Annotated in this window: 51 protein-coding genes, 1 tRNA gene and 3 pseudogenes (2 of these 55 only partly in view); 26 read left to right on the forward strand and 29 right to left on the reverse strand. The window is 72.7% G+C overall.

What is annotated here, in order from left to right; translation table 11 throughout:
* Nucleotides 1-1959: the 3' portion of an ATP-binding domain-containing protein gene (locus ACWD01_RS21185; protein WP_451164145.1), read on the forward strand. It extends 375 nt beyond the left edge of the window; the window shows 1959 of its 2334 coding nt (coding positions 376-2334); its start codon lies off the left edge, out of view; its stop codon occupies nt 1957-1959.
* Between the two features lie 75 nt (nt 1960-2034).
* Here the strand turns inward: ACWD01_RS21185 and ACWD01_RS21190 are convergent, their stop codons facing one another.
* Entirely contained in the window at nt 2035-2694 is a 660-nt protein-coding gene (locus ACWD01_RS21190; protein WP_451164017.1) for a hypothetical protein, read from the reverse strand.
* Between the two features lie 47 nt (nt 2695-2741).
* On the opposite strand from ACWD01_RS21190, the gene ACWD01_RS21195 reads away from it, so the two are divergent.
* Complete coding sequence (locus ACWD01_RS21195) at nt 2742-2930, forward strand: DUF5703 family protein (protein WP_451164019.1); 189 nt, start codon at nt 2742-2744, stop codon at nt 2928-2930.
* Between the two features lie 156 nt (nt 2931-3086).
* Here the strand turns inward: ACWD01_RS21195 and ACWD01_RS21200 are convergent, their stop codons facing one another.
* The 3 genes from ACWD01_RS21200 to ACWD01_RS21210 all read right to left on the reverse strand — a co-directional run bounded on the left by ACWD01_RS21200 (nt 3087) and on the right by ACWD01_RS21210 (nt 5748).
* Nucleotides 3087-3842, reverse strand: coding sequence for a chaplin family protein (locus ACWD01_RS21200; RefSeq protein WP_451164021.1), 756 nt, complete (start codon nt 3840-3842; stop codon nt 3087-3089).
* 143 nt (nt 3843-3985) lie between these two features.
* The gene (locus tag ACWD01_RS21205; protein ID WP_451164023.1) at nt 3986-4219 is read right to left on the reverse strand and encodes a chaplin; all 234 of its coding nucleotides are present in this window, start codon (nt 4217-4219) and stop codon (nt 3986-3988) included.
* 203 nt (nt 4220-4422) lie between these two features.
* The gene (locus ACWD01_RS21210; RefSeq protein ID WP_451164025.1) at nt 4423-5748 is read right to left on the reverse strand and encodes a M20/M25/M40 family metallo-hydrolase; all 1326 of its coding nucleotides are present in this window, start codon (nt 5746-5748) and stop codon (nt 4423-4425) included.
* A 187-nt stretch (nt 5749-5935) separates the two neighbouring features.
* Here ACWD01_RS21210 and ACWD01_RS21215 point away from each other — a divergent pair.
* Nucleotides 5936-6023: transfer RNA gene (locus tag ACWD01_RS21215), tRNA-Leu, on the forward strand.
* A 104-nt stretch (nt 6024-6127) separates the two neighbouring features.
* Here ACWD01_RS21215 and ACWD01_RS21220 read toward each other — a convergent pair.
* Nucleotides 6128-6286: pseudogene (locus ACWD01_RS21220) on the reverse strand (DUF6879 family protein); the annotation flags it as partial.
* Nucleotides 6287-6569: 283 nt separating this feature from the next.
* Here ACWD01_RS21220 and ACWD01_RS21225 point away from each other — a divergent pair.
* From ACWD01_RS21225 to ACWD01_RS21240, 4 genes and pseudogenes are all read left to right on the forward strand, one after another.
* On the forward strand, nt 6570-7175 hold the full coding sequence (locus ACWD01_RS21225) for a TetR/AcrR family transcriptional regulator (RefSeq protein ID WP_451164027.1): 606 nt from the start codon (nt 6570-6572) through the stop codon (nt 7173-7175).
* Nucleotides 7175-7501, forward strand: coding sequence for a DMT family transporter (locus ACWD01_RS21230; RefSeq protein ID WP_451164029.1), 327 nt, complete (start codon nt 7175-7177; stop codon nt 7499-7501). Before ACWD01_RS21225 ends, ACWD01_RS21230 begins: the two co-directional genes overlap by 1 nt.
* 38 nt (nt 7502-7539) lie before the next feature.
* Nucleotides 7540-7911, forward strand: a pseudogene (locus tag ACWD01_RS21235) (DUF5360 family protein); the annotation flags it as partial.
* Nucleotides 7912-7986: 75 nt separating this feature from the next.
* Nucleotides 7987-8931, forward strand: a complete 945-nt coding sequence (locus ACWD01_RS21240) for an RluA family pseudouridine synthase (RefSeq protein WP_451164147.1) — start codon at nt 7987-7989, stop codon at nt 8929-8931.
* Here the strand turns inward: ACWD01_RS21240 and ACWD01_RS21245 are convergent.
* The 3 genes from ACWD01_RS21245 to ACWD01_RS21255 are packed head-to-tail and all read right to left on the reverse strand — an operon-like array spanning nt 8904 to nt 11380.
* A complete protein-coding gene (locus ACWD01_RS21245; RefSeq protein ID WP_451164031.1) occupies nt 8904-9533 on the reverse strand; it encodes an MBL fold metallo-hydrolase in 630 nt (209 codons plus the stop codon). The two genes, ACWD01_RS21240 and ACWD01_RS21245, sit on opposite strands and share 28 nt — an antisense overlap.
* Nucleotides 9533-10621: an S-(hydroxymethyl)mycothiol dehydrogenase gene (locus ACWD01_RS21250; protein WP_451164033.1), complete on the reverse strand. Its 1089-nt coding sequence runs from the start codon at nt 10619-10621 to the stop codon at nt 9533-9535. Before ACWD01_RS21250 ends, ACWD01_RS21245 begins: the two co-directional genes overlap by 1 nt.
* A gap of 57 nt (nt 10622-10678) precedes the next feature.
* Nucleotides 10679-11380, reverse strand: a complete 702-nt coding sequence (locus tag ACWD01_RS21255) for a FadR/GntR family transcriptional regulator (RefSeq protein WP_451164035.1) — start codon at nt 11378-11380, stop codon at nt 10679-10681.
* 152 nt (nt 11381-11532) lie between these two features.
* On the opposite strand from ACWD01_RS21255, the gene ACWD01_RS21260 reads away from it, so the two are divergent.
* Both ACWD01_RS21260 and ACWD01_RS21265 read left to right on the forward strand, forming a co-directional pair.
* On the forward strand, nt 11533-12042 hold the full coding sequence (locus ACWD01_RS21260; protein WP_451164037.1) for a gluconokinase: 510 nt from the start codon (nt 11533-11535) through the stop codon (nt 12040-12042).
* A gap of 9 nt (nt 12043-12051) precedes the next feature.
* Nucleotides 12052-13449 (forward strand): GntT/GntP/DsdX family permease, encoded by a 1398-nt coding sequence (locus ACWD01_RS21265; RefSeq protein ID WP_451164039.1) that lies wholly within the window; start codon nt 12052-12054, stop codon nt 13447-13449.
* Here the strand turns inward: ACWD01_RS21265 and ACWD01_RS21270 are convergent.
* On the reverse strand, nt 13435-14097 hold the full coding sequence (locus ACWD01_RS21270) for a cytochrome b/b6 domain-containing protein (RefSeq protein ID WP_451164041.1): 663 nt from the start codon (nt 14095-14097) through the stop codon (nt 13435-13437). The genes ACWD01_RS21265 and ACWD01_RS21270 overlap by 15 nt on opposite strands.
* On the reverse strand, nt 14039-14704 hold the full coding sequence (locus ACWD01_RS21275; protein ID WP_451164149.1) for a molybdopterin-dependent oxidoreductase: 666 nt from the start codon (nt 14702-14704) through the stop codon (nt 14039-14041). The genes ACWD01_RS21270 and ACWD01_RS21275 overlap by 59 nt, the downstream gene beginning before the upstream one ends.
* Nucleotides 14705-15091: 387 nt before the next feature.
* Here ACWD01_RS21275 and ACWD01_RS21280 point away from each other — a divergent pair, with 387 nt between their 5' ends.
* A complete protein-coding gene (locus ACWD01_RS21280; RefSeq protein ID WP_451164043.1) occupies nt 15092-17191 on the forward strand; it encodes a M14 family zinc carboxypeptidase in 2100 nt (699 codons plus the stop codon).
* Nucleotides 17191-20670: a S8 family serine peptidase gene (locus ACWD01_RS21285; protein WP_451164045.1), complete on the forward strand. Its 3480-nt coding sequence runs from the start codon at nt 17191-17193 to the stop codon at nt 20668-20670. The genes ACWD01_RS21280 and ACWD01_RS21285 overlap by 1 nt, the downstream gene beginning before the upstream one ends.
* A gap of 67 nt (nt 20671-20737) precedes the next feature.
* Here ACWD01_RS21285 and ACWD01_RS21290 read toward each other — a convergent pair whose 3' ends face one another.
* Complete coding sequence (locus ACWD01_RS21290) at nt 20738-22393, reverse strand: FAD-binding dehydrogenase (protein WP_451164047.1); 1656 nt, start codon at nt 22391-22393, stop codon at nt 20738-20740.
* 105 nt (nt 22394-22498) lie between these two features.
* Here ACWD01_RS21290 and ACWD01_RS21295 point away from each other — a divergent pair, with 105 nt between their 5' ends.
* The 7 genes from ACWD01_RS21295 to ACWD01_RS21325 all read left to right on the forward strand — a co-directional run bounded on the left by ACWD01_RS21295 (nt 22499) and on the right by ACWD01_RS21325 (nt 27686).
* Complete coding sequence (locus ACWD01_RS21295; RefSeq protein WP_451164151.1) at nt 22499-23029, forward strand: NUDIX hydrolase; 531 nt, start codon at nt 22499-22501, stop codon at nt 23027-23029.
* Nucleotides 23030-23083: 54 nt separating this feature from the next.
* Nucleotides 23084-23473, forward strand: coding sequence for a YidH family protein (locus ACWD01_RS21300; RefSeq protein WP_356899210.1), 390 nt, complete (start codon nt 23084-23086; stop codon nt 23471-23473).
* The gene (locus tag ACWD01_RS21305; RefSeq protein WP_451164049.1) at nt 23470-23766 is read left to right on the forward strand and encodes a DUF202 domain-containing protein; all 297 of its coding nucleotides are present in this window, start codon (nt 23470-23472) and stop codon (nt 23764-23766) included. Before ACWD01_RS21300 ends, ACWD01_RS21305 begins: the two co-directional genes overlap by 4 nt.
* 145 nt (nt 23767-23911) lie before the next feature.
* The gene (locus tag ACWD01_RS21310; RefSeq protein WP_451164051.1) at nt 23912-24208 is read left to right on the forward strand and encodes a hypothetical protein; all 297 of its coding nucleotides are present in this window, start codon (nt 23912-23914) and stop codon (nt 24206-24208) included.
* A gap of 89 nt (nt 24209-24297) precedes the next feature.
* Nucleotides 24298-25212 (forward strand): MBL fold metallo-hydrolase, encoded by a 915-nt coding sequence (locus ACWD01_RS21315; protein WP_451164053.1) that lies wholly within the window; start codon nt 24298-24300, stop codon nt 25210-25212.
* A gap of 232 nt (nt 25213-25444) precedes the next feature.
* Nucleotides 25445-26464 (forward strand): phosphotransferase family protein, encoded by a 1020-nt coding sequence (locus ACWD01_RS21320; RefSeq protein WP_451164055.1) that lies wholly within the window; start codon nt 25445-25447, stop codon nt 26462-26464.
* A 7-nt stretch (nt 26465-26471) separates the two neighbouring features.
* On the forward strand, nt 26472-27686 hold the full coding sequence (locus ACWD01_RS21325) for an acyl-CoA dehydrogenase family protein (protein WP_451164057.1): 1215 nt from the start codon (nt 26472-26474) through the stop codon (nt 27684-27686).
* 242 nt (nt 27687-27928) lie between these two features.
* Here ACWD01_RS21325 and ACWD01_RS21330 read toward each other — a convergent pair whose 3' ends face one another.
* From ACWD01_RS21330 to ACWD01_RS21340, 3 genes are read right to left on the reverse strand one after another with little or no spacing between them, the layout of a single operon-like run.
* Entirely contained in the window at nt 27929-28522 is a 594-nt protein-coding gene (locus tag ACWD01_RS21330) for a TetR/AcrR family transcriptional regulator (RefSeq protein ID WP_451164059.1), read from the reverse strand.
* Between the two features lie 51 nt (nt 28523-28573).
* Complete coding sequence (locus tag ACWD01_RS21335) at nt 28574-30226, reverse strand: AMP-binding protein (RefSeq protein WP_451164061.1); 1653 nt, start codon at nt 30224-30226, stop codon at nt 28574-28576.
* A complete protein-coding gene (locus ACWD01_RS21340) occupies nt 30223-30987 on the reverse strand; it encodes an SDR family oxidoreductase (RefSeq protein ID WP_451164063.1) in 765 nt (254 codons plus the stop codon). The genes ACWD01_RS21335 and ACWD01_RS21340 overlap by 4 nt, the downstream gene beginning before the upstream one ends.
* A gap of 173 nt (nt 30988-31160) precedes the next feature.
* On the opposite strand from ACWD01_RS21340, the gene ACWD01_RS21345 reads away from it, so the two are divergent.
* From ACWD01_RS21345 to ACWD01_RS21355, 3 genes are all read left to right on the forward strand, one after another.
* Nucleotides 31161-32399, forward strand: coding sequence for an exo-beta-N-acetylmuramidase NamZ family protein (locus ACWD01_RS21345; protein ID WP_451164065.1), 1239 nt, complete (start codon nt 31161-31163; stop codon nt 32397-32399).
* A gap of 100 nt (nt 32400-32499) precedes the next feature.
* A complete protein-coding gene (locus ACWD01_RS21350) occupies nt 32500-33783 on the forward strand; it encodes a serine-threonine protein kinase (RefSeq protein WP_451164067.1) in 1284 nt (427 codons plus the stop codon).
* 101 nt (nt 33784-33884) lie between these two features.
* Nucleotides 33885-34496: a hypothetical protein gene (locus tag ACWD01_RS21355; protein WP_451164069.1), complete on the forward strand. Its 612-nt coding sequence runs from the start codon at nt 33885-33887 to the stop codon at nt 34494-34496.
* Between the two features lie 46 nt (nt 34497-34542).
* Here ACWD01_RS21355 and ACWD01_RS21360 read toward each other — a convergent pair whose 3' ends face one another.
* Nucleotides 34543-35295, reverse strand: a complete 753-nt coding sequence (locus ACWD01_RS21360) for a hypothetical protein (RefSeq protein WP_451164071.1) — start codon at nt 35293-35295, stop codon at nt 34543-34545.
* Between the two features lie 145 nt (nt 35296-35440).
* Here ACWD01_RS21360 and ACWD01_RS21365 point away from each other — a divergent pair, with 145 nt between their 5' ends.
* A complete protein-coding gene (locus ACWD01_RS21365; RefSeq protein WP_451164073.1) occupies nt 35441-36514 on the forward strand; it encodes an RNA ligase (ATP) in 1074 nt (357 codons plus the stop codon).
* A 53-nt stretch (nt 36515-36567) separates the two neighbouring features.
* Here ACWD01_RS21365 and soxR read toward each other — a convergent pair whose 3' ends face one another.
* Entirely contained in the window at nt 36568-37047 is a 480-nt protein-coding gene (soxR, locus tag ACWD01_RS21370; protein ID WP_451164075.1) for a redox-sensitive transcriptional activator SoxR, read from the reverse strand.
* Between the two features lie 100 nt (nt 37048-37147).
* Here soxR and ACWD01_RS21375 point away from each other — a divergent pair, with 100 nt between their 5' ends.
* A complete protein-coding gene (locus tag ACWD01_RS21375) occupies nt 37148-37609 on the forward strand; it encodes a MaoC family dehydratase (RefSeq protein WP_356899194.1) in 462 nt (153 codons plus the stop codon).
* Between the two features lie 42 nt (nt 37610-37651).
* Here the strand turns inward: ACWD01_RS21375 and ACWD01_RS21380 are convergent, their stop codons facing one another.
* The 3 genes from ACWD01_RS21380 to ACWD01_RS21390 all read right to left on the reverse strand — a co-directional run bounded on the left by ACWD01_RS21380 (nt 37652) and on the right by ACWD01_RS21390 (nt 39904).
* Nucleotides 37652-38290: a TetR/AcrR family transcriptional regulator gene (locus ACWD01_RS21380; protein WP_451164077.1), complete on the reverse strand. Its 639-nt coding sequence runs from the start codon at nt 38288-38290 to the stop codon at nt 37652-37654.
* Between the two features lie 71 nt (nt 38291-38361).
* Nucleotides 38362-38649, reverse strand: coding sequence for a YiaA/YiaB family inner membrane protein (locus ACWD01_RS21385; RefSeq protein ID WP_451164079.1), 288 nt, complete (start codon nt 38647-38649; stop codon nt 38362-38364).
* 103 nt (nt 38650-38752) lie between these two features.
* Nucleotides 38753-39904, reverse strand: a complete 1152-nt coding sequence (locus ACWD01_RS21390; protein ID WP_451164081.1) for an acyl-CoA dehydrogenase family protein — start codon at nt 39902-39904, stop codon at nt 38753-38755.
* 69 nt (nt 39905-39973) lie between these two features.
* Here ACWD01_RS21390 and ACWD01_RS21395 point away from each other — a divergent pair, with 69 nt between their 5' ends.
* The 3 genes from ACWD01_RS21395 to ACWD01_RS21405 are packed head-to-tail and all read left to right on the forward strand — an operon-like array spanning nt 39974 to nt 42392.
* Entirely contained in the window at nt 39974-40660 is a 687-nt protein-coding gene (locus ACWD01_RS21395; RefSeq protein ID WP_451164083.1) for a TetR/AcrR family transcriptional regulator, read from the forward strand.
* A 14-nt stretch (nt 40661-40674) separates the two neighbouring features.
* Complete coding sequence (locus ACWD01_RS21400) at nt 40675-41376, forward strand: ArsR/SmtB family transcription factor (RefSeq protein WP_451164085.1); 702 nt, start codon at nt 40675-40677, stop codon at nt 41374-41376.
* Between the two features lie 32 nt (nt 41377-41408).
* Entirely contained in the window at nt 41409-42392 is a 984-nt protein-coding gene (locus ACWD01_RS21405) for a DMT family transporter (RefSeq protein WP_451164087.1), read from the forward strand.
* On the opposite strand, the gene ACWD01_RS21410 is transcribed toward ACWD01_RS21405, so the two are convergent.
* From ACWD01_RS21410 to ACWD01_RS21455, 10 genes and pseudogenes are all read right to left on the reverse strand, one after another.
* Nucleotides 42346-43692 (reverse strand): MFS transporter, encoded by a 1347-nt coding sequence (locus tag ACWD01_RS21410; RefSeq protein ID WP_451164089.1) that lies wholly within the window; start codon nt 43690-43692, stop codon nt 42346-42348. The two genes, ACWD01_RS21405 and ACWD01_RS21410, sit on opposite strands and share 47 nt — an antisense overlap.
* A 179-nt stretch (nt 43693-43871) precedes the next feature.
* The gene (locus ACWD01_RS21415) at nt 43872-44951 is read right to left on the reverse strand and encodes a zinc-binding dehydrogenase (RefSeq protein ID WP_451164091.1); all 1080 of its coding nucleotides are present in this window, start codon (nt 44949-44951) and stop codon (nt 43872-43874) included.
* A 17-nt stretch (nt 44952-44968) separates the two neighbouring features.
* Entirely contained in the window at nt 44969-46363 is a 1395-nt protein-coding gene (locus ACWD01_RS21420; protein WP_451164093.1) for an aldehyde dehydrogenase family protein, read from the reverse strand.
* Between the two features lie 136 nt (nt 46364-46499).
* A complete protein-coding gene (locus ACWD01_RS21425) occupies nt 46500-47834 on the reverse strand; it encodes an ABC transporter ATP-binding protein (protein WP_451164095.1) in 1335 nt (444 codons plus the stop codon).
* A gap of 231 nt (nt 47835-48065) precedes the next feature.
* Nucleotides 48066-48737 carry a class F sortase gene (locus tag ACWD01_RS21430; RefSeq protein WP_451164153.1) on the reverse strand — a complete coding sequence of 224 codons (672 nt, stop codon included), beginning with the start codon at nt 48735-48737 and terminating at the stop codon, nt 48066-48068.
* Between the two features lie 271 nt (nt 48738-49008).
* The gene (locus tag ACWD01_RS21435; protein ID WP_451164097.1) at nt 49009-49698 is read right to left on the reverse strand and encodes a hypothetical protein; all 690 of its coding nucleotides are present in this window, start codon (nt 49696-49698) and stop codon (nt 49009-49011) included.
* Nucleotides 49699-49816: 118 nt separating this feature from the next.
* Nucleotides 49817-50561: pseudogene (locus ACWD01_RS21440) on the reverse strand (hypothetical protein).
* Nucleotides 50562-50571: 10 nt separating this feature from the next.
* Nucleotides 50572-52017 carry a CitMHS family transporter gene (locus ACWD01_RS21445; protein ID WP_451164099.1) on the reverse strand — a complete coding sequence of 482 codons (1446 nt, stop codon included), beginning with the start codon at nt 52015-52017 and terminating at the stop codon, nt 50572-50574.
* A 134-nt stretch (nt 52018-52151) separates the two neighbouring features.
* Nucleotides 52152-54434, reverse strand: coding sequence for a molybdopterin oxidoreductase family protein (locus ACWD01_RS21450; protein ID WP_451164101.1), 2283 nt, complete (start codon nt 54432-54434; stop codon nt 52152-52154).
* 280 nt (nt 54435-54714) lie between these two features.
* Nucleotides 54715-55267, reverse strand: partial view of a TetR/AcrR family transcriptional regulator gene (locus ACWD01_RS21455; RefSeq protein WP_451164155.1) — the 3' portion only. 92 nt of this gene lie beyond the right edge of the window; only the last 553 of its 645 coding nucleotides appear in the window; its start codon lies off the right edge, out of view; it ends in the stop codon at nt 54715-54717.

Below are 55267 nucleotides of genomic sequence, written 5' to 3' on the forward strand. Positions count from 1 at the left end.
CGGGAGCTGCGGGAGCGGATCGCGCAGCGGAAGGCGGAGCGGGAGGGGCCCATCGCCAGTGGGACGAAGCTCAGTGGGAAGGCCGCCGATCTGCTCGCCGCCGTGCGGGCCGTGGAGAGCGGCGAGAAGCCGGACCCGGCCTCCTTCGGGTCCCCCGCTCCCGAGCCGCCGCGGCGGGCCGCTCCCATGCCGGCTCCGGCCGCACGCCCGGCACGGCGGCCGCAGGCCGAGCCGGATCCGGACGCCGTCGCCGCCGTGCGCGGCCTGCTCGTGAAGGGCGGCGCGCCCGAGGGGCTCGCCGGGCAGGCCGCCGAGGTCCTGGGCGAGGCGGCCGGTGACGTGCTCGCCGAGGACCCCTGGCAGCTGCTCGCCGTGCCGGGCGTGCGGCCGGAGCAGGCGGACGGGTTCGCCCGTGCGCTGCTCGGCCCGGAGGCCGGGCCCGGCGACGAGCGCCGGACCTCGGCGCTCGTCACGTGGCTGCTGGAGCGCGCCGCTCTCCTGGGGCACACGGCCCTCGACGCACCGGCCGTACGGGCCGCGCTCGCGGAGCGGTCGGTGCCCGATCCGGACGGAGCCGTACAGCAGGCCGTCGCGGACGGCACCGTCCTGGTTTTCCAGGACGGGGTCGACGAGAACGGGGGCGAGGAGGACGAGGAGCACGCCGCCCCGCCCGTGCCCGTGCTGCTGGGGCTCGACCGGTACGCGATGGCGGAGGAAAGCCTCGCGGACGGCCTTGCCAGGCTGGTCAGGACCGGGCCGGCCGATGTCTGGGAGGGGCCGGAGCTCGTACGGGCCGCGGGGGCGCACGGTCTGGTCGTGCACACCGGCGGTGAGGCCTCCCGCGCCGAGCCCGTCGCCCTCGCGGAGACCGCCCGCCGCCTCGGTCTGCGGGCCGTCGTGGCCGTGCACGCGGAGAACGGCGTGCGCAGGCTCGGACCGGACGTCGGCGCCGTGACCGTCGCCGCCCTGCTGGACGGCTCCGCGGGACCCGGCCGTGACGCGGACGGCGCGTTCGCGCTCGACCTGCTCGTCGTACTGGACGCACCACAGCTGGACGTGGAGGCCGCCGCGATGCTGGTGGAGTCCATGCCGGACGGCGGTCGGCTCGTCCTCGGCGGCGACCCGGGCGTGCTCGCCGGCGCGGGTGCGGGCCGGGTGTTCCAGGACCTGCTGGCGGCCCGGGTGTGCCCGCAGATCGCGTCGCGTACGCCCGACCCCGGTCCGCTCGGCGAGCTGGTGTCGGGCATCGGCATCGGCGAGCTGAACCAGGTCGCGGCCCCGGGCAAGGAGGTCGTGATCGTCCCGGTGCGGGACGCGGGCGAGGCCGTGCACCGTACGGTCCAGCTGGTCGCCGACTCGGTGCCGCGGGCCATCGGGGTGCCCGCCGAGCAGACCCAGGTCGTCACGGTGGGGCACGGCGGCTCCGCGGGCACCCGCGAGCTCAACGCGGCGCTCAAGCAGCGCCTCAACCCCGGCGGCGGACGTTTCGGCGGCTTCGATCCCGGCGACCGGGTCGCCTACTCGCAGGCGCCCGGCCGGACGCTCATGGGCACCGTCGTCTCGGCGGACGCGTCCGGGCTGCATCTGGACTGTGATGGCGTCCGGACGGTCGTGCCGAGGGAGCGGGTCGAGTCGGCGCTGCGCCACGGCTGGGCACTCACCGCACACCAGGCCGCCGGCTTGCGCTGGCCGGCCGTGGTCGCCGTGCTGCCGGGCGACGCGGCGCAGGCGCTGAGCAGGCCGTGGGTGTACACGGCGTTCGGCCGGGCCGAGCGGCATCTGTCGGTGGTGCACGGCGTGGACCAGGCGCTCCCGCAGGCGGTCGCCGAGCGCCCGGGCCCGCAGCGCACCACACGGCTGCGGACGCTGCTGGAGGGCCTGCTCGCCGAGCCGGCGCCCCAGCCACAGGGACAGGGACAGGGACAGCAGCCGCAGGAACCGGCACAGCAGGCCCGGTGAACGGCCCCGGCCCGGGACGACCCAGTGTGGGTCGTCCCGGGCCGGGAACGGCGAACGGTGAACGGCACAGGCCGGTCAGGTCTCGTCGTCGGACTCCACCAGCTCCTCGCGCAGCTCGTCCTCGTCGAAGACGGAGCTGACGTCGAACCGGCAGACGACCTGCTCGGGGTCGGCCTGGTCGAAGGGCACGCTCAGCCACTCCCCCGGCTCCGGAAGCTCGTCGGCGGCGGCCACCCACAGCGTGGAGTCGCCCTCCTCGAGACCGAACTCCTTGTGCCGTGAGGCGATTTCGTCCGGCTCGAACTCGCCGAAGAGCACCCCGAGAGCCGCGTGCACGCTGGCGCCGACGACCGGCGCGGTCAGCACGTCCTCGTCCCCGTCCCGCTCGAGGTCCGCGATGCGCTGCGCCTGTGCCAGCAGCCGCTTGGGCTCCACCACGGCGTAGTCCCGGCGGATCAGGACGCTCAGCGCGTTCGGCTCCTCGGGTCCCGCGTACGGCGGCAGGGAATCGTCCGCGCCGGGGATCTCGAAGGGGGTCACCTCGTCATAGCGGTCGTAGAGCCGCTCGTCGTACGCCTCGGCGGCCGCGGCGAGCTCGTTGAAGGCTTCGTAGACGGCCGGGTCGTCGTCTCCGGTGCGGTTCTCGACCGCCTCGAGGTGACGGTCCAGTGCGGCTTTGACCGCCTCGGCGGCGGCACGTACCTCGGCAGCGGTGGGCTGCGCAGCATCAGACATAGTGCAGACGCTATCCGTACCGGGGCGCTGCCCGCACAATAGATGCGATGCCGGAATACGAATTTGTCGACGTGTACGTGCCGCGCGGGGTCTCCCGCACGGAAGCGACCCGTCTGCTGACCGACCATGCCGAGTACGGACACTGGGAGTTGGACCGACTGACCCTGCACCGTGACGGCAGCCGCAGAGTGCGGCTGCGCCGGCGCATCATCCGGCAGGTGCGCGCCACCTGGTGACCGGGACCTGGGACACGTCACGGAGCGGGCCCCGCGACTGCGGGGCCCGCTCCGTGACGTGTTGAGGGCAGAACGCCAGGACACGACCACGGCCGTATCCTGAGCGGTCGGGTCCGGCCCTGGTCTGACCATGACCGGACCTCGGCCGCCGCTCGCCTAGCCGGCCGCGCGCGACCGTCGGTAGAGCACCGTTCCGGCGAGCAGCAGGCCCACGCCCGCCGGCGCCAGCACGTCGAGCGCGTCCATGCCGGTCTCCGCGAGTACCGCGCCGCCACCGTCACGCTGTGTCACGGCCTGGGCGTCGGGCGTGTTCGGAAGGTTCGACGTCCCGGGCGTACTCGGGGTTTCCGGAGTGTTCGGCGTCCCGGGCGTATTCGGGGTTTCCGGAGTGTTCGGCGTCCCGGGCGTATTCGGGGTTTCCGGAGTGTTCGGCGTCCCGGGCTCCTCCGGGCTGCCGGGCTCCTCCGGGTTCACAGGCGGTGTGGCGCCCGAGCCGCTCGCGCACTCGTTGCCGAACGCGGGGTTGAGCAGCCCGCCGACGTCGACGCTGTTGCCACAGACGTTGACCGGTGCGTCGACCGGCAGCTGAACCTGGTTGCCCGAGGCGATGCCGGGCGAGTCGCTCGCCTGGCCTTCCGCTCCGGAGCCGCCACCGCTGTCCCCGGACCCGGAGACATTGGCGCACTGGTTGCCGAACGTGGGGTTGAGCAGCCCGATCACATCGACGGTGTTGCCGCAGATGTTCACCGGGACGTGTACCGGTGCCTGGACCGAGTTGCCGGACAGCACGCCCGGCGAGTTCGAGGCTTCCCCGTGCGCCCCGGCGCCCGCCTGCGCGTAGCCGCCGCCGAGAGCGAGTACGCCGCCCGCAGCAGCCACGGTGATCAGGCCTTTACGCGTGACCTGTCGCATGTCTTGATGCCCTGCCTTCCAGCTTCACGAATGACCCTGGGCACATGCCGAGGGTTGGGAGAAGCGGGCGGCTCCGGAGTGCATGGCGCGCACTCCGGAGCCGCCCGAATCACTGCCGGCCCTACGCGGGCCGAGCCACAACGTCAGGCGGTGACGCAGGCGTTGCCGAAGGCGGGGTTCAGCAGGCCGATGACGTCGGCCGTGTTGCCGCACAGGTTCACGGGCACGTGGACCGGCACCTGGAGCTGGTTGCCCGACAGCACGCCGGGGGAGCCCACAGCGGAACCGCTGGCGCCCGCGTCAGCCATGGCCATGCCCGCACCGGCGAGCAGCAGACCGCTGGTGGCAGCCGCAGTCGCGACGACCTTCTTGATCATTATTCCTCCTGTTGGCAAATGCGGTCCCAGCCGCGGACCGCAACACCTGTAACGAGGAGGAACCACCGGGGCTACGAGTCGTCACCCCCATTCACTCTTTCCAGTCATCTGCGCACATGCTGGCGATTATCGGAGCGTCATCCGAACACCCGGAAAGTCCGCGGCAGCCGACGTCGGCACTGGTCGATCCGGCACCGGCCGATTCAGCACTGGTCGATGAACCGGTCGAGGACCCGCACGCCGAACTTGAGGCCGTCCACCGGCACCCGCTCGTCCACGCCGTGGAACATCCCGGCGAAGTCCAGCTCCGGCGGCAGCTTGAGCGGCGCGAAGCCGAAGCAGCGGATGCCGAGATCGTCGAAGGACTTGGCGTCGGTACCGCCGGAGAGCATGTACGGTACGGCCCTCGCGATCGGGTCCTCCGCCTTCAGCGCCACCTGCATGGCGTCCACCAGCTCCCCGTCGAAGCTGGTCTCCAGCGCCTTGTCGCCGTGCACGTCCTCGCGCCTGACCCGGGGGCCGAGCAGCCGATCCAGCTCCGTGAGGAACTCCTCCTCGTAGCCCGGCAGGAAACGGCCGTCCACGTGCGCGGTCGCCTGGCCCGGGATGACGTTCACCTTGTAGCCGGCGCCGAGCATGGTGGGGGCCGCGGAGTTGCGCAGGGTGGCGCCGACCATCTTGGCGATGCCGCCGAGCTTGGCGAGGGTCGCGTCCATGTCCTCGGGGTCGAGTGGTGTGCCGAGGGCGTCGGACAGCTCGTCCAGGAAGGACCGCACGGTCTTGGTGACCCGCACCGGCCAGGTGTGGCGGCCGAGTCGGCCGACGGCCTCGCACAGCTCGGTGATGGCGTTGTCGTTGTTGGTCATCGAGCCGTGGCCGGCGGTGCCATCCACGGTCAGGCGCATCCAGTGCATGCCCTTCTGCGCCGTCTCCACCAGATACAGCCGCAGGTTCTCGTTGACGGTGAAGGAGAAGCCGCCGACCTCGCCGACGGCCTCGGTGACGCCCTCGAAGAGGGCCGGGTGCTTGTCGACCAGATACCGGGCGCCGTAGGTGCCGCCGGCCTCCTCGTCGGCGAGGAAGGCGAGGACGACGTCCCGCGGGGGCTTGCGGCCGCTGCGCAGCCTGTCCCGTACGACCGCGAGCGTCATCGCGTCCATGTCCTTCATGTCGACCGCGCCCCGGCCCCACACGCAGTCCTCGGCGATCTCGCCGGAGAAGGGGTGGTGGGTCCAGTCGTCCGCGTTCGCGGGGACCACGTCGAGGTGGCCATGGATGAGCAGCGCGGGCCGGGACGGGTCCTCGCCCTCGATGCGGGCCACGGTGGAGGCGCGCCCCTTGTGGGACTCGAGGATCTGCGGCTCCAGGCCGACCTCGGCGAGCTTTTCCGCGACGTACTCGGCGGCGGCGCGCTCACCCGGCCCGGAGTGGTCGCCGTAGTTGCTGGTGTCGATCCTGATCAGCTCACGGCAGAGATCGACGACCTCGTCCTCGCCCGTGACCGCCCGGGCTGTGTTCGACTCGCTCACGCTGATTCCTCCCGCTGTCGCTGCTGGTGGTCCGGGCTCATCCTCTCGCCATCGTGCTCCCGGCCCAAGGGCGGCCACCGGCCCTTTGCCCGGCGGGCGGCGGGTGCGGGGGCGTGATCGAGCGGTGTCGAATGTTTGCTATGGTTTTCCACGTCGGAACGGCCCAGGGCCGCGAGACAGACACCTTGTCCGGGTGGCGGAATGGCAGACGCGCTAGCTTGAGGTGCTAGTGCCCTTTATCGGGCGTGGGGGTTCAAGTCCCCCCTCGGACACCAGCAAAGACCCCAGTTCATCTGGGGTCTTTCGCATTTCTGGGCGATGGCGTGACCAACCACGGGACCAACGGCCCCGCGAATTCCCAGGTCAGACCAGGGACGACATCGAACATCCACCAGTCGGTTCCCGCCAGCGGCAGCCCGCAGTCGTCCTGGGTGACGTCCAGGACGCGGATGTCCTCCCCAGCCTGCATGTTGCCGGGGATACCCCAGGCGAACCGATACCGCTGGTACTCGGTCAGCGGCTGCCGCACGATCCGTACGCCCTTGACGCCCTCCGGCCTCACCCCGGCAAGGCCCCGCAGGGCCCGCATCGCCTTCGTGCGATGCGCGATTGATCTGCGTCGGGCCGGAAGTTCGGTGCGCGCTGCGGGAATCCCCGAACATCCACCAGTGGCTGCCTCCTCGGACGCAGGGCGTGAGCGGGTCCGAGTGGTCGGGCGCCACGCGCCTCGCCACCGGCGTCCTGCGGGCGCACCCGGTGCTACGCTGCATTCGACCGTCCAGACGGTCGGCCGGTGGATCGGACGAGAGACAGGCGGAACAGTGCGCGATCGACTCCTCGACGCCGTGGAGCGACTGCTGGTCAAGGGCGGTGTGGACGCGGTCCGGCTGGACGCCGTCGCCGCGGAGGCGGGCGTGAGCAAGGGCGGTCTGCTCCACCACTTCCCGAGCAAGCGCGCTCTCGTCGCGGGTGTGGTGCAGCGGCTGGTCGACAGGTTCGAGGCGGCACTGCCGGGCCCGGGAGCGCCGGCCGGCGCGTTCACCACCGCCTGGCTCGACGCCTCGATCCCGCAGGAGTCGCCGGAGCCCGGCAGGGCCGGTCCCGACGAGGTGCCCATAGCGCTGCTCGCCGCGGCCGCCGGGCCGGAGGTGCTCGACGTCCTGCAGCGCCACTACCAGGAGTGGCAGGAGCGGCTGGACGCGGACGGGCTGCCGTCCGGCGTCGCCACCCTCGTGCGCATGGCGGTGGACGGCTGGTGGACGGCGCGGCTGCTCGGCCTCGCCCCGCCGCACGGCGCGGCCCACGCCGAACTGCGCGGAATCGTCGGCGAGCTCATCGCCACGGGACGCGTCGGCGCAGGTCCGGGAGGCAAGGCCGACAACATCACGAGCACGGATCCCGTGGACACGGACGGGGTGGCGCACTGATGGGGGCACTGCTGGTCGCGGGAGCGATCGTCTCCGAGGTGATCGCGACCCTGTCGCTGCGTGCTTCGCACGGTCTGACCCGGCTCGGCCCGACCGCCCTGGTGGTCGTCGGCTACGGCGTCGCGTTCGTGTTGCTTGCGCAGGCACTCAAGACGCTCAACGTCGGTCCGGTGTACGCGATCTGGTCCGGCGTCGGCACGGTGGGCGCGTTCCTGGGCGGCGTCGTCCTCTTCGACGAGCCGGTCAAGCCCGCGACACTCATCGGGATCGCCCTCGTCATCATCGGCGTCGTCGTGATGTACGTGGGCGGCGGGATGGAGCACTGACGACGCGGGAGCGCGGTTTTCGCCTGGTGAAGTCGGCGATGCTCGTGACCGACCTGGCCTTCCTCGCCTACTGGTCCGCGTCGCTGCTGACCCTCGTCCCGGCCGGACACGCGTACAAGGACTTCGACGACCCGGTGATGAGCGACTGGAACTACTCGTTCCTGCCGCTGGACGTGGCCGCCGGTGCGACCGGGCTCGCGGCCCTGTATCTGCTGCGCGTCAAGGGCGCCGGGCGCTTCGCGCGCCACCGGGCGGCGTGGCGGCCGCTGATGCACGTGTCACTGACGCTGACGAGCACCGCCGGCCTGCAGGCCGTGGTGTTCTGGGCGCTGCGCGGGGACTGGTCGGTTGCCTGGTGGGTGCCCAATCTGTTCCTGCTGTTGTTCCCCGTCCCCGCGATCGTGCTGCTGATGCGGCAGGAGACCGGCCACAGCGGTCAGGACGGTACCCGAACGCCCGGGTCGGTGGGGCATACAGTCTCATCGGTGAGACGCAGAAACCGGGCGGCCGTCCCCGCCCCGCTCCCCCAGCGCGACGGCATCGACCCCGTGCGGCTGCGGCTGCCGGAGGACCCCGGCGGCCGCTGGCCGACCGTGCGCGACCATCTGCTGGACCGGTACGGGGCCGCCGTCGGCCCGGCCCGGGTGGAGTCGATGCTGCGGGACGGACGCTTCGTCGGCACGGACGGCCCGGTCGCCGGGGACGAGCCGTACACGGCGGGACGCCTTCTCTGGTTCCACCGGGACTTCCCCGCGGAGCGGCCGGTGCCCTTCGGGATCGGGATCGTGCACCGCGACGAGCACATCGTGATCGCCGACAAGCCGCACTTCCTCGCCACCACGCCGCGCGGCGGCCATGTGAAGGAGACGGCCGTGGCCAGGCTGCGCCGCGATCTCGGGCTGCCGGCGCTGCAGCCCGCGCACCGGCTGGACCGGCTGACGGCGGGCCTGGTGCTCTTCGTCGTACGGCCAGGGGACCGGGGCGCGTACCAGACGATGTTCCGCGACCGGCGGGTGCGCAAGGAGTACGAGGCGCTCGCGCCCCACGACCCGGCGGTGGCGCTGCCGCGGACCGTGCGGAGCCGGATCGTCAAGGAGCGCGGGGTGCTCGCGGCGCGGGAGGTGCCCGGCGAGCCGAACAGCGAGACCCGGATCGAGCTGCTCGGCGCGGACGCCGGGACCGGCCGGTACCGGCTGCTGCCGGCCACCGGCCGTACCCATCAGCTGCGGGTCCATATGAACGGCCTGGGGCTGCCGATCCTGAACGACCCGCTGTTCCCCGTCGTGCTGCCCGAGGCGCCGGAGGACTTCTCCCGCCCGCTGCAACTGCTGGCGAGGGCCCTGGAGTTCACCGACCCCGTCACCGGGGAGCGGCGCCGGTTCGAGAGCCGGCTGAGCCTGGCTCAGTGGCCCCGGTCCACCCACTCCTGAAGGTGCGGCGCCTCGGCGCCGATGGTGGTGGTGCCGCCGTGGCCGGTGCGGACGACGGTGTCCGGCGGCAGGGCGAGCAGCCGGTCTCGGATGGAGTCGATGATGGTCGGGAAGTGGGAGAACGACCGCCCGGTCGCGCCCGGACCGCCCTGGAACAGCGTGTCCCCGGTGAACACGGTGGCGAGGCCGGGGGCGTGGAGGCAGACGGCGCCGGGGGCGTGACCGGGAGTGTGCAGCACGGTCAGGGCGGTGTCCGCGACCGTGATCACCATGCCGTCGGTGAGGTCCCCGTCGGGGGCGCGTTCGGGATGGGTCTGCTTCCACAGGGGCAGGTCGTCCGGGTGGAGCAGGATCGGCGCGCCGGTGGCGGCGGCGAGCGCCGGGGCCGCGTCGATGTGGTCGTTGTGCGCGTGGGTGCAGACGACGGCGCGCAGTCTACGGCCGCCGAGTGCCGCGAGGATGGCCTCCGCGTCGTGGGCGGCGTCGACGACGATCGCCTCGGTGTCGTCGCCGACGATCCAGACGTTGTTGTCGACGTCCCAGGTGCCGCCGTCGAGCGAGAAGGTGCCAGAGGTGACCAGGTGGTCGATACGGGCCGCCATCAGAGCCGCACCACCGATCGCAGCACGTCGCCCTCGTGCATCCGGGCGAACGCCTTCTCGACGTCCCCGAGTCCGATGGTCTCCGTGACGAACGCGCCGAGGTCGATACGGCCCTGCTGGTGCAGGTCGACCAGCATCGGGAAGTCGCGGGAGGGCAGGCAGTCGCCGTACCAGGACGACTTGAGCGCGCCGCCGCGGCCGAAGACGTCCAGGAGCGGCAGTTCGAGCTTCATGTCCGGGGTCGGGACGCCGACCAGGACGACGGTACCGGCCAGGTCGCGGGCGTAGAAGGCCTGTTCGTACGTCTCCGGGCGGCCGACGGCCTCGATGACGACGTCCGCGCCGAAGCCGCCGGTGAGTTCGCGGATCGCCTCGACGGCGTCACCGGTACGGGAGTTGACGGTGTGGGTGGCGCCCATCCGCTTCGCGGTCTCGAGCTTGCGGTCGTCGATGTCGACGGCGATGATCGTCGCCGCTCCGGCGAGCCGGGCGCCGACGACGGCCGCGTCCCCGACGCCGCCGCAGCCGATGACGGCCACCGAGTCGCCGCGGCCGACCTGGCCGGTGTTGATGGCGGCGCCGATGCCGGCCATCACTCCGCAGCCGAGCAGGCCGGCCACGGCCGGGGAGACCGCCGGGTCGACCTTGGTGCACTGGCCCGCGGCGACCAGGGTCTTCTCGGCGAAGGCGCCGATGCCGAGGGCGGGCGACAGTTCGGCGCCCGACTCGGCGAGGGTCATCTTCTGCCGGGCGTTGTGGGTGTCGAAGCAGTACCAGGGCCGGCCGCGCAGACACGCCCGGCACCGGCCGCACACCGCGCGCCAGTTGAGGATCACGAAGTCCCCGGGCGCGACCTCGGTGACGCCGTCGCCGACCGACTCCACGACGCCGGCGGCCTCGTGGCCGAGCAGGAACGGGAACTCGTCGTTGATCCCGCCCTGCTTGTAGTGCAGATCGGTGTGGCAGACACCGCAGGCCTGCACCTTGACCACGGCCTCGCCCGGGCCCGGGTCGGGGATCGTGATCGTCTCCACCCGTACCGGCTCGTTCCTTCCGGGTGCGATCACACCTTGCACCTGCTGCGGCATCGCAGTACCTGCCCTTCCTCGCGCAGTTGACGTCGTCACCCACTATGACCCGTCACGTCAGGGCGCGAGGACGTCGAGCTCCTGAAGGGCGCCGACGGCGATCTCCCGGGTGAGCCGCTCGGCCCGTTCGGCGTCGCCCTCGCGGACGGCCTCGGCGACCTGCACATGCAGGGTGACCGCCGCCGGGTCGGGGTCGTCGAACATCACATGGTGGTGGGTGCGGCCGGCGAGCACCTCGGCGACGACGTCACCGAGCCGGGCGAACATCTCGTTGCCGGAGGCGTTGAGCACCACCCGGTGGAAGGCGATGTCGTGTTTCAGATACCCCTCGAGCTGCTGGCCGCGGGAGGTGGCGACCATGCCGAGCGCCTCCTCGGTCAGCGCCGCGCACTGCTCGGGGGTCGCGTTCACGGCGGCGAGGCCGGCCGCGACCGGTTCGACCGCGGAGCGGAGCACGGTGAGCGAGCGGAGCTGACGCGGACGGTCGCTGCCGGCGAGCCGCCAGCGGATGACGCGGGGGTCGAAGACGTTCCACTCCTCGGTGGGGCGCACCGTGACGCCGACGCGGCGCCGTGACTCCACGAGGTGCATGGACTCCAGGACGCGTACGACTTCCCGGACGACGGTGCGCGACACGTCGAAGCGCTGGGCCACCTCGTCGGTGCGCACCACGCTGCCCTGCGGATACTCGCCCGCGGTGATCGCCAGACCGAGGGTGTCGAGCACGTGCGTGTGGAGCCCTCGGCCTTCTGTGGTCATGGACAAAGGGTACGGCGCGTGATCACCGACCGACCCCTCGGCAACAAAAAGTATGACGTTTACGTCTCGCCCTCTTGAATACGTCGTACCTAATAGGTTTCAGTAGCGCGACGGACCGACGTCGAAGGTCGACGAGGACAGCGAGGAACGTAATGAGCACCCCCCACGTCGTCGTGGTGATGGGCGTGGCAGGGACCGGCAAGACCACGATCGGCCCCCTGCTCGCCGCCGCCCTGGGCGTCCCCTACGCCGAGGGCGACGACTTCCACCCCCCGGCGAACATCGCCAAGATGTCGGCCGGCGTCCCGCTGGACGACGAGGACCGCCGGCCGTGGCTCGACGCCGTCGGCGCGTGGGCCCACGGCAGGGCGGGGCTCGGCGGAGTGGTCTCCAGCTCCGCGCTCAAGCGTGAGTACCGCGACCGGCTGCGGGCGGCAGCGCCCGACGCCGTGTTCCTCCACCTCACCGGCAGCCGCGAGCTCGTCGAGCGGCGGATGGCGGAGCGCACGGGGCACTTCATGCCCACCGCGCTGCTGGACTCCCAGTTCGCGACCCTCCAGCCCCTGGAGGACGACGAGGCGGGCGTCGCCGTCGATGTGTCCGGAAGTCCCGAAGAAATCACCGAACGGGCCGTCGCCGCGCTGCGCGGGCTCGAAGACTAAGGAATCACCGTGACCAGTCTCAGCGTCGAGTCGCTGGCAGCGGACACCGTCGAACCGATCACCTCGGCGGGTAACGCACAGCTCGGCATCGCCGTCCTCGCGGGCATCGCCGCCATCGTGCTGCTCATCACCCGGTTCAAACTGCACCCCTTCCTCGCCCTGACCATCGGGTCGCTCGCGCTCGGCGCGCTCGCCGGGGCGCCGCTGGACGCGGCCATCGTCTCCTTCACCACCGGCCTCGGCTCGACCGTCGCGGGCGTCGGCGTGCTGATCGCCCTCGGCGCGATACTCGGCAAGCTGCTCGCCGACTCCGGCGGCGGCGACCAGATCGTCGACACGATCCTCGCCAGGGCGAGCGGGCGGTCCATGCCGTGGGCGATGGTCCTGATCGCCTCCATCATCGGACTTCCGCTCTTCTTCGAGGTCGGCATCGTCCTGCTGATCCCGGTCGTGCTGATGGTCGCCAAGCGCGGCAACTACTCGCTGATGCGGATCGGCGTCCCGGCGCTGGCCGGCCTCTCCGTGATGCACGGCCTCATCCCGCCGCACCCCGGCCCGCTCGTGGCCATCGACGCCATCGGCGCCAACCTCGGCGTGACGCTGGCGCTCGGCCTCGTCGTCGCCGTACCGACGGTGATCGTCGCCGGTCCGGTGTTCTCCAAGTACGCCGCGCGCTGGGTCGACATCCCCGCGCCCGAGAAGATGCTGCCGCAGCGTCCTTCGGAGGACCTGGAGAAGCGTCCCGGCTTCGGCGCGACCGTCGCCACGGTCCTGCTGCCCGTCGTCCTGATGATGGCGAAAGCCCTGGTCGACATCGTCGTGGACGACCCCGGGCACACCGTCCAGCGCGTCACCGACGTCATCGGCTCGCCGCTGATCGCACTCCTCGCCGCCGTGATCGTCGGCCTGTTCACCCTCGGCCGCGCCGCCGGATTCACCAAGGACCGCCTCGCCTCGACCGTCGAGAAGTCGCTCGCCCCGATCGCCGGCGTGCTGCTCATCGTCGGCGCCGGCGGCGGCTTCAAGCAGACACTGATCGACATCGGCGTCGGCCGGATGATCCTCGACTTCTCCGAGAACTGGGCCATCCCGACCCTGCTGCTCGCCTGGCTGATCGCCGTGGCGATCCGGCTGGCGACCGGCTCCGCGACCGTGGCGACGATCTCCGCGGCCGGCCTGGTCGCCCCGCTCGCCGCCGACATGTCGACCCCGCACGCCGCACTGCTGGTCCTGGCGATCGGCGCGGGCTCGCTCTTCTTCAGCCACGTCAACGACGCCGGCTTCTGGCTGGTGAAGGAGTACTTCGGGATGAGCGTCGGCCAGACGATCAAGACCTGGTCGGTGATGGAGACGATCATCTCGGTCGTCGGCATCGTCGTCGTCCTGCTGCTGTCACTCGTCCTCTAGCCACCGCGGGTGACGCTCCCGCGACCAGCGGCGCTCGACCGACCCGGTGCGCATGCCACGGCGTGCCTCCGGGTCGGCGAGCGCCATCGCGATGTGCCCGGCGACCGCGATCCCGACCGCGAGCGACAGCCAGTCGTGCACGAACGTCGCGCTCGTACGCCACACCAGCGGCGTGAGCCCGGTGAACCACATCACCAGTCCGGTCCCGAGCATGACCAGCGCAGCGCCGGCGATCCAGGCGGCGTAGATCTTCTGCCCGGCGTTGAACTTGCCCGCCGGGCGCGCGTCCGGGCCGTACCGGCGGCGGCGTACGGCCCGCAGCCACTCCCGGTCGTGCGGCGCGAAGCGGTTCAGCCGGCGCAGGTCCGTGCGGAACGGGCGGGAGGCCAGCCCGAGCAGGAACGGCGCCGGCAGCAGCAGCCCCGACCACTCGTGGACGGTCACCACGAGGTGGCGGCGGCCGACGAGTTCGGCGAGCTGGGGTACGTAGAGCACGGCCGCGGTCGCGACACAGATCAGCATCAGGGCGGCGGTGGTGCGGTGCACCCAGCGCTCGCCGCGGCTGAACCGGCGTCTGCGGCCGGTCCGTTCAGACGGTGGGCGTGTCGCTTCGGCCGTTGGACCGGCCGACCCAGGCGTCGACGTCATAGCCCCGCTCCTCCCAGTAGCCGGGGCGGACGGCATCGGTGACCGTGATCCCGGAGAGCCATTTCGCCGACTTGTAGAAGTACATCGGCGCCACATAGAGCCGTACCGGGCCGCCGTGCGAATGGCTGACCGGCTTGTCCTGCATCCGCAGCGCGACGAGGACGTCGTCACGGCGCGCCTGCGTGAGCGTCAGGCTCTCGCTGTACGTGCCGTCGAAGCAGGTGAAGCGGATCGCGCGGGCGGTCGGCCGTACGCCGGCGGCGTCCAGCAGGTCGGAGAGCCGTACGCCCTCGAACGGCGTGTCCGGCACCCGCCACCCGGTGACGCACTGCACGTCCCGCACGACGCGGGTCTGCGGCAGGGCCCGCAGGTCGGCGAGGGTGTACGTGGCCGGGTTCCGGACCAGGCCGTCGACGGTGAGGCGGTAGTCCTCTGCGCTCTTGCGGGGGACGGACGAGGCGACGGAGTAGTAGCGGAAGCCGCCGCCGTTCGGGAGCAGGCCGGTGAGCCCGGTCGGATCCTTGTCCGCGGCGGCCCCGAGGAAACCCTCCAGCCCGCGCTGCAGCGCCGGCGCGGCGACGACTCCGGCGGCGCCGAGGCCGAGCATGCCGAGGACGAGGCGGCGGCCGAGGGGTTTTCCGGCGTGGTCGGCGTCCGCGGACGGGTCCGGGGCGGGGCCGGCGGGGCGGTCTGTGGTCACGCTCCGATTCGAGCACCCGGCCGTCGGCGGGTCCAGGGCCCGGCGTCGTCCGTCAGACTTCCGTCACACTCCGGCGAGCAGCGTGAACGCCCTCGGCGACGGCACCCCCCTGCCCGGAGCAGTGCGTTCCGTTTTCTCTGCCGAAGATCTCGTGTCCATGCCAATCCTTTGGTACGTTCCCGTCTGCCTCCCCCCACCACGGATCGGGCAATGCTCCGGACAGGACGTCGCGCCCACCCTTCGGCGCGCCTCCGACCTGGGGCGGAGCTCCTTTTGACGGGAGTTCACGTGGTCGTGTCGCACAGACAATCCCGCACGCGCAACGCACTGTCGTGCGCGGTGGTGGCAGCCGCCGCAGCCGGACTGCTGCCCTTCACCGCCTTCTCACCCGCCGGAGCGACGGAGGACGACTTCAGGCCCCAGCTCGTCACGGTGGACACCCCCACCAGAGCGGACAGGACCGAGCTCGGCACGCTCGGTCTCGATGTCACCGAGCACGCGGGACACGGATACACCGAGGTGGTCCTGCACCAGCCCGGCGACGCCCTGGCCCTGCGCGCGGCCGGTTTCACCTGGCAGGTGCGCATCCCGGACCTCGTGCTGCGGGAGTCCGAGATCAACGCCGCCAACCGCGCCTACGCGGCGGCCACCACCACCTCGCCGCTGCCGTCCGGCCGCGACGGCTACCGCGGCCTCGACGACTACAACAGCGATCTCGACCGGCTCGCCGCGGCGCACCCGGATCTGGTCAAGAAGATCACGCTCAGGCACCGGAGCCTCGAGGGAAAGCCCGTCCACGGGATCGAGATCGCGCACGACGTCACGGCCGCCGTGGAGGGGCGGCCGGTGTTCGTCATGCTGGGTCTGCACCACGCCCGTGAATGGCCGTCCGGCGAGCACGCCATGGAGTTCGCCCACGACCTGGTCAAGAACCACGGCACCGACGACCGGATCACGTCGCTGCTGAAGAAGGCCCGGATCGTGGTCGTGCCCGTCGTCAACGTCGACGGCTTCGAGAAGTCCTTCAACGACGGACAGCTGGTCGACCTGCGTACGGTCGACGGCGGCGGCACGGCGTCCATCCTGGCCACGCCCGGCAACGCCTACAAGCGGAAGAACTGCCGGATCGTCGACGGCCAGGCCCCACTGGCCGGCGAATGCTCCCTGACGAGCAGTCCGGGCGGCTTCGGCGCCGGCGTCGACCTCAACCGCAACTACGGCGCCTACTGGGGCGGCCCGGGCGCGGCGGCCGAGTCCGTCGACCCCACCTACCGGGGCGCCGCGCCCTTCTCGGAGCCGGAGACCCGGAACATCCGCGACCTGATCAGCAGCCGGCAGGTGACCGGGCTGATCACCAACCACACCTTCTCCAACCTGGTACTCAGCCCCGGCGGCGTCGCGCCGGACACGGTCGGCCCCGGCGGAGTGCCGGTCGGCTCCGCGGCCGACGACGAGGCGCTGACGGCGCTCGGCGACAGGATGGCCGCCCAGAACGGCTACACGAGCCAGCACAGTTGGGAGCTCTACGACACCACGGGCTCCACCGAGGACTGGTCGTACAACGCGACCGGCGGCTTCGGCTACACCTTCGAGATCGGTCCGGACGAGTTCCATCCGCCGTTCGCCGAGGTCGTCGACGAGTACCTGGGCGCCGGCGAGTACGCGGGCGGGGGCAACCGGGAGGCGTACCTCATCGCACTGGAGAGCGCCGTCGACACCGCGACCCACTCGGTGATCTCCGGCAGGGCCCCCGCGGGCGCGACCCTGCGGCTGCGCAAGAGCTTCGCCACCCCGACCTGGTCCGGCAGCGTCCAGGACACCCTGGACACCACGATGACCGTCGGCTCCGGCGGCTCGTACACCTGGCACGTCAACCCCTCGACCCGGCCCGTCGTCAAGGCGCGCCAGCTCCAGGTGATCGGCTCCGAGCCGCTGGAGCGGCAGTCCTACACGGGCACGACCGCTCCGGGGCAGCGCACCGAGCAGGATTTCACCGTGGGCCGCGAGGCGGACGTCCTCGAAGTGACGCTGGACTGGCCGACCCCGGACGACCTCGACCTGTATGTGCTGCGGAAGAACGCGGACGGCACGCTCACCCAGGTCGCGAGCTCCGCCGGGTTCGTCGGCGAGAAGGAACGCGTACTCCTCCAGGCCCCGGAGCAGGGCGCCTACGTGCTGCGGGTCGAGAACTTCGCCTCGGCCACACCCTCCTGGACGCTCACCGCGTCGCTCTTCGACGCCACCGAGGAGCAGACCGGCGGTCTGATCGAGAACTGGACGCTGACCTGCGAGAAGGACGGCAAGTTCCTCGAACGGGTGCCCGTCGTCGTCGACCGGGGTCAGCGGGTCAAGGCCGATCTGAAGACCTGTGCCAAGAACTGGGGCGAGAACTGATGGCGCGCACCGCCGGCAAAGCCCGCCGGCTCCGCGCCCTGGTCGTGTCCGCGACACTCGCGGTGTGCGTCTCGCTGCTGCCCGCGCCGGCCGCGGGCGCCGAAGAAGCGGCCGGCGCCGATGTCGCCGTCTCCACCGTCGACGGCCGTCAGGTCGTGGACGGGGCCGTGCACGGCGCCCTGAACGGCGCCGTCGACGTGACCGGCACCGCCCGCACCGGATCCCCCGTGCCCGGTCCGACCGCGCCGCTCCACGCGGACGCCGGGGACAGCGGCCATGTCGCCGCCGGCGAGAAGACCGTGCTGCTCGGCAGCGCGTACGGCGGGACCGCGCCCTACACCTGGGCGTGGTCGGCGGAGCAGGGCGCCGTCACGGGCCAGGACTCGTCGAGTGCCGTCTTCGACACCGCGGGCCTGGCCGCCGGCGCCTACGAGCTGCGGCTGAGCGTCGGCGACGCGGCCGGCGCGACGACGTCCGACACCGTCAAGGTCGTGGTGGTGGACGAGACGTCCTCGACGCTTCTCGAGGAGACGCGGTCCGACACCACCCCGGGAGCCTTCCCCACCGGCCAGGCCGTCGAGTTCCCCTTCGACGTGCCCTCCGGCGTGAGCTCCCTCGACGTCACCCTGTCGTGGACGACGACCGCCCAGGACTACGACCTGCGGGTCACCGACCCGTCCGGCGAGGTGGTGGCCCGCTCCGAGTCGGCCGGGCACCCCGAGAAGACGTCGGTGCCGTCGCCCGCCGCCGGCACCTGGAAGGTCGTCGCGGTCAAGTGGGCGACCGTCGCCGACGAGGTGACCGCCCAGGTCGTGGCCCGCGAGCGCCCGGCCGATCCCCGGCCGCGCGTGGCGGCCGGCGGCCCGTACGAATTCGGGACCGGCGACGGACAACGGCTCACCGGTAGCGTCTCCGGCGGCACGGAACCCGTCACCGCGGCCTGGGACCTCGACGCCGACGGGCACTTCGACGACGGCGCCGGCGCCACGGTCGCGACCGCCCTGCCGGAAGGCCGGCACCTGGTCACCCTCAAGGCGACCGACGCCGCAGGCCTGGAGCGGCGAGAGACCACGTCCGTGCTGGTGGGCAGCGCCGAACGGCTCGCCGCCGGGCCGCCGGTCACCGTCATCGGCATCGCCGACACCGGGATCAACCCGTACCACCTGGAGTTCTCCGCCCGCACCTATCCGGATCCCGATGTCCTGGCGCTGACGGAGAACTTCACCCGGCATCCGTCGGAGTACATCCCGGGCTACCCGGCGTCCGCGCCGGCCGTCCCCGTCACCCTCGGCCAGGGCTATCTGCCCGCCGCCGACCAGGAGTTGTGGACCAGCGAACGGGTACCGGGCGGCAGGCTGCACTGGATACCCGGCACCAAGATCGTCGGCGCGTACTCCGCCTCCCTGGACGGCGAGCACCCCGTGCTCGACGACAACGGCCACGGCACCGGTTCCGCCTCGGTCTCCGCGGGCAACCGCTACGGCTACTGCCCGTCCTGCCTGCTGGTCATGGTGGAGGGCCTCGACGAGACGGTCGCCACGCGCTACCCGTGGGTCGACATCACCTCGCACTCCTTCGGCTACATCGGCGGCGCGCCCGTCGGCCCGGTGCTCAGCGGTGAGGAGGTCACCAAGGAGGCCGCGGAGCGCGGCCAGACCGTGCTGTTCGCCGCCGGCAACGGCGTCGGCAACGCCTTCGACGTGCCCGTCAGCACCTGGCACTCCGACCAGACCGGACCCGACTGGAACATCACCGTCGGCGCGCTGCGCCGGGACGACGGGCGGGCGGTCGTCGGCGACGGCATCCCCGTGCACCTGTCGTCGTGGGGCATCGGCAGCCTGCCGTCCGCCTGCCACACCGGGGTGCACTGCCAGGACCAGTTCAGCGGCACGTCGGCGGCGACCCCGTACACCGCCGGTGTCTTCGGCACCACGCTGCAGCGGGTCCGCGACGCCGTCGGCGACCCGAACGCCGGCCAGAAGGCCGGACAGGTCGTCGCCGAGGGCGGGGCCGTGCCGGAGAGCGTGTACCTGCACGACGGCAGGCTCACCCGGGCCGAACTGCGGGAGGCTGTCCTGAAGAACGCCTTCCCGCTCGGTGCGGAGGACCTGCCGTCCGCGAGCTGGCCGCTGGCCTCGCCGTACACGGCGGGCAACGTCCTCTTCGAGGGCTACGGCGCCGCGACGCCCGAGACCGTACGGCGCGCCGTGGACACCCTGCTCGGCAGGGCGCTGCTGCCCGAACGGCCCGTCGAGGACGACTTCTTCGCGACCGACCGGGCGATCCGCGACAGCGTCTGGGGCGGCTACGACCGTGACGGCGACGGCGCCGAGGACCCGGCGGCGATGCCCACCGGTCTCTCCGTCTCGCTCGACGACGTGGCCACCCTCGACGGCGCGCTCGGCGTCCTGCGCCGGACGGCCGCCGCCCGCGACGACACGGCCACGGCCCAAGCCCCCGCCGGGGAAGGCATGTTCGGCTACTACCTGCACCAGGGGCCGGACTGCGGCGCGGAACGGACGATGGACCGCACCGACCGGACCGGCGACGCGGACGGCTGCGCCGTCGGCGACACGCTGTCCTCGGCCGCCCCGTACCTGCCGACGGCCGCCTTCCCGGCGACCGACACCCTCGGCGCACCCCTGGCGTCCGGCTCACTGGTGCGGGCGGAGCTGTACCTGCGCACCGGTGCCCCCGCCGCGATGGTGGGACCGACGGTCGTGCTCCAGGCGACCGACCGGGAGATCGGGCGCGGCAAGGCCGCTGCGCAACTCGTCACCGGGGGCTGGACGAGGTTCACCGTGGACTTCGACACGGCCCGGCACGCGTTCACGGGCGAGCAGTTGACGGTGCAGCTGCTGTCGGACACCACCGCGCTCGTCTCGGTGGGATACGAGGGCGACCACGCCTCGAAGCTGACGGTCGGCCCCGCGGCGCTGCCGCCCACCGGCCTGGAGTTCGGGGCCACGATCGACTCCCCCACCGACGGCTCAGAGGCCGTGGCGGGACAGGCAGTCGTCGCCGGCGGCCGGTTCGCCTTCCCCGACCTCGGCAGTGACCCCGAGGGGGTCGGCGGGCGGCCGGAGACCCACCGCGTGCAGGGCTCCGTCGACGACGCCACGTTCGCCTCGCCCGTCAGCGCGGAGCTCGACGACGCCACCGGCACCTGGCGGGCCGGCCTCGGCAGGCCGGCCGTGGGCGAGCACGTGCTGTACGTCCGCGCCGTGCGGGACGGCACGCCGTCCGAGGCGGCCCGGTCCACGTTCCGCGTGGTGCCGGACGCCCGGGTCGAATGGCAGGTCGTGACGCGCAACGCGCCGGTGGACGCCGCCGGGTGGAAGCCCGCGACGGGGCTCGCCGACTGGTCGTTCCGGCTGGACACCGGGGCGTACGGGACCGGTCACCGGACGATCGTCGTCCGCCTGGTGGAACAGGGGGTGGAGACGGCCCGGGACACGGTCCGGGCGGCCTTCCGCTGACCCGGCCGCGCCAAAGGGCCGGCGTCCCTTCGGGGATGCCGGCCCTCCGCCGTCCGCGGGTCCGCCCCTACCCCACCGCGGCGGCCGCCGCTCTCCCCGCCGCGCGCCCGGAGAAGAGGCAGCCGCCCAGGAACGTGCCCTCCAGCGACCGGTAGCCGTGGACGCCGCCGCCGCCGAAGCCCGCCGCCTCGCCCGCGGCGTACAGGCCGGTCAGCGGGGTGCCGGACGCGTCGAGGACGCGCGAGGACAGGTCCGTCTCCAGACCGCCGAGGGACTTGCGGGTCAGGATGTTGAGGCGGACGGCGATCAGCGGGCCCGCCTTCGGGTCCAGCAGGCGGTGCGGCGCGGCCGTGCGGATCAGCTTGTCGCCGAGGTACTTGCGGGCGCCCCGGATCGCCGTGACCTGGAGGTCCTTGGTGAACGGGTTCGCGATCTCCCGGTCCCGCGCGGTGATCTCGTGCCGCAGCTCCGCCTCGTCGATCAGGTCGTCGCCGGTGAGCCGGTTCATGCCGCGCACCAGCGCGCCGAGGTCCTTCTCCACGACGAAGTCGACGCCCTTGTCCATGAACGCCTTCACCGGCGCCGGCACGTCCGCCCTCGCCCGTACGAAGACGTCACGGACGGACCTGCCCGTCAGGTCCGGGTTCTGCTCGGAGCCCGACAGCGCGAACTCCTTGCCGATGATCTTCTGGTCGAGGACGAACCAGGTGTAGCCGTGGCCGGTGCGCATGATGTGGTCGAGCGTGCCGAGGGTGTCGAAGCCGGGGAACAGCGGCACCGGCAGCCGTTTGCCGCGTGCGTCCAGCCAGAGGCTGGACGGGCCGGGCAGGATCCGGATGCCGTGCCTGGCCCAGATCGGGTTCCAGTTCTCGATGCCCTCGGTGTAGTGCCACATCCGGTCGCGGTTGATGTGGCTGGCGCCGGCGCCCTCCGCGATGCCGAGCATCAGGCCGTCGACGTGCGTGGGAACGCCGGAGAGCAGCTTGTCCGGCGGGGTGCCGAGCCGCTCCGGCCACTGGGCGCGTACGAGGTCGTGGTTGCCGCCGATCCCCCCGGACGTGACGACGACCGCCTGCGCCGTGAGCTCGAAGGCGCCGGTCACCTCGCGGCTGCTCGCCGCGCCGCGCTCCGCGTCGGACGGCCGGAGGATCTCGCCGGTGACGGTGTCGATGCCGCCGGCGCTGCTGCCCAGGCCGGTGACCCGGTGCCGGAACCTGAGCTGCACGAGCCCCTTCGCGACGCCCTCGCGGACCCGGCGCTCGAAGGGTGCGACCAGACCGGGGCCGGTGCCCCAGGTGATGTGGAAGCGCGGCACCGAGTTGCCGTGCCCGTTCGCGTCGTAGCCGCCGCGCTCCGCCCAGCCGACGACGGGGAAGAACCGCACGCCCTCGCCGTGCAGCCAGGCCCGCTTCTCGCCGGCCGCGAAGTCGACGTACGCCTCGGCCCACTGGCGCGGCCAGTGGTCCTCCTCCCGGTCGAAACCGGCGGTGCCCAGCCAGTCCTGGAGGGCCAGGGCGTGGCTGTCCTTGATGCGCATCCGGCGCTGCTCGGGCGAGTCGACGAAGAACAGTCCGCCGAAGGACCAGTGGGCCTGTCCGCCGATGGACTGCTCGGGCTCCTGGTCCAGCAGGATGACCTTTCGTCCGGCGTCGACGAGCTCGGCGGTGGCCACGAGGCCGGCGAGTCCCGCCCCGATCACGATCACGTCAGCGTCGTACGCCATGGTCTTCCATTCGTCGGTCGGGCCGGTGGGACCCGATCTTCCTTACGGGTGAGTAACTCGTCAATGGCGGCGGACCCGCGGTGCTTGGATGGGCGCATGACTGAGATGCGGTCCGCGGAAGAGATCCTCGACATCGTCGACGAGCACGACCGGGTGGTCGGGCAGGCTGCGCGCGGCGACGCGTACGCCCGCGGGCTGCGCCACCGGTGTGCGTTCATCCTCGCCAGGGACGCGGCAGGGCGGATCTTCGTGCACCGGCGCACCGCCACGAAGCTGGTCTTCCCCTCGATGTACGACATGTTCGTGGGCGGGGTGGTGGGCGCCGGCGAAAGCTACGACGAGGCCGCACTGCGGGAGGCGGAGGAGGAGCTCGGGGTACGCGGGCTCCCGCAGCCGGTGCCGCTGTTCAAGTTCCTGTACGAGGGCGAGAGCCGGGCGGACGGCGGCCCCGGGCCGGCGTGGTGGTCGCAGGTCTACGAGGTCCGCTGCGAGCTGCCCGTGGACCCGCAGAAGGAGGAGGTCGCCTGGCACGGGTTCCTCACGGAGGCCGAGCTCGAGGCGCGGCTGGGCGAGTGGGACTGGGTGCCGGACGGGCTGGCCGCCTACGAGCGGCTCAGGGCGCACCGGGCTGGCTGAGGCCCGTACGGGCAGGACAACGGCGGCCCGGCCCGCCCGCGTAGGGTGCGTGGCGTGAGCGACTTCGTACAGAGCCTGCGGCTGTGGTTCGCACCGGCCCGGATCCGGGAGGAGGGCGAGACACCCGACTACCGGTTCTCGCTCGCCAACGAGCGCACGTTTCTCGCCTGGATCCGTACGGCGCTGGCCCTGATCGGCGGCGGTTTCGCGGTCGACCAGTTCCTGCCGGACCTGCGCTGGGGTGTGCGGGCGGGGCTGGCGCTCGCGCTGATCGGCGTCGGGGCGGCGTGTGCCGTGCGGGCCGTGAACCACTGGGTGCGGTGCGAGCGGGCGATGCGCCGCGGCGAGGACCTGCCGGTGTCCCGGTTCCCCGCGCTGCTGGCGGTCGTGGTCGCGGTGGTCTCGGCCGCCATGGTGGTGGTCGTGGCGTGGGGTGACGTGTGACCGCCCCGGCCCGCGACCCCGGTCTGCAGCCGGAGCGGACCCGGCTCGCGTGGCGTCGGACCACCCTGACCTGCACGGTGGTGGCGGTGCTCGCCGCCAGGCAGGCGGCGCAGGACACGGTGGCGGCGGTCGCGCTGAGCGTGGTCGCCTGGCTGGGGTTCCTGGCGGTCGCGCACCGGCGCATCGGGGCGATGGCGGCGGCCCGGCCGCCGGCCATGCCGCTGGGCGGCGCGCTCGCCGCGGTGGTGTGCGTCCTGGCGCTGGCGGCCTTCGCGGTCGCGGTCGTCGTGTGACGTGACGTGCACGTACCGGGCATGGAGCGCTACGCCTCGGACATGCGTGCCATCACGGCGCGGAGCGCCGCGCGGAGCCCGGCCCGCCCGCGCCGCCTAATCTGGAACGGACACAACGGCACGAATCACACCAGAGGTGAGCGCCATGACCGTTGCCCACCAGGAACACACCGCGCACCAGCACGCCCACGGGCCGGCCTGCGGCCACGCCGAGGTCCCGCACGGCGACCACGTCGACTACGCGCACGACGGGCACCTGCACCGTGAGCACTCCGGCCACTGGGACGAGTGCGAGCCCGGCGAGCACGTGTCGCACAGCGGGCACACGCACGCGCACGGCGCCGGCTGCGGCCACACGGCCGTGGTGCACGGCGACCACGTCGACTACGTCCACGACGGGCACCGCCACGCGGAGCACGACGGCCACTGGGACGATCACTGAGCCCACCGCCCGCGCCCGGTTTCCCCCGCGGCGGCCGGCGGACAGACTCCGAGGGCCGATTCGCCGTCGACCCGCCCCGGGGAGCCGCATTGCCCGCCGACCAGCCCTACACCGTCGAAGTCGCGCCGCACGTGTACGCCTACGTCCAGCCGGACGGCGGCTGGTGCCTGAACAACGCGGGTTTCGTCAGTGACGGAGGCTCCACCCTCCTCGTCGACACCGCCGCCACCGAGCGGCGGGCCCAGGCACTGCGCGCGGCGCTGCTGGCGACCGGCGCCCCGCTCCCCCGCACCGTCGTCAACACCCACCACCACGGCGACCACACCTACGGAAACGGCGTCTTCGAGCCGGAAGCGGTGGTGGTGGGGCACGACGCGTGCCGCCGTGAGCTGCTCGCGGCGGGCCGCCAGCTCCATCTGCTCTGGCCGCGGACCGACTTCGGGGACATCCGGATCACCGCGCCGACCGTCACGTACAGCGACCGGATGACGGTCCATGTCGGGGACGTCGAGGTGCGGCTCGTCCATCCCGGCGGCGTCGCCCACACGACCGGCGACACGGTGGTGCACCTGCCCCGGCAGGGTGTCGTCTTCACCGGCGACCTGATCTTCCAGGGCGGCACGCCGTTCGTGCCGATGGGCTCGCTGAGCGGTTCACTGCGGGCGCTGGGCGTACTGCGGTCGCTCGGCGCCGAGACGGTGGTGCCGGGCCACGGCCCGGTCACCGACCCCTCGGCGTACGACGCGACCGAGCGCTATCTGCGGTTCGTCGCCGGTCTCGCCGAGGAGGGGCGGGCCAAGGGGCTCACTCCGCTGGAGACGGCGCGGGCGGCGGATCCGGGAGACTTCGCCGGGCTGCGGGAGAGCGAACGCCTGGTGGCCAATCTGCACCGGGCCTACGCGGAGCTGGACGGGCTGCCGGAGGGGTCGCCGCTGGACGCGGCGGCGGTGTTCGCCGACATGGCGGTGATGAACGGCGGGGTGCCGGTGGCCTGCCACGCCTGACGGACGGGATCCTTCCGGACCCGGGGGCCGTGCCTGACGTGCGGGGCCTTTCCGGACCCGGGGCCACGCCTGGCGGGCCGGCCCTTCCGGGCCGGGAGCGACCGTGTCGGCGCCCGCCGCCGGCCTCGCACCGGTGTGATCCGGACTTCGCTTCGACCTGGCCACTGGACGACATACCGACTGGTCGGTCATCATGAACGCGTTCCCAGGTCCGCCCCCGGAGGTGCCCACCATGAGCTCAGTCCCCCCAGGCCTCGATCCCGAGCAGCTGCGCGGTTATCTCGACCGTGAGCGGCCCGGGCTGGTGGGCGGACCGCTCAGCGCCCGGCTGATCCAGGGCGGCCGCTCCAACCTGACTTACGCCGTCACCGACGGCGCCTCGCGCTGGGTCGTCCGCCGGCCGCCGCTCGGCCACGTGCTGGCGACCGCCCACGACATGAAGCGCGAGCACCGGGTGATCAGCGCGCTGGCGCCGACCGCCGTCCCGGTGCCGCAGCCCGTGGTGTTCTGCGAGGACGAGTCGGTCCTCGGATCGCCGTTCTACGTCATGGAGTTCGTGGCCGGCACCCCGTACCGCACCGCGGAACAGCTCGCGCCGCTCGGGGCGGAACGCACCCGGGCCGCGGTGCTGTCCCTGGTCGACACCCTCGTCGAACTGCACGCCGTCGACCCCGAGGCGGTCGGCCTCGGCGACTTCGGCCGGCCGGAGGGCTTCCTCGACCGGCAGCTGCGGCGCTGGGGCAAGCAGCTCGCGGCCTCGCGGGGCCGCGAGCTGGCCGGCATCGACGAGCTGCACGCCGCGCTGGGGCGTGAACTCCCCGCCTCCCCGGCGGCCGCCGTCGTCCACGGCGACTACCGCCTGGACAACGTGCTGATCGGGGACGACGACCGGATCACGGCGGTGCTCGACTGGGAGATGTCCACCCTCGGCGACCCGCTGACCGACCTCGGCCTGCTGGTCATGTACAGCAAGCGGCTGGAGCTGCCCGACTCCCCCGTCAGCACCACGGCGGGCGCCGCGGGCCACCCGTCCCCGGCGGAACTGATCGAGCGCTACGCCGAGCGCTCGGGCCGGGACACCTCGGCGATCTCCTGGTACGAGGCGTTCGCCTGGTTCAAGCTCGCCGTGATCCTCGAGGGCATCCACTACCGCTACACCCTCGGCCAGACCGTCGGCGCCGGATTCGACCGGATCGGCGATCTCGTCCCCCTCTTCATCGAGCACGGTCTGACCACCCTCCAGGAAGGCTGAGTACCCCATGGACTTCGCATTCGACGCCCGTACCGAAGAACTGCGCGCCAAGCTGCTCGCCTTCATGGACGAGCACGTCCACCCCGCCGAGCAGATCGAGCACGAGCAGCGCGCGCAGTTGGCGTCGCCGTGGGACACCCCGGCGATCGTCGAGGAGCTCAAGGCGGAGGCCCGCAGGCAGGGCCTGTGGAACCTGTTCCTCCCCGACTCCGAGTACGGCGCCGGTCTCACGAACCTTCAGTACGCGCCGCTCGCCGAGATCACCGGCCGCAGCCCGCACCTGGCCCCGACCGCGCTGAACTGCGCCGCCCCGGACACGGGCAACATGGAGGTGCTGACGCAGTTCGGCGACGACGCGCAGAAGAAGCAGTGGCTGGAGCCGCTGCTGGCCGGCGAGATCCGCTCGGCGTTCGCCATGACGGAGCCGGAGGTCGCCTCCTCCGACGCGACGAACATCCAGACCCGGATCGTCCGCGACGGCGACGACTACGTCATCAACGGCCGCAAGTGGTACATCTCCGGCGCGATGAACCCGCTCTGCCGGATCTTCATCGTCATGGGCAAGACCGACCCCGACGGCGCCGACATCCGCCGCCAGCAGTCCATGATCCTGGTGCCGCGCGACACCCCGGGCGTCGAGATCCGCCGCGCCATGCAGGTCTACGGCTACGAGGACCACTCCCACGGCGGCCACGCCGAGGTCGTGTTCCACAACGTGCGGGTGCCGGCCTCGAACCTGATCGGCGAGGAGGGCGGCGGCTTCGCCATCGCGCAGGCGCGGCTCGGCCCGGGCCGTATCCACCACTGCATGCGGCTGATCGGCATGGCGGAGCGCGCGATCGAGCTGATGTGCCGCAGGGCCGTGTCCCGCGAGGCCTTCGGCAAGCCGATCGCCCAGCAGGGCGTCGTGCAGAACTGGATCGCGGACGCGCGGGTCACGGTGGAGCAGCTGCGGCTGCTGGTGCTCAAGACGGCCTGGCTGATGGACACCGTCGGCAACCGGGGCGCGCACACCGAGATCCAGTCCATCAAGATCGCGACGCCGCGGGCGGTCGTGGACATCCTCGACAAGGCGGTCCAGGTCCACGGCGCGGGCGGCGTCAGCCAGGACTTCCCGCTGGCGGAGCTGTGGTCGGCGGCGCGGACGCTGAAGCTGGCGGACGGTCCGGACGAGGTCCACCAGCGGTCGCTGGCGCGGCGGGAGCTGAAGCAGTACATGTGAGCCGGGGTGCGGCGGGTGCGGGCCGCTTCCCACTCGCCGCCTTCCCTGTCCGGGCCGCCCTCGGGCGGGGCTGCCGGGCCCGCCGGGGGTGGGCCCGGCACTCCGCGTTCGCGGGACGTTCCGGCCGGCCCGGACCGGCACCGCGCTCCGCGCGGTGTTCCGGGGGCTCCGCCCCCGCGCCTCGAACGCCGGCGAGGCTGGATGCCCCGCGGTACCGGGGTCCTTGGGCAGGCCCCGGACCGCTACGGCCGCAGCGCCCGCAGGAGCAGGTCGGCCAGGTGGTCGGCGACCTGCTGCTTGGTGAGGGGGCCCGCCGGGCGGTACCAGGTCGACAGGTGGTGGACCGAGCCGAAGTGGTAGTCGACCACGAGGTCGGCCGGCGTGGCGGACGAGAAGACGCCGCTCTGCTGCCCCTCCTCCACCAGCGCACGGAAGCGCTCGTGGTACCGGCGGCGCTCTGCGCGCACCTGCTTGTGCTTCTCGGGGCTCAGATGGTGCATCGAGCGGAAGAAGATGTCGGCGTCGTCAAGGTTCTCGATGGTGGTGACGACGACGTCCGCCGCCGCGCCCCGCAGCCGCTTGTCCACCGGCTCGTCGGCGTCCGCGTAGGCGTCGAGCCGCTGCTGCTGGAGGCGCAGCACGCGGGCGTAGACCTCGTGGAGGAGGTCTTCCTTCGAGCCGAAGTAGTGGTACAGCGCACCCTTGGTGACGCCGGCCGCCTCCACGATCTCCTGCACCGACGTGCGGTCGTAGCCGCGCTCGGCGAAGAGCCGGGTGGCAGCGGCCAGCAGCCTCTGCGGCACGGGGGTGCCGTCCCCGTCCGTCGTTCTGGCCATTGCCGCCACCCGCCTTTCTTTCTGTACCCATGTGCCGTTCGGGACCGCGTGTTACGCCGGGGAACGCAGTTCCCGCCTGAGGATCTTCCCACTTGTCGTTTTCGGCAGCTCCGGCAGTACCTCGACTTCGCGCGGGTACTTGTAGGCGGCCAGCCGCTCGGCACAGTACGCGGAGAGTTCGGCGCCGTCGGTGCTCGCCCCGGGCCGCAGGCTGACGAACGCCTTCACGCTCTCGCCGCGGTAAGCGTCCGGGACGCCGACGACGGCCGCCTCGCGGACGGCGGGGTGGGTGTAGAGGACGTCCTCGACCTCGCGCGGCCAGACCTTGAACCCGGAGGCGTTGATCATGTCCTTCTTGCGGTCGACGACGTAGAGCCAGCCGTCGGCGTCCATGAACCCGATGTCGCCGGTGCGCAGTTCGCCGTCGGGGAAGGTGGCCGCGGTGGCCTCGGGCAGCCGCCAGTAGCCGGGCACGACCTGCGGGCCGCGAACCGTGATCTCGCCCTGCTCGCCGAGGGGCACGTCCTCGCCGAGCTCGTCGACGATGCGGACCAGGGTGTCCGGTCCGGGCACGCCGACGGACAGGGTGCCGGAGGCCGGGTCGACGGGGGCCTCCTTCTCCGGGGGTACGGCGGCGCAGGGGGCGGTGCACTCGGTGAGGCCGTAGCCGTTGCGGATGTAGGGCCCGAAGCCGGCCCGGAACTTCTCGACGAGCGCGGGCGGCACCGGAGCCCCGCCGGAGGAGATCACCGCGAAGGAGTCGAAGTGGTCCCGGGTGGCGGCGGGGTGGGCGGCGAGCGCCATGAACGCCGTGGAGGGGCCGACGGTGTACGCGGGCCGGTGCTCCAGGAAGGCGTCGAGGACGACCCCGGCCTCGAAGCGGTAGGCGAGGGCGAGGGTGCCGGCGTTCGCGAAGCAGACGGCGAGCTGGCAGACCATGCCGGTGATGTGGAACAGCGGCGCGAGGACGAAGTAGCAGGCGCCCTCGGGGACGGGGTGGCCGGTGCGCTGGCGTTCGGCGTTGTAGGTGATGCCGCCGTGCAGGTTCATGGCGCCCTTGGGGGTGCCGCTGGTGCCGGACGTGTAGCTGATCAGCGCCACGTCGTCCGCGGCGAGTTCGCGGTCCGCCGGGGCGGGCAGGCCGCTGCGGGCGACCGTGAGCAGGTCATCGGCATCGTCGGCGGGCGCGGTCCGCTCGAAGCCGAGGACCCGTTCGTCGCCCCGGGTCTGGAGGTCGAGCTCGCAGGCGGTGAGGGCGATCCGTACGGGCGAGGCGGCGGCGCAGTCGCGCAGATACCCCTCCCAGGCGCGGTCGGAGCAGATCAGCGCGCCGACCTCGGCGTCCGCGAGGACGTGCGCGACCTCGCCCGACTTGTACATCGGGTTGAGCGGGACGACGGTGGCCCCGGCCTTCCAGGCGCCGAGCAGCGCGATCACGAAGTGCGGGGTGTTCTGCAGCATGACCGCGACCCGGTCGCCGCGCGCGACGCCGCGGGCGGCGAGGTGCCCGGCCACCGAGTCGGACAGTTCGTCGGTCTCGCGGTAGCTCACTCTGCCGTCGAAGTAGGCGAGGGCGGTGTGCTCCGGGGCGCGCGCGACGGCGGCGCGGAAGGCGTGCAGCGCGGTCGGCGGCGGGTCGATCGGCGCCCGCTGGGCGTCGGTGAGCTGCGAGAGCCAGGGCTTGGCGGCGTAGATCGAGTTCATCGGCCGGTCTCCTCCCACTTCTGCTGGATGTGGTTCATGCCGGCGAGCCACCGGTCGTTGTGCGTCGCGCGGGCCGCGTAGTACTCGGCGACCTCGGGGTGCGGAAGGACCAGGAAGCGGTCCTCGGCCATGGCCTCGAAGAGGGAGTCGGCGACGTCCTCCGGCTCGATGGCGGTCGGCGTGAGGACCAGTTCGCCGGCCGTGCCACTGGCGGTGAGCATGTCGGTGCGGACGCCCTGCGGGCAGATGGCGTGGACCTTGAGGCCGCGGTGCCGGTAGGTGAGGGAGAGCCACTCGGCGTAGGCGAGCGCGCCGTGCTTGGTGACGCTGTACGGGGCCGCGCCGATCATCGTGAGCAGGCCGGCGGCGGAGACGGTGGAGACGAAGCGTCCGCTGCCGCGCTCGAGCCAGTCGGGCAGCAGGGCCCGGCTCGCCCGTACGTGCGCCATGACGTTGACGTCCCAGGCGGCGGCCCATACGTCCTCGTCGGCGAAGGCGTCCCCGCCGGAGGCGAGTCCGGCGTTGGCGCAGTAGACGTCGACGACGCCGCCGAGGGCGTCGCGTGCCTCGTCCACGATCCCCGAGGCGTCGCCCGGCACGGCGGTGGCGCCGATCTCGTCGGCGACGGCCTTGGCCTTGCCCGCGTCGATGTCGTTGACGACGACCCGGGCGCCCTCCCGGGCGAACCGCCGGGCCAGCGCGGCTCCGATACCGCCGCCCGCGCCCGTGACCACGACCCCAGCGCCCTGCACCGTACTCATCGGCTCCGCCTCTTCCCGACTCTCTCGTCCACCCGTCCTTCCGAGCAGACTAACCAGTCGGTATGTCACGACGGAAGAGGGCGGCACAACCACGTGCCGGGGTCGTTCCCCGGGGCCGACATGAGCGCTAGCGTGCAGTGGTCATGACACACGGCGATCACGGAGGTAGCTCTATGAGCCTGTCCAGACGGGGTTTGCTGGTCGCGGGCGGCGCGGCGGGGGCACTGGCCGCCGCTCCCGCGCCCGCCGCCGCCCACACGGGCCGCGGCCGGGTCCGCACCGGTTTCGAACGCCTGGCCGCCGGCGGGTACGCGGCGCTGTCCGGGCAGCGCGTCGGGGTCGTCACCAACCCGACGGGCATCGCCCGCGACGTGCGCCACATCGTGGACGTGATGCACGCCGACGACCGGGTGGACCTCGTCGCCGTCTTCGGTCCCGAGCACGGCTTCCGCGGCACCGCACAGGCCGGCGGCTCCGAGGGCCGCTACGACGACCCGGCGACCGGGCTGCCCGTCTACGACACGTACCTCAAGAGCGGGCAGCCGCTCGCCGACATCTTCACGGCCTCCGGCGTGGACACGGTCGTCTTCGACATCCAGGACGCGGGCGCCCGCTTCTACACGTACATCTGGACGCTCTTCGACTGCATGCAGTCGGCGGCGCTCGCCGGGAAGCGCTTCGTCGTCCTCGACCGGCCGAACCCGATGACCGGCCGGGCGGCGCTCGGGCCGGTGCTCGACAAGGCGTTCGCGACCTTCGTGGGCCGTGAGCCCATCTCGCAGGCGCACGGCATGACGGTGGGCGAGCTGGCGCTGCTGTTCAACGGCGAGTTCCTCACCCGGCCCGTCGAGCTGGGGATCGTGACGATGAAGGGCTGGCGGCGGCACGACTTCTTCGACGACACGGGGCTGCCCTGGGTCCCGCCGAGCCCCAACATGCCCACCCCGGAGACCGCGCTGGTCTACTCCGGCACCTGCCTCTTCGAGGGCACCAACCTCTCCGAGGGCCGCGGCACCACCCGCCCCTTCGAACTGCTCGGCGCCGAGGGCATCGGCCCGGCCTGGGCGGAGGCCGCGAACGCGCTGGACCTGCCGGGCGTCCGCTTCCGCGAGGCGTACTTCGCCCCGACCTTCTCCAAGTTCCAGGGCAGGACGGTCGGCGGCGTGCAGCTCCACGTCCACGACCGCGACGCCTACGACCCGGTCCGCACCGGCATCGCCCTCCTGGTGACCGCGAAGCGCACGTGGAGCGGCTTCGCCTGGCGCTCCGACAACTGGATCGACAAGCTGACGGGCTCCACCAAGGTGCGCACCCTGATCGACGCGGGCGCGGACACCGACGAGGTCACCGGCGCGTGGCAGGACGAACTGGCCGCGTTCAGCGCCGTCCGCAAGCGGTACCTGCGCTACTGACGCACCCGCTCGTACGCCTCCGGCCGCCTACGAGGTATGGCCGTTTCTCCCCTTGCGCAGGATGCTGTGACAGCGGAGCGCAAGGGGAGGGGCGGGGCCAATGGCGGGGACGGATGTGCGGCCGTACCGGGAGATCTGCTTCGACGCGGACGGCGATCCGGGCGGCGGGCCGTACGGCGTGGCCGCCGGTTCGGAGCTCACCGATCTCGTCGTGTTCGCACATGGCTGGAACAACTCCCCGGCCACGGCCCGCCGGCTGCATCTGACGTTCTTCGCGCCCTTCCCCGGACTGCTGGCGTCCGCACCGGACGCACGGGTCGGGTACGCCGGAGTGCTGTGGCCCTCGATGCGCTTCCCCGACGAACCGATCCCCGGCGCCGAACGGGCCGGCGAGGCGCCGGCGGCGGGCCCCGGGCTCGACAAGACGACGCGGGACCTGCTCTCCTGCCTGTTCCCCGGGCACGGGGCGACGGTGGACCGGCTGGCGTGGCTCCTCGGCGAACGGCCGGACTCCCGGGCGGCGTTCGCCGAGTTCGGGATGCTGGCCCGGCAGCTGACCGCGGCCCCGCCGGGCGGGCTGGAGGCGGCCTTCGCGGAGGATCTGCCGCGCGACGAGCAGAGCCCGCCGGCCGTCCTGTACGAGGACACGCTCACCCTCTGCGAACGGCTGGCGGCGGCCCTCGACCCGGCGGCGGCCGGGGCCGGCCGGCCCGCGGCCTGGCCCGGTGCGAAGGAGCTGCTGCGGCAGGCCACGTACTACGCGATGAAGCGGCGGGCGGGCGCCGTCGGCGAACTGGGGCTCGGCCCGCTGCTGGGACACCTGTCGCGGTCCGCGCCCCACCTGCGGGTGCATCTCGTCGGGCACAGCCACGGAGCGCGGCTGGTCGCGTTCGCACTGCGCGGGCTCCCCGAAGGGGCGCGGAACGTGACATCGGTGACGCTGCTCCAAGCGGCGTTCTCCCACTACGCGTTCGCCACCGGGCTCCCGCACGCCCCGCACCGCTGCGGTGTGCTGGGCGCGCTCCACCAGCGGGTGAACGGGCCGGTGGTGGCCTGCCATTCGCGGTACGACACCGCCCTCGGCGTGTTCTACCCGCTGGCGTCGAGCCTCGCGGGCGACCCGGCGGCCACGGCCGGGGCCGACCGGCGATGGTGGGCAATGGGCCATGACGGGATCCGGGCCGTCGCGGACACGCCACGGCTGACGCTGGACGAGGCGCTGCGCGACGGGCTGCCGGCGGCCGGCTGCGTCAACGTCGACGCCTCGGCCGTGGTGCGCCACGGGCCGCCGCCGACGGGCGCGCACGGCGACATCTGCCATGAGGAACTCGCACGGGTGGTGCTGACCGCGGGCCGCATCGGGGGCTCCCGGCCGGGGGCGTGATCCGGTCGAAGCGCCACCTTTTTCTTTTCGATGGAGCCGAAACGGGCACTCCTACGTCCATTCTTCAACGCCGATGTACCAGCGACGGAGGTGGCAGGACGATGGCCGGTTTCCGGAGTCTCGCGAGACAGGTGCGCGACCCACGGTGTGATCTGGCGCTACGGCGCTACTCACTGCGCAAATGCCTGGAACGGTTCGCCCCTTACGGGCACCGCGCCACATGGGACCACCTGTGCGGCAGGCACCGTATCGACCCGGAGGACAGGGCCCCGGATCCGGCGCGGCTGGTGGCCGCGCTCGAGGAACTGGAAGAGGCACGGGCCGTCTGGCTCGCCTACGAGGACAACTTCGCGGACCGCCGCAAACGGGAGAAGCACGACGGGCTGCGGCGGCCCGGACACATCGACGACTGGCACCGCAGGACCTGGGGCGGCAACGGGGTGGCGCGCTGCGACACCCCGGCCGAGCACCCGTCCGCGCCCCTCGGGGAGGTGCTGCGCCGGCTGATCGCCGCGCTGGAGGCGGAGCCGGGGGACGGATGCCCGGTGTGCGGTGAGACGCACATCGTGTGGCGCCAGGACCTGAAGCACGAGCCGTGGACCGGCCCGGTCTGCACCGGCTGCGGCATCGTCGTGCCGCAGCCCGTGCTGACGCCGCGGGCGATGTCCGCGGCGAAGCGCGCGGGGCGGCGCGAACTCGCGCCGGTCGCATGACGCCCCACGGGTTCCGGGCCGGGCGCCCGGAACCCGTCGGCCGGCCTCACGCACCCGGCGCCGCGGCCCACACCTGAGCGGTCCAGCGCTGCTCGTACGGCAAAGCCAGCAGTCCGGTCCTGAACACGAGCATCGGGTCGGCGCCGAGGGCACGCAGCCGCCCGGGCGCGTGCTCGGCGAACCATGTCCGGAGCTCAGCGAGAGGTTCGTCACGGGTGTGGTCGCACCACCACCAGAAGACGGTCGGCGAGACCTCGCCGAGCAGATCGTCGACCCACTCCTCGGCGCAGTCGGCCAGATGCCGGTCGGCCGGCCCGCCGACCGGCTGAGCGGCCCACTCGGCGAGGTACGGCGTCACGGTGGAGCTCGCGGTCACGCATGCCTCGAACACGTCGTGCACCGGGTACGGCGGCGCGGCGGAGGTGACCGTGTCCGTCCACCAGGTCTCGAGGAACACCCGTACCGCACCGGCCTGTTCGTCCGGCCAGTCGCGCCAGCCGGAGCGTCCGAGGCCGGTCAGCTCATAGGCGTCGAGCCCGGCGAACCGGCCCGTCGCCAGCCGCTCGGCGAGCTGCGGCAGGATCCGGCGCACGGCGGCCGGGTGGTCGTCGAAGTGGTCCGGCACCTCGTGGGCGTACATCCGCAGCACGTCGTCGGGCAGTGCCACGTCCGGGGTGCGCAACAGGGCCGTCTCCTGCGGCAGATGGCACAGGCCGCAGCCCGTCTCGCCGGGACTGGTCAGGCCGGCGAAGACCGTGCGTACGCGGTCCACCGCCGCGTCGAGTGGAGAGGAGGCCATGCGGGCCACGTCCCGTCCGGTACTCCGGTCGCGGCTCCCGCCCGCCGAAGAGCGCGACGTTACCAGGGCGGAAATCCGCTGGGCCAACGGGTTTGGCCAGCCCCACAGTTGGCGTCGATGCGAACCACCACCGAGGAGCCCTGAGATGTCGACGCTGCGCGTCACCGCCGAAGTCCTGACCGTGCACGAACACCCGAACGCCGACGCGCTGGAGCTGGCCCAGGTGGGTCTGTACCGCGCCGTCGTCGCCAAGGGCGTCTACCGCACCGGCGACGCCGCGCTGTACATCCCGGAGCAGGCCGTGCTCCCGGCAGGGCTCATCGAGGAGTTGGGGCTGACCGGGCGCCTCGCGGGTGGTGACGCCAACCGGGTCAAGGCGGTGCGGCTGCGGGGTGAGCTGTCGCAGGGGATCGTGTGCCGGCCGCGGGCGCTCGCGGACGTGGATCTGGTCCGGGCCGCCGAGGACGGGACGGACTTCGCGGACCTGCTGTCGATCACCAAGTGGTCGCCGCCGGTCCCGTCCCGGATGAGCGGTGACGTGGAGGCGGCCCCGGACCTGCTGCCGTGGGTGGACATCGAGAATCTGCAGCGCCACCCGGACATCTTCGAGCCCGGCGAGCCGGTCGTGCTGACCGAGAAGCTCCACGGCTCGGCCTGCCTGACGACCTACAGCACGGCGGACGGCGGCCGGGTGCAGGTCTCGTCCAAGGGGTTCGGCGCCAAGGGCCTGGCACTGAAGCAGGACCCGGCCAACCTGTACTGGCGCGCCGTCCTCGGGCACGGCGTGCCCAAGATCGCGGCGCGTCTCGCCGAACGGCTCGGCGCGAGCCGGGTGGGCCTGTTCGCCGAGGTCTACGGCGCCGGTGTCCAGGACCTCGGCTACGGCAAGGACGCCCGGGCCGAGGACGGCCTCGGATACGCGGTCTTCGACATCTCCGCCGAGATCGACGGCCAGGTCCGCTGGCTGGACGCGGCGGCCGTGCTCGGCGGCGAACTGCCCGTGGTACCACGGCTGTTCGAGGGCCCGTACGACGCGGACACGGTGCTGGAGCTGGCGAGCGGCCGCGAGACGGTCTCGGGACGCAAGCTGCATCTGCGGGAGGGCGTGGTCGTCCGGCCCGCGGTCGAGCGGTACAGCCCGGTCACCGGCGGGCGGGCCATCGCCAAGGCGGTGAGCCCGGCGTATCTGACCCGCAAGGGCGGTACCGAGTTCGAGTAGCGCCGGCCAGGAGGCGGGCCCGCCACGGGGGTGCGGGCCCGCCTCCACCTGCGTCAGGCGCCGTCGCCCTTGGCGCGGCCCCGCTCCGGCAGCAGTCGCGAGCCGGTCAGCCGCTCGCCGAAGACGTCGTCCGGGTTGGACAGGACGCAGTTCTCCAGGGAGAGGCAGCCGCAGCCGATGCAGTCGGTCAGATGGTCGCGGAGCCGGCTGAGCTGCTTGATCCGCTCGTCGAGTTCCCCGCGCCACGCCTCGGAGAGCCGGGCCCAGTCGTCGCGGTCGGGCGTCCGCTCCTCCGGCAGCTCCGCGAGGGCCTCCCTGATGGTGGCGAGGGGGATGCCGACGCGTTGCGCGGCGCGGACGAAGGCGACCCGGCGCAGCGCGTCCCGGCTGTAGCGGCGCTGGTTGCCGCTGGTGCGGCGGCTGGTGATGAGGCCCTTGGACTCGTAGAAGTGCAGGGCGGACACGGCCGCGCCGCTGCGCGCGGAGAGCTGGCCGACCGTGAGCTCGTGGATCTTCTCTGGAATCTGCGGCACCCCTCGAAGCCTACTGGTCCGTCGTTGACAGAACGACGCCTGCCCAACCATGCTGAGCAAGCGCTTAGACATCAGTCTTCGAGAGGCAGGGACCAGGGACATGGCAGAGCCGAGGATCTTCACCTCCCCCGAGGAGCTGCGCGCCGGCGTCGGCGAGCAGCTGGGGCACAGTGACTGGCTGGAGGTCGACCAGAAGCGGATCGACCTCTTCGCCGACGCCACCGGTGACCACCAGTGGATCCATGTGGACCCGGAGCGTGCCGCGAGCGGCCCCTTCGGCACGACGATCGCCCACGGCTACCTGACGCTCTCGCTGCTGCCCGCGCTGGTGCCGCAGGTCCTGCGCGTCGAGGGCATGAAGATGGGCATCAACTACGGCACCAACAAGGTCCGCTTCCCGGCCCCGGTGCCGGTGGGCTCGCGGCTGCGGGCGACCGCGGTCCTGCAGAGCGTCGACGAGGTGGGCGGGGGCGTGCAGGTGACCGCCCTCGTCACGATCGAGCGCGAGGGCGGCGAGAAGCCGGTGTGTGTGGCGGAGTCGCTGTCCCGCTACTTCTTCTGAGGCCCGCCGCCGGTGAGCGCCCGGCGGCGCTCCGGGGAGCGCTCAGTCCTTCCGGGCGCTCACCATCCGCAGGACGAGGTCGGCGTAGAGCGCGCCGACCTCGTCGGGCGTCCGGCGGCCCTGGGTGTTGAACCAGCGCGCCACGTCGATGCAGAGCGACAGCACCGCGACCGTGGTGCCGGGCACGTCGGGCACGTCGAACTCGCCCGTCTCGACCCCCTCGCTGAGGATGCGGCGCACCACGGCGTCGCTCTGCCTGCGCAGCCCGAAGATCTCGGTGCGGTGCGCGTCGCTCAGCGCGTCGAGTTCGTACTGCACCACCCGGGCGGTGGTGTGCCGGCCGGCGTGCCAGCGGACGAAGGAGCGCACGGCGCCGGCCAGCCGCTCGGTGGGCGTGCCGCCGTCGTCGTACGCGGCGTTGAGGATCTCGAGGGCCTTGTCGTGCCCGATCCGGCTGATCCGGTGGAGCAGCTCTTCCTTCGTCTTGTAGTGGATGTAGAGCGCTGCCGGGCTCATGCCGGCGCGGCCGGCGATGTCCCGGGTGGTGGTGGCATGGTAACCGCGCTCGGCGAACGCCTCGACGGCGGCGACGAGCAGTTTCCTCGCCGCCTCCGGAGTCACCTCGTCCCACGGCTTCTCGTCGCCGGCCGCCCGGTCCGCCGTCTCGTCCGCCGCACTCATCGCTCGTTCGCCCCTTTCGTGGCACAGGACGAACACCATACCCCGAAGCTGAGCAAGCGCTTAGAGCCTGATCAGAGCTTCTGGAACGGATCGTGCTCCGCGAGCAGCTTCTCCAGCCTGGCCTGATCCACCCGGCTCACGATCTGGCCGGCCTCCTGCCGGTCCCTGACCACCTTGGCCAGCGTGAAGGCGGAGGTCGTGAGATAGAGGACCGCGATGCCGAGGAAGGCGCGCACCCAGGCGTCGATCTCCATGTTGAAGATCCCGACGCCGACGGCCGCGAGCGCGACGCCGAAGGAGGCGACGGCCTGCCCGTAGTACGCCGCGGTGTTCTGCTGCTTGACCGGTGTCTCACTCATGCGCACAGCTTCGCGGCGCGGTACGCGGACTGCATGAGGTCCCGTACTCACTTCGTCTACTCGGCTACTCAGCCGGCCGGCAGGCCCTGGAGGCCGGCCCGTCTCAGAAGGCGGAGACCCCGGTCAGCGCGCGGCCGATGATCAGCTTCTGGATCTGGCTGGTGCCCTCGTAGAGCGTCATCACCCGGGCGTCGCGCAGCAGCTTGCCGACGGGGTACTCGTCGATGTAGCCGTAACCGCCGAAGACCTGGAGGGCGTTGTTGGCGGCGCGCACGGCCGCCTCGGAGGCGAACAGCTTGGCCTTGGACGCGGCGGTGGCGAACTCCTCGCCGCGCTCGATCAGATCGGCGACACGCCAGGTCAGCAGCCGGGCGGCGTCCACGTCGACGGCGATGTCGCTGATCAGCTCCTGGACCAGCTGGTAGTGCGCGATGGACCTGCCGAACTGCTCACGCTCCTTCGCGTAGCCGACCGCGGCGTCGAGGGCCGCCTGCGCGATGCCGACGCAGCCGGCCGCGACCGACATCCGGCCCTTGGCGAGGGCGGACATGGCGATGGAGAAGCCCTTGCCCTCGGGGCCGAGCATGGCGGAGCCGGGCACCCGGACGTCCTCGAGCACCAGCTCGGCGGTGGCCTGGCCGCGCAGCCCGAGCTTGCCGTGGATGGTGCGGCGGCCGAGACCGGGGGCGCCGGTGGGGACGAGGAAGGCGGAGACGCCCTTGTGGCCGGGGGTGTCGTTGGTCCGGGCGAAGAGCAGTACCACGTCGGCCCAGGTGCCGTTGGTGATGAACATCTTGGAGCCGTTGATCACCCAGTCGTCGCCGTCGCGGACGGCCCTGGTGGTGAGGCTGCCCGCGTCGGACCCGGTGCCGGGCTCGGTGAGGCCGAAGCAGCCGAGCGCGTCACCGGCGGTGAGCCGGGGCAGCCAATGGCGCTTCTGCTCCTCTGTGCCGTACGAGGCGATCGTCTTGGTGACCAGCCCCAGCGACACGGAGACGATGCCGCGCACCGAGGAGTCGCCGCGGCCGAGTTCCTCGGTGACGAGGCAGTACGAGAGGTGGTCGCCGCCGGAGCCGCCGTACTCCTCGTCGACGGTGAGTCCGAGGAAGCCGAGCGAGCCCAGCTTCTTCACGATGCCCCGGTCGACGCTCTCCGCGCGGTCCCACTCGACGACGTGCGGGGTGATCTCGCGGTCGACGAAGTCCCTCGCCAGCTGCCGGACGGCGGTCCGCTCCTCACCGAGCTCCAGGTCCATGCGCGGGCACCCACCTTTCACGTTTAACTATCACTGCTAGTTTCCAGGCCCGGGCCTACTATGTGCCGCATGGCCCGACCGCGCAAGCCCCTTCTCAGCAGAGACCGCATCGTCGAGACGGCGAGCGCGCTCGTGGACGCGGAGGGGCTCGACGCGGTCTCCACCCGGCGCCTCGCAGCCGAGCTGGGCGTCAGCGGCCCCTCGCTCTACAACCACTTCCGCAACAAGGACGAGATCCTCGACGCCGTCGCCGACGCGGTCAGTGCCCGTGTCGACCTGTCGATGTTCGACGAGGGCGACGGCCGCGACTGGCGCACCGCCCTGCACGACTGGGCCGTCTCCTACCGCGCCGCGCTGAGCGCCCACCCCAACACCGTCCCGGTCCTCGCCCGCGGTCCCGGCCGCCGCCCGGCGGGCCTCAAGGTCGCCGACGCCGTCTTCGGCGCGATGGTCCGGGCCGGCTGGCCGCCCGCCCAGGCCACCCGCATCGGCGCGCTGATGCGCTACTTCATCACCGGCTCCGCCCTCGGCTCCTTCGCCCGCGGCTTCGTGGAGGACGCCACCGCCTACGACCCGGCCGACTACCCGCACCTCGGCCAGGCCCACCTGCTCGCGCAGCGCCAGGAGCGGGTCGACGAGGGCGCGTTCGAGACGGGCCTGCGGGCGCTGCTCGACGGGCTGGCGCTGCAGTACGAGGCGGCCGTGCAGGACGCCGCCCTGCACGGCACCCTTCGGCCGTCGCCGAAGAACGGCTGACGCATCCTGGGGGCATGACCTCCTCCCGTGATCTCGCCGCTCTCGCGGCGCTGCTCGCCGACGAGACCCGGGCCTCCTTCGCGCTCGCGCTGCTCGACGGGCGGGCCTGGACCGCCGGGGAGCTCGCCCGCCACGCCGGGGTCGCCGCGTCCACTGCGAGCGAGCACCTCGGCAAGCTGGTGTCCGGCGGGCTCCTCGCACAGGAGCGGCAGGGCAGGCACCGGTATCTGCGGCTCGCCGACGAGCGGGCGGCGCAACTGGTCGAGGAGCTGGCCGCGTACGCCGGACCGCCGGGACCGGTCCGGCCGCCGCGGTCGCTGCGCGAGTCGAGCGCCGCCGCCGCGATGGCCCGGGGCCGTACCTGCTACGACCATCTCGCGGGGCGGCTCGGCATCACCGTCACCGGGGCCATGACCGCCCGCGGCCTGCTGAGCCAGGACACCGGCTTCGCGCTCACCGACGCGGGCACCGGCTGGTTCGCCGAGCTGGGCGTCCCGCTCGACGCCGCGGGCCGGCGGCCACTTGCCCGCCGCTGCCTCGACTGGACCGAACGACGGCCGCATCTCGCCGGCCTGGCGGGCGCCCGGCTGTGCCGGCACGCGCTGGACAGCGGGTGGTGCGTGCGCATCGGCTCCGAGCGGGCGGTGAAGGTGACCCCGGACGGCGAGAGGGCGCTCCATGCGCTGCTCGGCATCGATCCGGAAATATTGCGGTGAGCGCCGAACGGTCCACGCCGTACGGTCCTGGCATGACGAAGCAGATCCGCCACCCCGAGTGGCCCGCGCTGGTGGCCGCGGGCGTGACCGTCGTGCTGTGGGCCTCGGCGTTCGTGTCCATCCGCAGCGCCGGCGAGGCCTACTCCCCCGGCGCGCTCGCCCTCGGCCGGCTGCTCGCGGGATCGCTCGCGCTCGGCTGCGTGCTGCTGATCCGGCGCGAGGGGCTGCCGCCGCGCGCCGCGTGGCCGGGCATCGCCGTGTCCGGACTGCTCTGGTTCGGCATCTACATGGTGGTGCTCAACTGGGGTGAGCAGCAGGTCGACGCGGGCACGGCGGCGATGGTGGTGAACATCGGCCCGGTCCTCATCGCCCTGCTCGGAGCCCGGCTGCTCGGCGAGGGCCTGCCGCCCCGGCTGGTGGCGGGCATGGCCGTGTCGTTCGGCGGGGCGGTGGTGGTCGGCCTGTCGATGTCCGGCGAGGGCGGGGCCTCCACGCTGGGGGTGCTGCTGTGCCTGCTGGCCGCGGTGGGCTACGCGGGCGGTGTGGTGGCGCAGAAGCCGGCGCTGGCGCACGGGAGCGCGCTGCAGGTGACGACGTTCGGGTGCCTGGTGGGGACGGTTGCGTGTCTGCCGTTCGCGGGGCAGCTCGTCGGCCAGGCCGCGGATGCGCCGCTGTCCGCCACGCTCAACATGGTCTATCTGGGCGTCTTCCCGACGGCGCTGGCCTTCACGACGTGGGCGTACGCGCTGGCCCGTACGACAGCGGGCCGGATGGGCGCGACCACGTACGCGGTGCCCGCGCTGGTGGTGCTGATGTCGTGGCTGGCCCTGGACGAGGTCCCGGGGCTGCTGACCCTCGCGGGTGGCGCGCTGTGCCTGGCCGGGGTGGCCGTCTCGCGCTCCCGGCCCCGCTCCCGGCCGCGGCCGGTGTGCGCGGCCGGGAGCGAGGGGCCGGGGAGCGGGGAGGCCGTCAGCTCTCCGCCGGCTCCTTCGCGGCCCGGGCGGCCAGGATCCTGATCGAGACGAGGGCGATCACGGCCAGCCCGATGATGTAGGCGGACACGGCCATCGAGGTCCCGGTCACCTCCAGCAGCAGGACCATGATGAACGGCGCCAGGCCGCCGCCGAGGACGGCGGCGATCTGGTAGCCGAGGGACGCCCCGGTGTAGCGCATCTCCGCGGTGAACAGCTCGGCGAAGAGCGCGGCCTGCGGCCCGTACATGATGCTCAGGAAGCAACTGGTGACGAAGGTCCCGACACCGAGCCACAGCAGCGAGGCGGTGTCGATCAGCAGGAACATGGGCACCGCCCAGACCAGCAGCCCGACGGCGCCCGCGGCGTAGATCCGCAGTCGTCCGATGCGGTCGGAGAGGGCCGCCGCGGCGGGTATCAGCACGAGCTGGGTGAGGCTCACGCCCAGGGACACCGCCAGCACGGCGCCGCGGTTCATCTCGAGTTCGCGGGTCGCGTAGTCGAGCACGCCGGTGATGATGATGTAGAAGGTGGCCGTGTTCACGGCGAACGAGCCGCCGGCGAGGAAGACGGTGCCGAGGTGGTCGCGCAGGATCGTGCGCAGCGGCGACCGGGCGGCGCTCTCGCCCTTCTCCCGCTCGGCGAGCGCGCGCTCCGCCTTGCGGAACTCGGGCGTCTCCTCGACCCGGGTGTGGATGTACCAGGCGAGGCCGAGGACGAGGAAGCCGACGAAGAACGGCACCCGCCAGCCCCAGGCGGCGAAGGTGCTCTCGCTGGTGAGCGAACCGGCCACGAGGAACACGGTGTTGGCGGTCACCACGCCGATGGGGACGCCGAGCTGGACCAGGCTGCCGTAGAGGCCGCGCTTGCCCTTGGGGGCGTACTCGGTGGCCATGAGCATGGCCCCGCCCCACTGGGCGCCGACGGCGAGGCCCTGCACGATGCGGAGCAGGACCAGCAGGATCGGGGCGGCGATGCCGATCGTCTCGTACGTGGGGAGCAGGCCGATTCCGGCGGTCGCGACGCCCATCATGGTCAGCGCGAGGACCAGCATCGGCTTGCGGCCCCGCTTGTCGCCGAGCTGGCCGGCGATGACGCCGCCGACGGGGCGGGCGAGGAAGCCGACCGCGAAGGTGGCGAAGGCGGCCAGTACGCCGGCGGAGGAACTGCCGGCGGGGAAGTACAGGTCGCCGAGGACGAGGGCGGCGGCGATGCCGAAGACGAAGTAGTCGTACCACTCGACGGCGGACGCGAGCGCGGCCGCGGTGGCGACCCGGCGCCGCCGGGGATCGGCCGGGGCGGGGCCCGAGTCGGGGGTGTCCGTGAGCTGGGGAGCGGTGTCCATGCGTGCACACTCCGTTGGTGCGGGGACGGGAGTGCGGGGAACGTACCGACCGGTGGGTATGTAGGTCAACGGGTTGGACGAAGGCATTCCGCTACGGCTGCCTCGGCGGTGCCGGGCGGTTCCGGGCATGGCGAAGCGGGGCCGGGCACTCGGGCCCGGCCCTGCAGGTCGGCGCAGGGTCAGAACACGACCAGCGCCCGGCCGCCCTTCCCCGCCGGCATGTTGTCGAACGCCGCCGGGATGCCGTCCAGGGCGATCCGCTCCGTGACGAGCGCGCTCACGTCCAGCCGGCCCGCGCGGATGTGGTCCGCGAGGACCGGGAGGTCGGCGGCCGGGTCGGAGTTCCCGTAGACGCAGCCGGACAGGGTGCGGCCCCAGTGGAAGAGTTCCAGCGCGTGGAACGTGACCTTCTGGTCCTTGCCGCCGATGCCGACGACCACCGCGCGGCCGCCGCGGCGGGTGGAGTCCCAGGCGGCGCGGATCGTCGCGGCGCGGCCGACGCACTCGATGGCCACGTCCGCGCCCCGCTTGCCCGTCAGGGCCCGGATCTCCCGCGCCGTGGTGTCGGAGGCGACGACGTACTCGGTGGCCCCGGCCCGGCGGGCCAGCTCCTCCTTCTCCGGGGAGACGTCGACGGCGATCACGCGGCCCGCGCCCGCGATCCGGGCCGACTGGAGGGTGGCGAGGCCGACCCCGCCGACACCGAAGACCACGACGGACTCGCCCTCGCGCACCCGCGCCGCGTTGTGGACGGCGCCGTAGCCGGTGAGCACGGCGCAGCCGAGCAGGGCGGCGTCGGTGAGGGGGACGCCGTCGGGGACGGGCAGGACGCACTTCGCGTCGACGACCGTCTCCTCGGCGAACGCCCCGACGTTCAGACCGGTATGGAGGCCGGTGCCGTCCGGTGCCGTGGCGTGCACCCGGCTGGAGCCGGCCAGCGCGTCGTCGCACAGCCACACCTCGCCGATCGTGCAGGCGTGGCAGCTGCCGCAGGAGGGCGCCCAGTTGAGGACGACGCCGTCGCCGGGCGCGACATGGGTGACGTCGTCGCCGACGGAGACGACCGTGCCGGCGCCCTCGTGGCCGAGCACGGCGGGGACGGACACCCGCATGGTGCCGTTGGACAGGGACAGGTCGGAGTGGCACACCCCGGCGGCGGCGAGCCTGACGCGGACCTGGCCGGGGCCGGGCTCCGGCAGGGAGATCTCCGTGATCTCCAGGGGAGCTCCGACGGCGGGCAGGACGACTGCACGGACCACGATGGTTTCCTTACCGCTCAGAACTGGAGGGACTTGGTCTGGAGGTACTCGGCGAGGCCGTGCGGGCCGAGCTCGCGGCCGACGCCGGACTGCTTGTAGCCGCCGAACGGCGCCAGCGGGTTGAAGCGGCCGCCGTTGATGTCGACCTGGCCGGTGTCCATCCGGCGGGCGAAGGCCGCGGCCTCGGCGTCGTCGCCCGCCCACACCGCGCCGGCGAGCCCGTAGACGGTGCTGTTGGCGATGGCGAGGGCCTCGTCCTCGTCGTCGTACTTCATCAGTGAGAGGACCGGCCCGAAGATCTCCTCCTGGGCGACGGCCATGTCCGCCGTGACGTCGGCGAAGATGGTGGGGCTGACGTAGTAGCCGCTCTCCAGCGGCGCGTCGGGGCCGCCGGCGACGAGCCGGGCGCCCTCCGCGACGCCCTTGGCGATGTAGCCCCGGACCCGCTCCTGCTGCTTGGCGTTGACCAGCGGGCCGACCCGGTCGCCGGGGACGTACTTGGCGACGGCGGTCGCGGCGAGCTCGACGGCCTCCTCGTACCGGTCGCGGTGGACGAGCATCCGGGTCCAGGCGCTGCAGGTCTGGCCGGAGTTGGACATCACGTTGGCGACGCCGACGTTCACCGCCTTCGCGAGGTCGGCGCTCGGCAGGATCACATTGGCGGACTTGCCGCCGAGTTCGAGCGCGACGCGCTTGATCGCGCCGCCCGCGATCGCGCCGATCCGTCGGCCGACGGCGGTGGAGCCGGTGAAGGACACCAGGTCGACGCCCTGGTGCTCGGCGAGCGCCTGGCCGGCCACCGGCCCGAGCCCGGTGACGAGGTTGAAGACGCCCGCCGGGATCCCCGCGGCGTCGACGGCCTCGGCGAAGAGCTGGGCGACCAGCGGGGTGTCCTCCGCGGGCTTGAGCACGACGGTGCAGCCCGCCGCCAGCGCGGGGGCGACCTTGGCGACGATCTGGTGCAGCGGGTAGTTCCACGGGGTGATCGCGCCGACGACGCCGACCGGCTCCAGCAGCACGGTGGAATTGCCGAGCTTCTCCTCGAAGGAGTACGAGCCGGCGAGTTCCGCGTAGGACCCGGCGACCATGACGGGCAGACCCGCGTGGACCGCCCGGGCCAGGGCGGGCGGAGCGCCGAGTTCCGCCGTGACCGTCTCCGCGATCTCCTCCGCCCGCTGCGCGAGCTCGTCCCGGAGGGCCGCCAGCAGCCGCGCCCGCTCGGCGGGCGGCGTCGCCGCCCAGGCGGGGAAGGCGGCGCGCGCGGCGCGTACGGCGGCGTCGACGTCCTCCACCGTGCCGGCCGGGACATGGGCGATGACCTGCTCGTCCGCGGGGTTGATCACCGCGATCGCGTCCGATGCCGCGGCCGGCCGCCACTGGCCGCCGATGTACATGCCGTCGTGGGCCTTCATCGCTCTCCTCCACGCCTGGGGGTACCGTCCGCCCCAAACTAGCGCCGTTAGTTTTACGGCGCCAGGGGCATCCGGCGTGCCGCCCGCCGCTGTCCGGCCGGCGTGACCCCGATCAGGCGGGCGAGGCGTGGCCGGATCAGGCGTCGAGACCCGGCAGGTCCATCGGGGCCGGGCAGATACGGCGGCCCTGGTGGTCGAAGACATAGAGGTGGGCGAGGTCGACGAGGAGCGGCACCTGGGCGCCGGTGCGCACCCGCAGATCGGGGCCGGTGCGGACGACGAGGTCGCTCGGGTCGGCCGTCCGCCGCTCGTGGACGGGCCCCGGGTCCGGCCCGTCGAGCACCGCGACCGGCCCGGCGACCTGGGCCATCGCGCGGTCCTTCAGCCGGGTCAGCACTCCCGGCCCGACGTTTCTGCGCCGCCGTACGGGCGACTGCGGGCGTCGTGGCGACTCCAGCTCGGCGACCACGGCGGGCCGGGAGCCGGTGTTGAAGTGCACCAGCGTCTCGTGCCCCTGGTACTCGGTGTGCTCGACGATCCCGGTGAGCGCGACCTCTCCCGGGCGGGCCTGGCTGGGCGGCGCGACCCGGACGGCCTCCGACCGCAGGCCGACGATGATCTGCCGGCCCTGCTGGATGCGCAGCAGCTGGTGGTCGGGGCTCAGCGGTTCTGGCAGCGGCAGCCGCTGGCGGCCGAGGTCGATGGACATCCTGCCGTCCAGCGGCGCGTGGACGACGGCCTGGAGCAGATTGATCCGGGGCGTGCCGATGAAGGCGGCGACGAACACGTTCGCCGGCAGGGCGTAGGTGTCACGCGGGGTGCTGACCTGCTGGAGCACGCCGCCGCGCATCACCGCGACCCGGTCGCCGAGGGACATCGCCTCCGCCTGGTCGTGGGTGACGTAGACGGTGGTGACGCCCAACTCGCCGGTGAGGCGGGCTATTTCGGCACGCAGGTGGTTGCGCAGTTTGGCGTCGAGGTTGGACAGCGGCTCGTCCATCAGGAAGACGGCGGGCCGCCTCGAGATGGCCCGGCCCATCGCCACGCGCTGGCGTTCGCCGCCGGAGAGCTGGGCGGGGAAGCGGTCGAGGAGGTCCTCGATGCCGAGCATCCGGGCGGTGGCCTCGACGCGGGGGTTGCGGTCGGCCCTCGGGTTCTCCAGCTTCAGCGGGAAGCCGATGTTCTCCCGGTTGGTCATGTTGGGGTAGAGCGCGAAGTTCTGGAAGACCATGGCCATGTCGCGTTCCCGCGGCGGGAGGTCGTTGGCGTACTCGCCGTCGAGCAGCAGCTCGCCCTCCGTGATGTCCTCCAGCCCGGCGATCATCCGCAGCACCGTCGACTTGCCGCAGCCCGAGGGGCCCAGCAGGACGAGGAACTCCCCCGGTGCGACACCGAGGGAGAAGCGGTCGACGGCCCGGGGAGCACGGCCGTATCTCTTGCTGACGTTGTGCAGAGCGATGGCGCGAGTCATGAGGTCCCGCCCGGGATGAGAAGGGGCAGCTGTGTGGCCAGAAGTTAACCCACTGTGTCCCGTCAGGGAATGGATCGCGCACGACGGAAGGGGCGCTTGTTACACATGTGTCCACCATCCGAGACCGCCCGGCGGGTCCGGCGTGAACTTCCCGGCCGTGTACGGCGGTTGGAATCCGGCCGCGGGGCCCGCCGGGAACATGCCCGGCCGGCCCCGCGTGCCACTCGGCGATCAGACCTGTTTCACGTCCGTGAGATGGGCGAAGACGACGACGTTGGCTGCGTAGCCGGTCTTCTTGTCGAAGCTGCCCCCGCAGGTCAGCAGCCGCAGTTCGGGCCGGCCGGTGTGGCCGTACACCTCGGCGTCGGGGAACTCCTTCTTCGTGTAGGTGCGCACCTTGTCGACGGTGAAGACCGCCGTACGCCGGTCCGCGCGTACGACGTCGACCTTGTCGCCCGGCTTCAGCGCGTTGAGGTTGAGGAAGATGGCCGGGCCGGTCTTGGTGTCGCGGTGGCCGACCAGCAGGGACGTGCCCCTCTCCCCCGGCGCGGGACCGTCGCGGTACCAGCCGACGAGGCGCGGGTTGTCCACCGGGGGTGCGGTGAGCCGGCCGTGGCGGTCGAGGCCGAGGCCCGTCACGGGCGACTCGATGGTGATGGCCGGGATCGACAGCTTCTTCGCCGGGGAGGGCGGCAGGGCGAGCGCGGTGCCCCGTTCGCTCTTCTTCGGCGCCGGCGCCGGTTCGGGAGTCGGCGTGGCGGCGGGGGGTGTCCGCGGGGCCGGTGTCCCGGCCGGGTCTCCGGGCGGCTTTCCGGGCGGCTTTCCGGCCGGATTTCCGGGCGGTTTTCCGGGCGGGGTGGGCGCCGGGCCCGCGGTACGGGTGGTGAGCGGCGGCAGATCGATGTCGTTCGAGCTGCCGCCCCCCGCCTTGCCGTCCTTCGCGCCGGCCCCTGCCACGGGACCGGCACCGGCGCCTTCCCCGGCGGACGCGGCGGCGGCCGGCTCGCCGGACGCGAGCGGCCGGTCCGCCGCGACGGTGACCTGCGACGCGTCCGGGGGCGGGTCCTCGCACCCCCGGACGACGCCGGTGACCAGAGTGGCCGTCACGCTGAGCGTGATGGTCAGACGACAGGCTCGGCTGGGTCCGCGTCGACGACGGCGGCGACTGCGGACGTTACGCGGCGCCATGGGCGCGGCGGCGGGCCCGTCGGACGACGACCAGTCCGGCCAGTCCGGCGGCGCCGGCGACGAGCGCGGTGCTCATGCCGACGGAGGAACCGTCGTCGCCGCCCGTGCCGCCGTCACCCGCCATGCCGCCGCCGCCCGCGGGGACCGCGCCGTGCGGCGAGCCCTTGTCGCCCTTCGACCAGTCCGTGCTGTTCTGGTCGTCCTGGATCTTGTCCTTCTCCGAGCCCTTGGCGCCGCGCTTGTCCCCGTACTTGTCGCAGTCGACGGTGAAGACCTTCTGCTTGTCCTCGGGGTTGCCCGGGACGGTCCAGGTGAGCAGGTAGTCGCCGTCGGGAAGGGCGTACTCCTCGGTGTGGCCGCGGCCGGCGATGAGCGCGATGGTGTCGTTCAGCGTGGGCCCGGTGGCCGTCGGGGGCTGCGGGGTGATGTTCCACTCGAGCAGCTCGAGGCTCTCGAAGTTGAACGCGCTGAGGCTGAACTTGCAGACCCCCTTGAGGTCGTCCCGGGTGTCCCAGTGCGGGACGCCGGCCTTGTGGATCTTGAGGTCGCCGCTGTCGCCGGGCTGGGCGAACGCCGCCGGGGCCCCCGCCAGCGTCACGCCGGCGTAGGCCAGAACGGCGAGGGCGGCGGCCCCCGTGCGGACACGGCGGGGACGGAGAGTTGCGGTCCTGCTCATGCGAGGCTCCTTCAAGCCGATGTGATTGTCATACTGATCACGCGATCGCCTGACTAGATGTCACGGATTCGGCAGGAAGAAGCGTCGAAACGCTGAGAAGGCGTCAGAAATGCCCCTACTAGGGGACACGATGTGTATGCCGACCGGGCGATCCGTCCTCGTCGGCGCCCCGCGGAGCGTAGCCCCCTCCCGTCCCACCGGTCCCGGATCGCGCCGTACGCACGGCGACCGGTCTGGCGGAGGCGGCGACCTGGCTGAGGCGATTGCCCGTCAGACGCAGGGCCGGCGCCGCCGAACGCGCCCGGTCGGGAGCCGCCTGCACCACCGTCGCCATGGACAGCCGCTGCCCGGCCCCGAGGCAGAAGCCGAGCGCCGCCGGCATCGGCGCGCGCCCACAGCGGGACCGGCAGCGCGATGCCCGGGCACAGAACCCCGCGCCGAGCAGACACGTCACGGTGAGCAGCGCGGGGCGTCGGCGTCACCACCAGCCGGCACGCTCTGGTGGCGGCGGCCCGCAGGCTCAGCGGGGCACCCACGACGGCGGGTTCGATGCCCTGCCGCTCGCCGATGCGGTGGTGCACGGGCACCTTCGCCGCCCGCCCGCCCGGCTTCGCGGCGCCTTCCGTACGCCGCTCGATCCGCCCCGATCAGCGCGCCCGCGGCCACCGTCCCGCGACCCCCACCGGCAGCAGCGGGGCGCACCGCCCCCGGTCGGTCCTGCGCCCCAGCGGCACGCCGGCGGTCACCCCGATCGCCCACTCGTCCGCGCCCAGCGACAGCGCCCGGTACGAGACGGCCGGACGCGCCGTCGGCACCGCCCCCTGCGCGAAGCCGGAGGCGATGACGAGGCGCAGCAGCCACAGGCGGCCCGTGTCAGATGATGCCGAAGAGGATCCCCGCCCCGAGCACCACCAGGCAGGTGAGGGCGGCCCACTTCACGGTGAACCTGGTGTGGTCGCCGAACTCGACCTTGGCCATGCCGACGAGGACGTACACCGCGGGCACGAGCGGGCTGGACATGTGCAGGGGCTGGCCGACGAGCGAGGCGCGGGCGATCTCCAGCGGCGAGACACCGTGCGCGGCGCCCGCTTCCGCGAGGACCGGCAGGACACCGAAGTAGAAGCCGTCGTTGGACATGAAGTACGTGAGCGGCAGGCTCAGTACGCCGGTGACGATGGCCATGTGCGGGCCCATGCCCTCGGGGATGGCGCCGACGAGCCAGTCCGCCATGTGCTCGACCATGCCGGTGCCGGTGAGGACGCCGGTGAAGACGGCGGCGGCGAAGACCATGCCGGAGACGTTGAGAACGTTGTCGGCGTGCGCCGCGACACGGGCCTTCTGGTCGGCCATGCTGGGGAAGTTGACGGTCAGGGCGAGGGCCGCGCCGATGAGGAAGAGCACCGGGATCGGCATCATTTCCAGGATCATGGCGGTGAGCAGGGCCAGCGTGAGACCGGCGTTGAACCAGTAGAGCTTGGGGCGCAGGGTGGGCCGGTCGGGGTCGAGCCCCTGGAAGCCGTCGCCGTCGTCCGGGACTTGGCCGTCCGCGTGCGGGACCGCGGGCTTCCGGGGCGGCACTTCGGCGTCCGTGCCGGAACCGGAGGCGGACCCGGAAGCCGCGCCGACCGCTGTGCCGGCGCCCGGACCGCCCGCCTTGACGAGCACCGTCCCGGGCTCCGGCTCCAGCACCTCGTCGAGCGTGAGGTACCCGAGGCGCTTGCGCTCGCGCCGGCCGAGGACGCAGGCGAGAAGGAGCACGAAGAGGAGTCCGACCGCGAGCGCCGGGATCATGGGCACGAAGATGTCCGCCGCGTCCAGCTTGAGCGCGGTGGCCGCACGGGCGGTGGGGCCGCCCCAGGGCAGGGTGTTCATGACGCCGTTCGCGGTGGCGGCGATACCGGTCAGCACGACCAGGCTCATCTTCAGGCGCTTGTAGAGCGGATACAGCGCCGACACGGTGATCATGAAGGTGGTGGAGCCGTCGCCGTCGAGCGAGACGATGGCGGCGAGCAGCGCCGTACCGATCACGATGCGCAGCGGATCGGCCTTGCAGAAGCGCAGGATGCCGCGCACGATCGGGTCGAAGAGACCGACGTCGATCATCACGCCGAAGTAGACGATGGCGAACATCAGCATCGCGGCGGTGGGCGCGAGATTGCCCACGCCTTCGATGACGTAGTCCCCGAGCTGTGCGCCCTGCCCGACGGCGACGCAGAAGAGTGCGGGGACGAGGACCAGCGCCGCGATGGGCGACATCTTCTTCGTCATGATCAGGACCAGGAAGGTCGCGATCATGGCGAAGCCGAGGATTGTCAGCATGGGGACACCTAACGTTCATCCTTGAACGGCCACCGGCGGAAGCGGCCACCGGGGTGCGGTCCGGATGACGTTAGGTGTCGTCATCTGCTGTTAACAAGATGTCGCCGTGTGAGCAATACGAGCAAAACCCCTGGTCATCGGCTTGGTGTCACGTCCACCGGGATGGCGTTGAGCACGGCGGTGCCGGACAGCGGGTCCAGCCGGGAGCCGTCCAGCAGCTGGTTCACATTGACCCCGGGGCGCTCGGCGGCCACCGAGAGACGGGTGCCGGGGCGGCTGTGGCCCCAGCCGTGCGGCAGGCTCACCACACCGGGGCGTACGTCGTCCGTGATCTCCACGGGGGCCTCGACGCGTCCGCCGTCGGCGGTGACGCTCGCCGTGGCACCGTCCTCGAGCCCGAGCCGGGCGGCGTCGTCCGGGTGGACGTGGAGGGTGCAGCGGTTGGAACCGCCGTTCAGCGCGGGCACGTTGTGGAGCCAGCTGTTGTTGGACCGCAGATGGCGGCGGCCGACCAGGACGAGGCCCTCCGGGCGGGCGTCGAGGGCGGCGCGCAGCCGGGGCAGGTCGTCGGCGACGGGGGCCGGCAGCAGCTCGACGCGTCCGCTGCGGGTCCGCAGGATCTGCGGTATCCGGGGCTCCAGCGGCCCGAGGTCGACGCCGTGCGGCTGGTCCAGCAGCGTGTCGAGGGTGAGGTCGTACGGGCCGAGCCGCAGCATCATGTCGAGGCGGCGCTCGGGTCCGGTGCGTCCCGTCAGCGTGGCGGCGGCCTCCTCGACGGTCCGGCCGTGCATCGGGGAGTGCGGGTCGGCGACCGCCTTGGCGAGAGCGCCCTGGACGACCATGTCGTCGACGGCGGACGGCTCTGCGCCGTGCATCCCCGACACGGCGAGGATCAGCCGCGCGTGGATCTCGCACTCGTCCATCAGCCCGGCCTCCAGCGGTACGGCGGCGGGGCTGTAGCGGGCCTGGTTGCGGACGGCCAGCGAGTTGAAGGCGAAGTCGAAGTGGGCGCTCTGCGTGGGCGGCGGCGGGGGCAGCACCACGTCCGCGTGGCGGGACGTCTCGTTGAGGTACGGGTCGATGCTGATCATCAGGTCGAGGCCGGCCAGGGCGCGGTCGAGGCGGTCGCCGTCGGGCGCGGAGAGCACCGGGTTGGCCGCGATGACGATCAGCGAGCGGATCTGCCCCTCACCGGGGGTCTCGATCTCCTCCGCGAGGGCGGCCATCGGCAGTTCGCCCTTGGCCTCGGGGTGCCCGCTGACCCGGCTGCTCCAGCGGCCCAGCGTGAACCCCTTGCCGGGGGCGGCCGGACGCGGGGCGCGCTCGGTGGCGGAGTACGGGAAGAGGGCGCCGCCCGGCCGGTCGAGGTTGCCGGTGAGGATGTTGAGCACGTCCACGAGCCAGCTGGCCAGCGTGCCGTGCTCGACGGTGCAGCTGCCGATGCGCCCGTAGACGGCGGCGGTGGGCGCGGCCGCGAGCTCGCGGGCGATCGTACGGATCTCCTCGGGCTCCATGTCGCAGGCCGGCGCGACGGCCTCCGGTGTGAAGTCCTTGACGGCCGCCTCCACTTCGGCGACCTGCTCGACATGGCCGGCGAGCGCTCCGAGGTCGGTGAGGTTCTCCTCGAACAGGACCTGCGTGAGCGCGGCGAGCAGCAGCGCGTCGGTGCCGGGGCGGATCGCGACGTGCCGGTCGGCGAGCCGTGCGGTGCGGGTGCGGCGCGGGTCGACGACGGTCAGGGTGCCGCCGCGGCGGCGGAGCGCCTTGAGCTTGCCCGGGAAGTCGGGCGCGGTGCACAGACTGCCGTTGGACTCCAGCGGGTTGGCCCCGAGCATCAGCAGGTGATCGGTGCGGTCCAGGTCCGGCACGGGGATCGCGACGGCGCTGCCGAACAGCAGTCCGCTGGAGACGTGCTTGGGCATCTGGTCGAGAGTGGAGGCGGAGAAGATGTTGCGGGAGCGCAGCGCGGCGAGGAGGACGGGCGGGTAGAGACCGCCGGCCATGGTGTGGACGTTGGGGTTGCCGAGCACGACGCCGACGCTGTTGGGTCCGTGTTCCTCGATCAGCGGCCTGATCCGGGCGGCGATCAGGTCGAACGCCTCCTCCCAGGTCGCGTCGCGCAGTTCGCCGTTCTCCCGGACGAGGGGGGTGCGCAGCCGGTCGGGGTCGGCGTCGAGCTCGCCGAAGGACGCGCCCTTGGGACAGATGAAGCCCCGGCTGAAGACGTCGTCGCGGTCGCCCTTGGCTCGGGTGACGCGGGTGCCCTCGATGGTGAGGGTGAGCCCGCAGGTGGCCTCGCACAGCGGACAGACGCGCAGCGCGGTGCGGGCCTGCGCGTCGGACTGGGAGACCGCGGGCGCCTCTGCGGCGTCGGGCACGGAGGTCGTCGTACGGGTGCTGGGGGCGGTGCGGGGCATGAGCCCTCCCGGGGCGGCGGCAGCGGCAGCGGCGATGTGCCGGGTCACCGAGCATACCGACCGGTACGCATGCCGGGGAAGACTGTTACCGGTCCGTACTGCGGCCACGGCGGGGTGTGGCGAGTCGTAACGGTCACGCCCGACCGCCGGCGACGGTCCACCGCGGGTCGCCGCCGGGTCGGTGGGCACGCCGGGGCAGCGGGCACGCCGGGTCGGTGGGCACGCCGGCCGATCGCAGCGGTCCGGCCGGTCACCGGCCGGGCGCGGCGGGCGCGGCCGGTCACGCCCCGTCGAGGATCCGCGCCAGATAGGCGCGCAGCAGCTCGCGCGTCTCGGTCACGATCGCCTCGTCCCCGGACGGCCGTACCCGGAAGGCCAGCTGGAGCAGCGCGTCCGCCGCCTCCACCGAGACGAGGACCGCGCGGCGCAGCTCCTCGTCCACCGCGCGGCCCAGATGCCCGGCGAGCAGGTCCGCGAGCCGGCCCGGCACGTCGGGGTCGGCGCCGGCGGCAGGGGTGCCGACCGGGAGCTGCGCGCCGAAGTCGACCAGCGCGAACCCCGGCACGGAGCGCTTCATCGCCAGGTACTCGTCGAGCACGACGTCGACCGCGCCCCGCCAGTCGTCGGCCCGCACCTCGGGCAGGCGCGCCGCGATCCGCTCGGAGTATCCGTCGAGGTTGCGGCGTGCGAGGGCGTCGACCAGGGCGCGCTTGTTGCCGAAGAAGCGGTAGACCGAGCCGATCGGCACCCCGGCCCTGGCCGCGACCGCGCGGGTGGACAGCCCCTCGTAGCCCGCTTCGTCCAGGACCTCCGCGCAGGCGTCCAGGATCCGC

This window comes from Streptomyces sp. NPDC002835 (assembly GCF_053591995.1).

Coding starts and splice junctions, on each gene's coding strand:
- ACWD01_RS21450 (WP_451164101.1), bottom strand. CDS start 54,434: ATGCCCCGCACCGCCCCCAGCACCCGTACGACGACCTCCGTGCCCGAC.
- ACWD01_RS21245 (WP_451164031.1), bottom strand. CDS start 9,533: ATGGCGGCCCGTATCGACCACCTGGTCACCTCTGGCACCTTCTCGCTC.
- ACWD01_RS21400 (WP_451164085.1), top strand. CDS start 40,675: ATGACCTCCTCCCGTGATCTCGCCGCTCTCGCGGCGCTGCTCGCCGAC.
- ACWD01_RS21270 (WP_451164041.1), bottom strand. CDS start 14,097: ATGACGTCGACGCCTGGGTCGGCCGGTCCAACGGCCGAAGCGACACGC.
- ACWD01_RS21395 (WP_451164083.1), top strand. CDS start 39,974: ATGGCCCGACCGCGCAAGCCCCTTCTCAGCAGAGACCGCATCGTCGAG.
- ACWD01_RS21360 (WP_451164071.1), bottom strand. CDS start 35,295: ATGGCCTCCTCTCCACTCGACGCGGCGGTGGACCGCGTACGCACGGTC.
- ACWD01_RS21285 (WP_451164045.1), top strand. CDS start 17,191: ATGGCGCGCACCGCCGGCAAAGCCCGCCGGCTCCGCGCCCTGGTCGTG.
- ACWD01_RS21340 (WP_451164063.1), bottom strand. CDS start 30,987: ATGAGTACGGTGCAGGGCGCTGGGGTCGTGGTCACGGGCGCGGGCGGC.
- ACWD01_RS21445 (WP_451164099.1), bottom strand. CDS start 52,017: ATGCTGACAATCCTCGGCTTCGCCATGATCGCGACCTTCCTGGTCCTG.
- ACWD01_RS21295 (WP_451164151.1), top strand. CDS start 22,499: ATGCGGTCCGCGGAAGAGATCCTCGACATCGTCGACGAGCACGACCGG.
- ACWD01_RS21375 (WP_356899194.1), top strand. CDS start 37,148: ATGGCAGAGCCGAGGATCTTCACCTCCCCCGAGGAGCTGCGCGCCGGC.
- ACWD01_RS21275 (WP_451164149.1), bottom strand. CDS start 14,704: ATGCTCGGCCTCGGCGCCGCCGGAGTCGTCGCCGCGCCGGCGCTGCAG.
- ACWD01_RS21355 (WP_451164069.1), top strand. CDS start 33,885: ATGGCCGGTTTCCGGAGTCTCGCGAGACAGGTGCGCGACCCACGGTGT.
- ACWD01_RS21420 (WP_451164093.1), bottom strand. CDS start 46,363: ATGAAGGCCCACGACGGCATGTACATCGGCGGCCAGTGGCGGCCGGCC.
- ACWD01_RS21205 (WP_451164023.1), bottom strand. CDS start 4,219: ATGATCAAGAAGGTCGTCGCGACTGCGGCTGCCACCAGCGGTCTGCTG.
- ACWD01_RS21310 (WP_451164051.1), top strand. CDS start 23,912: ATGACCGTTGCCCACCAGGAACACACCGCGCACCAGCACGCCCACGGG.
- ACWD01_RS21390 (WP_451164081.1), bottom strand. CDS start 39,904: ATGGACCTGGAGCTCGGTGAGGAGCGGACCGCCGTCCGGCAGCTGGCG.
- ACWD01_RS21365 (WP_451164073.1), top strand. CDS start 35,441: ATGTCGACGCTGCGCGTCACCGCCGAAGTCCTGACCGTGCACGAACAC.
- ACWD01_RS21425 (WP_451164095.1), bottom strand. CDS start 47,834: ATGACTCGCGCCATCGCTCTGCACAACGTCAGCAAGAGATACGGCCGT.
- ACWD01_RS21200 (WP_451164021.1), bottom strand. CDS start 3,842: ATGCGACAGGTCACGCGTAAAGGCCTGATCACCGTGGCTGCTGCGGGC.
- ACWD01_RS21325 (WP_451164057.1), top strand. CDS start 26,472: ATGGACTTCGCATTCGACGCCCGTACCGAAGAACTGCGCGCCAAGCTG.
- ACWD01_RS21385 (WP_451164079.1), bottom strand. CDS start 38,649: ATGAGTGAGACACCGGTCAAGCAGCAGAACACCGCGGCGTACTACGGG.
- ACWD01_RS21260 (WP_451164037.1), top strand. CDS start 11,533: ATGAGCACCCCCCACGTCGTCGTGGTGATGGGCGTGGCAGGGACCGGC.
- ACWD01_RS21320 (WP_451164055.1), top strand. CDS start 25,445: ATGAGCTCAGTCCCCCCAGGCCTCGATCCCGAGCAGCTGCGCGGTTAT.
- ACWD01_RS21350 (WP_451164067.1), top strand. CDS start 32,500: ATGGCGGGGACGGATGTGCGGCCGTACCGGGAGATCTGCTTCGACGCG.
- ACWD01_RS21255 (WP_451164035.1), bottom strand. CDS start 11,380: ATGACCACAGAAGGCCGAGGGCTCCACACGCACGTGCTCGACACCCTC.
- ACWD01_RS21250 (WP_451164033.1), bottom strand. CDS start 10,621: ATGCCGCAGCAGGTGCAAGGTGTGATCGCACCCGGAAGGAACGAGCCG.
- ACWD01_RS21335 (WP_451164061.1), bottom strand. CDS start 30,226: ATGAACTCGATCTACGCCGCCAAGCCCTGGCTCTCGCAGCTCACCGAC.
- ACWD01_RS21380 (WP_451164077.1), bottom strand. CDS start 38,290: ATGAGTGCGGCGGACGAGACGGCGGACCGGGCGGCCGGCGACGAGAAG.
- ACWD01_RS21230 (WP_451164029.1), top strand. CDS start 7,175: ATGGGGGCACTGCTGGTCGCGGGAGCGATCGTCTCCGAGGTGATCGCG.
- ACWD01_RS21435 (WP_451164097.1), bottom strand. CDS start 49,698: ATGAGCAGGACCGCAACTCTCCGTCCCCGCCGTGTCCGCACGGGGGCC.
- ACWD01_RS21190 (WP_451164017.1), bottom strand. CDS start 2,694: ATGTCTGATGCTGCGCAGCCCACCGCTGCCGAGGTACGTGCCGCCGCC.
- ACWD01_RS21345 (WP_451164065.1), top strand. CDS start 31,161: ATGAGCCTGTCCAGACGGGGTTTGCTGGTCGCGGGCGGCGCGGCGGGG.
- ACWD01_RS21330 (WP_451164059.1), bottom strand. CDS start 28,522: ATGGCCAGAACGACGGACGGGGACGGCACCCCCGTGCCGCAGAGGCTG.
- ACWD01_RS21290 (WP_451164047.1), bottom strand. CDS start 22,393: ATGGCGTACGACGCTGACGTGATCGTGATCGGGGCGGGACTCGCCGGC.
- ACWD01_RS21410 (WP_451164089.1), bottom strand. CDS start 43,692: ATGGACACCGCTCCCCAGCTCACGGACACCCCCGACTCGGGCCCCGCC.
- ACWD01_RS21405 (WP_451164087.1), top strand. CDS start 41,409: ATGACGAAGCAGATCCGCCACCCCGAGTGGCCCGCGCTGGTGGCCGCG.
- ACWD01_RS21195 (WP_451164019.1), top strand. CDS start 2,742: ATGCCGGAATACGAATTTGTCGACGTGTACGTGCCGCGCGGGGTCTCC.